This window comes from Amycolatopsis cynarae (assembly GCF_026802195.1).
GTDB classification, from domain to species: domain Bacteria; phylum Actinomycetota; class Actinomycetes; order Mycobacteriales; family Pseudonocardiaceae; genus Amycolatopsis_E; species Amycolatopsis_E rhizosphaerae.
In genome coordinates, this window is the sequence record NZ_CP113836.1 from 3666869 (window position 1) to 3724539 (window position 57671).

Below are 57671 nucleotides of genomic sequence, written 5' to 3' on the forward strand. Positions count from 1 at the left end.
CGCGCAGCAGGTCCGGCAGCGCGACCCCGCTCCAGGTGGCCTGCTGGCTCCAGCCCTCCACGCAGGCGATGGGCAACTCGGCGGTGGTCTGCGGCATGCGCCTCAGATCGTCCAGCGAGAACCGGGTCACGCCGCTGCGGGTGGCCACTTCCAGCCGCCAGTCCGGTGAGGTGGCCTCGCCGATGACGGCCGCGCCGGACGCGGTGCGGTTGACCGGTACCCCCTGCTTTCCGTCGCTGCCACGCCAGGACAGCAGCGACACCGGGCGCAGCCACGGCACGGTCGCGCCCGCGGTGGCCACCACGGCGACCCCGCTCACCGCGGCGGTGGCACCGAGAAACGCGCGCCGCGACAGCGAACGCGGCCGGTCCCCGGCGTCCTGGGCATCACCACCGGGCTTGCGCCGGGACAGCCCTTCGGCGATGAGCGGCAGTTTGACCGCGATGTGCACGACGACCGAGCCGATCGCCACCCACGCGAGCGCATAGTGGACCTGCGGGAAATAGAAGTTCCACGGATAGTTCTGTGCCACGTTGAACAAGCCGGTGATCAGCTCGAACACGCCCGACGCCACCAACACGAGGATCGAGCCGCGTTCGAGCGCGTGCGCGAGCGAACGGACGACCGGCCGCTCGAACAGCTTCGGGTAGACGTTCCACAACTTGGCCAGCAGCAAGGGAATCGACGCGATTCCGCTGATCACGTGGAGACCCTGGGTCACCCGGTACAGCCCGGCTGGGCGACTCGGCCACGCGAACCACGACGGCGGGTGCTGGATCAGATGGCTGATCAGCCCCGTGACGAAGCAGACCGTGAAGGTGACCGCCAACGCCAACCCCAGCCGGCTGGTCACCGTCACGGAAAATCGTTCTCTCACAAGCACACCACAGACGGTAGGTCCATCGTAGACGGTTGCGGAACACCTCCGGTGCTTACCAAATCCTGACATCCTTTCGGTCCCCGGTTCGTTCAGCACGGCCAACGCACCTGTCGGGCGTTGGCCGTGAAGGGTCCCTTCGGCGGGGGTGACGGGCCGGCAAAAGGAGGTTGCGGGTTGCCGTGAGGGGACCCCTCACGGGACGCGCCCCGGGGTGTAGCGCATGAGGTCGAGGGCGAAGGCGACGTAGCGCTCGGCGATCCGCTCCGCGGTGAGCGGACCGTCGGGCCGCCACCAGCTCGTCATCGCGGTGCACATGGTGGCCACCGCCCGCGCGGCCTCGCGCGGGTGCCCGGTGCGGAACCGGCCCTCCTTCGCCGCGGCGGCGGCCTCCTCGTCGAGCATGCGCTGCTGGGCTATCCGCAGGCCGGCGATCCTGCGCCGGTTGTCCGGGGCGAGGCTGCGCATCTCGCTGGCGCCGAGGAACCCGAGCTCGCGGCGATGCGTGTGGAACAGCGCGAGGTTCTCGACGAGGAGGCCGAACCTCTCCACCGGATCCGTCCCCTCCGCCCGGGCCGCGGCGGCCCGCCACAGCAGTTCGGTCATCGCGACGTCGAGCAGCGCCAGCAGCATGTCCTGTTTGCTCGCGTGGTAGTGGTAGATCCCGGCCACCGACAGGCCGCAGCGTGCGGCGATGCCGCGCACGGTGGCACCGTGGTAACCGATCGCCAGGAACTCGTCGAGCGCCCCCCGGAGCACCGGTTCCAGCTCCAGGTGGCCGTAGGCGCGCCACTCCCCCGCCTCCGGCGGCGCCGGAGGCCCGGCCTGCGGGAGCACGTCCGCCTCCCGGGTGAGGTCGATGTCCAGGATCTGCGGCACGGTCAGCTCCAGCGCGTCGGCGATGCCGCGCAACCGCTGCACACTCAGTCCCGTCCGGCCGTTCTCGATCTGGCTGAGCGTGGCGGGACTGATCCCGAGCGCGCGGGCGAGGCTGCGCAGGCTCAGCCCGCGGGCCGTGCGGGCCGCGCGCACCTGCGCGCCCACGTTCTCGTCCACAGGCCCCGCTGCCTGGCTCCTCGTCACCGCACCGACCCTTCACTCACCAGTGTTTGGCAGATCTAAACATTGGTCCGCCGTGTTCGTCCAGAAGCGGTTATTGACGGGGCAACAATGATCGGCAACACTCCCAAACACGTCACCGTTCGAACGCTCGGCCGGTTCACGTGCAAAGGAGACAATGATGTCCGAGGCAACCGACGCCCCCGCCATGCGCGAACTGCTGGGAGAAGACGCGCCCACCAACTGGGGCAAATGGGGTCCCGATGACGAACTGGGCTGCCTGAACTACCTCGACGCCAAGGAAGTGCTGCGCGGCGTCCGGCACGTCCGCTCGGGGCAGGTGTTCACCCTCCAGATCCACATGGGCCGCACCGACGGCCCCGGCGACCCGCTGTGGCCCGGCCGTGAGGGCATCCAGCGGCAGAACGTGCTCGACGAATCCACTTGGGACACCACCGCCGCCCCGTCCTTCCCCGGTGGCCTGCACTACGCCGACGACACCGCGCTGATCTTCCTGCAGGGTTCGACGCAGTACGACGCGCTCGGGCACGTCTGGTACGACGGCAAACTCTGGAACGGCTACGACGCGCGCTCCACGGTCGGCGGGATGCACAAGGCCTCCGTGCTCCCGATCGCCGAAAAGGGCGTGGTCGGGCGCGGTGTGCTGATCGACATGGCACGGCACCGCGGCAAGCAGTGGCTCGACAAGGGCGAAACGTTCGACCACAACGACCTCGAAGAGGCCGCACGGGCGCAGGGCGTGACCATCGAGCCGCACGACATCCTGTGCATCCGGACGGGCTGGCTGAAGTACTGGTACGACCTGAACGATCCGGAAAAGTTCTACGAAGGCTTCTGCGAGCCCGGCCTGACCTATTCCCGCGACCTGGTGGAATGGTTCCGGGACAAGGAGATCCCGAACCTGGTCACCGACACGATCGCCAACGAGGTCACCAACGAACCGGACACCGGCGTCGCGCTGCCGCTGCACTGCGCGCTGATGCGGAACCTGGGTGTCACGCTGACCGAGATCGCCTGGCTGGACGACCTCGCCGAGGCGTGCGCCGCCGACGGGCGGTGGAGCTTCCTGTACGCGGCGGCCCCGCTGAAGGTCGTCAACGGCACCGGCGCGCCGGTCAACCCCGTCGCCATCCGCTGAAGCCATGAGCGCCTACGACGACAAGCCCTGGCTGGCCCGGTATCCGGAAGGGCAGCCTGCCGAGATCACGCCGGAGTTCACCGACGCGCTGGCCCTGTTCCGCGCCTCCGCCGAACGCAGTCCGGACACCGACGCGATCCGCTACTTCGACGGCCGGATCACCTACGCCGAACTCGACGCCCTGACCGACGCCTTCGCCGCGGGCCTGCTCGACACCGGGTTCCAGCGGGGCGACCGCGTCGCGCTGTACCTGCAGAACGTGCCGCAGTTCCTGATCGGGCTGATCGGGACCTGGAAGGCGGGCGGAATCGCCGTTTCGGTGAACCCGATGAACCGCGAGCGCGAACTGGAGCTGCTGCTCAACGACTCCGGTGCGCGAGTTCTCGTGTGCCTGCAAAGCCTTTACCGCGATGTCGCGTCGAAGGTGCTGGCGGGCACCGGGGTCCGCACCGTGCTCACCACGTCCGAACTGGAGTACCAGACGCGTGACGATCCCCGGGCCTTCGCGGGCTCGGAGCGGATCGAACTGCCGGACACGACCGACCTCGCGGAAATGCTGGCCCGCTTCGCGGGCCGGACACCGCCTCCGGTGTCCTACACCGCGGACGACGTCGCCTTCCTCACCTACACCTCGGGCACCACGGGCCCGCCCAAGGGCGCGATGAACACCCACGGCAACGTCACGTTCAACAGCCAGACCTGCCGGGAATGGTTCGGCCTCGGCCCGGGGGACGCGGTGCTCGGCGTGGCACCGCTGTTCCACATCACCGGGCTGATCGGCCACATCGGACTGTCGCTGCTGCTGGGCGCGCCGCTGGTGCTGTTCCACCGGTTCGAGCCCTCGCTGGCGATCGACGTCATCCGCGAACAGCGCCCGACGTTCACCGTCGGCTCGATCACGGTGTTCATCGCACTGATGAACGCCCCGAACGCCGAACGCGAGGCGCTGGAGAGCCTGACGAAGATCTGGTCGGGCGGCGCGCCGATCCCGCCGTCCACCGTGAAGGCCTTCTCCGCCGCCTTCGGCCGCTACATCCACAACATCTACGGCCTGACCGAGACGACCTCCCCGTCGCACGGCGTGCCCTACCAGGCCGACGCCCCGGTGGACGACGCGTCGGGCGCACTGTCGGTCGGTGTCCCGGTGTTCAACACGATGGTGCGGATCGTCGGCGAGGACGGCACCGAACTGCCGCCCGGCGAAATCGGCGAGATCGTCACCAGCGGGCCGCAGGTGGTGGCGGGCTACTGGAACAAGCCCGAGGAGACCGCGAAGGCCATCCCCGGCGGCGCGCTGCACACCGGCGACGTGGGCTACATGGACGAAGCGGGCTGGTTCTACATCGTCGACCGCAAGAAGGACCAGATCAACGCGGGCGGCTACAAGGTCTGGCCCCGTGAAGTCGAAGACGTTCTGTACGAGCACGAGGCGGTGCGTGAGGCCGCCGTCGTGGGCGTGCCGGACGTCTACCGCGGCGAGACGGTGAAGGCCTTCGTCAGCCTCCGGCCCGGCAAGACGGCCACCGCCGAGGAGCTCATCGCGTTCTGCAAGGCCCGGATGGCGGCCTACAAGTATCCGCGCCAGGTGGAATTCCTCGACGAGATCCCGAAAACCGCCACCGGCAAGCTGCTGCGCCGGGAACTGAGGGCACGGGAACAAGCCTGAGCCCCGGACACCGGGGTGTGCACCGCGATCTCGCGGCGCCACCCCGGTGCCGTGTGGCAAGGTAGCCGTCATGGAGCCGCTGCCCGACGGAATCTATGAAGCAGTCCGCACTCCCCGGCTCGAGCGCAGGCTCGCCGTCGTCCGCGATCGGCTCCGCCCGGACTTCGCCCAGGTCGGCGAGGCCGAGGCGCCGGAAGTCATTGCCGCGCACATCGCGGAGGTGGTGCGCCGGACCATCACGGCCGAGCCGGACCAGTCGCGGCGGATCGAACTGGCCAACCGCCTGCTCACCCAACTCGAAGCCGGCGAAGACACTCTCACCGACACGCTGCAGCAGCTGATCGCACTGACCGACCAGCGCGAACCCGGCCAGGCCTCGCCGGTCCGGCCGGTCACCCCGTTGTCTCAGGCCGCACTGCTCACCAATGCCAAGGAGGAGCCCGCGCTGGCGGCCGAACTGCGGGCCGAACTAGCCAGCGCGGACCGGGTCGATCTGCTGTGCGCTTTCATCCGCTGGCACGGTCTGCGCGTCCTGGAAGACGCGCTGGCCGATCTCCAACGGCGAGGGGTGCCCTTCCGGGTGCTGACCACGACCTACGTCGGCGCCACCGAACGCCGCGCACTCGACCGGCTCGTCTCCCGCTTTGGCGCCGAAGTGCGCGTCAACTACGAGACCCAGTCCACCCGGCTGCACGCGAAGGCCTGGTTGTTCCGCCGTAACTCCGGCTACGACACCGCTTTCGTCGGCAGCTCGAACCTTTCCCGCTCGGCCTTACTGGACGGGCTCGAGTGGAACGTGCGACTGTCCGGCGTCGCGACCCCCGAACTGCTGCGCAAGTTCGAAGCCACCTTCGACACGTACTGGGAGTCCCCCGCTTTCCTGCCGTACGACCCGGACCGCGATGCCGAACGGCTCGATCAGGCCCTCGCCCAGGCGGGCGGCCGAGGCGGCACGACCACAGCGATCAGCCTCGCCGGGCTGGAGGTGCGAGCCCTGCCCCACCAGCAGGAGATCCTGGACGCGCTCGACTCCGAACGCCTGGTCCACGGGCGTCACCGCAATCTCGTCGTCGCCGCGACCGGCACCGGTAAGACCGTGATCGCCGCACTCGACTACCGCCGTCTGAGCGCACAGGGTGATCTGAGCCTGCTGTTCGTCGCACACCGCAAGGAGATCCTGCAGCAGTCGCTCCGGGTGTATCGCGAGACGCTGGCCGACGCTTCGTTCGGTGAGACCTACGTTGCGGGTACACGCCCCGAGCGCTGGCATCACGTCTTCGCCAGCGTCCAGGCGTTGTCGGCCTATGGCGTGGAGCGGCTGCCGCCCGACCATTTCGACGTCGTGGTCGTCGACGAGTTCCATCACGCCCAGGCCCCTACATATCAACGGATTCTCGACCACCTGCGTCCGAAGGAACTGCTCGGCCTCACCGCGACACCCCAGCGAGGAGACGGCCGTGATGTCCGAGATCTCTTCGGCGGACGCTCGGCCTACGAGCTTCCGCTGTGGGACGCACTGTCCGCCGACCTGCTGGTGCCGTTCCATTACTTCGGCGTGGCCGATGACATCGACCTTTCCGACGTCGCCTGGAAACGGGGCGCCTACGACGTGGCCGGGCTCGACAACCTCTACACCGGCAACGACGCCCGGGCCGCCAAGATCCTCAGGCAGTTGCAGGAAAAGGTCAGCGATCCGGGCCGCATCCGCGCCCTCGGATTCTGTGTGTCGGTGAACCACGCCGAGTACATGGCACGCGTGTTCCGCGAAGCCGGGATACCCGCTCGTGCCGTGTCCGGTTTCACCCGGCCCGCCGACCGGGAAAGCGCCATCACCGCACTCCGGGCGGGTGAGGTGAGCGTCCTGTTCGCGGCCGACCTGTTCAACGAAGGCCTCGACATTCCCGAGGTCGACACGGTCCTGTTCCTGCGCCCGACCGACAGCGCCACGATCTTCCTGCAGCAACTCGGCCGCGGGCTGCGGCGGGCGCCGGGCAAGGCCGTGCTGACGGTGCTCGACTTCATCGGTCATCACCGCAAGGAGTTCCGATTCGACCTGCGGTACCGGGCGCTGACCGGGACCAGCCACCGGGGGCTGCGGCGGCAGGTCGAGCAGGGCTTCCCGTTCCTGCCCGCCGGTTCGCAGATCGTACTGGATCGAGTGGCGCAGGAGACCGTGCTGGACAACCTCAGTGTCCAGCTGAAGTTCGGCCGAACACAACTCGTCGCGGATATGCGTTCCCACGGGGACCTGCCGCTGGCCCACTACCTGCACGCCGCCGAACGCGACCTGACCGACGTCTACCGTGGCAACGGATCATGGACGAAGCTGCGCCGGGAGGCCGGCTTTCCCACGCTGCCCAGCGGCCCGGACGAGGACGCGCTGCTACGGCGGATGGCTTGCTTCGCTCATGCCGACGACCCCGAGCGGGTCGAGGCGTACCGGCGCCTGGCCGACGCCGATGGGCCGCGGTACGACAAGCTCGACGACCGCGACCAGCGGCTGGCACGCATGCTTCTGTTCACATTGTGGCCCAAGAAGGGCGGCTTTCCCTCGTACCAGGCGGCGCTGGAACGCCTTCGCCGCCACCCGGCCGTCTGCGCCGAACTCACCGAACTCGTCGCGCTCGGCCTGGATCGGGCACGCCACGTACCCCGCCCGCTCGGCGCCGGGCTGCAGCACATCCCGCTGGCGGCCCATGCCCGGTACCGGCGCGAAGAGATCCTGGCCGCACTCGGGTACGCCGGACTGGAGCGGGCGCCCGCCAACCACGTTTCCGGCGTGGCGTGGTGCGAGAGCGCGAAGACCGATGCCTTGCTGATCAATCTGCGCAAGAGCGAGAAGGACTTCTCACCGTCCACGATGTACCGGGACTACGCGATCAGCCGGGAGCTGTTCCACTGGGAGTCGCAGAACGCCACGTCGACCGACTCGTCCACCGGCCAGCGGTACCTGCGGCACCGGGAGCTGGACAGCCACGTGGTGCTGTTCGTCCGCGAGACGCGCACCGACGACCTGGGTGCCGCCCCCTTCCTGTGCCTGGGCGCGGCGTCCTATGTGGAGCATCGAGGAGAACGGCCGATCGCGATCACCTGGCGCCTGCACCGGCCCATGCCCGCCGACGCCTTCACCACCGCCGGCGTCGCGGGGTGAGTCCGCGCCTGGGACCTCACGTGCCTGGTGTGCGGTGCGGCAGCACGCGGATCATGTAACGCGTGAGCAGCAGCCCGGACAGGACCGACACCAGCGAGACGGACACCAGCACGGAACTGACGTTCCCGTGGTTGCCGAGCGCGATGTGGGTGGGCCCGGCGGTGACCGTCACGCCGGTGCCAATCCACGCGACGACCAAGGGCACCACGACGGGACGGTCTCCTCGCCGCCGCAGCAACGCCGGAACGGCGATGGCGCCGGACAGGACGAGCAGGCCGGTCGCGAGCAACGCCGTTCTCTGTGCGACGGTGTCGAAGCCCGCCGGTCCACCCCAGCGCGGCGCGGTCACCGACCACACGGCCAGGATCGCCCCGTACCCGGCCGCGATGACGGCGGTGATCACCGCGAGCCGACGATCACCGGAGGCGGCCCGCAACTGTGCCATGCGCATCCGGAACACCCCGGGCCAACGGTCTCGGGCATGACCAACGAACGCCGTGGGCAAGCCGACCGCCTGTACGGCGAACCCTCCGTAGACGAGAACGTAGACCCAGCCTTGGAGCCCGTTGCCTGCCGGGGCCGGGCTCCCTCCGGTGAACGTCTGGGCCAGCAGCCCCAGGGGCAGCCCGATCGCGATTGGTGCCAGCAGCCCGGCCGCCAGCCAGATCGGTCCGGCCACGACCACCACGGGCAACCGGTGCCCCCAGGGGTAGGTCAATGCCAGGACCAGCCCCACCGCGGCGATCTCCATCCCCGCGGTCACGACATCGCCCACGAGGTGCCTCATGTCCAAAAGCTCCGCCGCGCCCCCGGCATCGGCGGCACCGGCCGAATACCCCGACAGCCACAACACCTTGAGCAGCAGGTAGGGCACACAGGACATGATCGTGACCCAGCAGACCGCCAGCCGCAGGCGACCGGGCGCTCGCGGTCGCGTGCCTGGGGGTGGTACCGCGCTTACCGTGCTCATGGGTGCATTCCTTCGTCCGCTGAACGCGGGATCGTGACGTTCTGGCCGAAGAAACCGTTTCATACCGATTCTGAGACAGCGCTCAGGAGCGGCATGACGCCCGCCGCCAAGCGACCGGGAAGCCGGTGCGGGCGGCCCTCCCCCGCCCGCACCGGGGCCGATCAGGCGCTCAGGGTTGCCTTGCGGCGGGAGCGGCGGCGCAGGCCGAAACCGAGACCGGCCAAACCGAAGACGCCCGCGGCGGCCGCCGGCACCAGCGGAACGTCCACCACGGTCACGACCTGGTTCGACGTGTCGTTCGTCGGATTCGGGTCGGCCTCGTTGCCGCGCACGCTCGCGGTGTTGGTCAGCGTGGCCGCGGTCCCGTCAGCCACTCCGGACACGGTGATCGTCGCGTCCGCGCCCGCGGTGAGCGCGCCGCCGGTGCAACTCAGCGTGCTACCGGTCACAGTGCACCCCGGCGAACTCGTCGTCACGTTCGACAACCCCGCCGGAAGCTGATCCCTCACCGAATACCCCGACGAATTCGATGGACCGTTGTTGTGCACCGTCAACGTGTAGGTCACCTTCGTACCGACCGGAACCGGACCGTTCGCCGGGTACGACGGGTCGGCCACCTTCGTGATACTCAGATCCGTCGCCGGCGCGACGCACGAAGTCGCGTCGTTTCCGCCCGAGGAAGGACCGGCCTGGGTGGAGATGATCTGGAACGTGGGTGAGGCCGTCGCCGCGTTCGTGATCGCCACCCTGATCAGCTTCCCGGCGTTGTCGTAGAACCCGATATCGCCGTTGCCGTAGGTGAACACACCGCCGTACCCGCCCGCGGGCAGGACCCCCGCGAAGGTCTCCACGCCGCCGGTGTTCGGGTTCATCCGCACCACCCCGCCGTTGGTGTCCGCGCCCCAGAAGTACCCGTTGGAGTACACCATGTCGGACACGTTCGATGCCGCGGTCAGGGTGATCGTCCTGACCACCGTGTTCTTCGCGACGTCGATCGCCCACATCCGCGGGATGTTGCTCGCCGTTACATACAGATACCCGTCGGGGCCGAAGCCACCGACGTTCATACCGCCGAGGGTGGCTCCATCGATGACGGTCCCCGGCTGCGGCAGGCCCGTCACCGGGCCGTAGCCGGTGACGGTGCCGGTGGCGTCGATACGCCACAAGGCACTGTGCGAGTCGCTTCGGATACCGTAGATGTAGTTGTCCGCCGGGTTGTACCCGATCGCGTTGTACCAGGTCGAGGTGACCGGGCCGACGGCGGTGAACCCGATCGCTCCGGCACCGAAGGCTCCGGTGTAGAGCTGTGTGCCGTTGCCGACGCTCTGGGCCAGGAACACCTGGCCCGTACAGGTGAACGGCGTCGCCGCCGACGCCGTTCCCGCCCCGAACACCAGGCCACCGCCCAACGCGGCCGTGGCCAGCGTCAGCATGCCGACGCGTCTCATCCTTGTGGCGACCATGAACTACCTCTCTCCGAGGTGGACACTGACACCGAGAAGACCCGCTCCGGCCGCCTTTCCTGATCGCCACCTGAAGGAACTCCCCCGCACCGGCCTACCCGCTCAGGCCCCTCCCGCGGTTCTGAGGTGGGCCGTGAAGGGCCCCTTCACGGCCCGCCCCCGAGGTCAGGTGGTCAGGCCGCGGCGGCCTTGCGGCGGGAGCGGCGGCGCAGGCCGAAACCGAGACCGGCCACACCGAAGACGCCCGCCGCGGCGGCCCCCGAGACCAACGGAACGTCCACCACGGTCACCACCTCGTTCGAGGTGTCGTTCGCCGGGTTCGGATCCGCCTCGTTGCCCCGCACGCTCGCGCTGTTGGTCAACGCGGTCGCCGAACCGTCCGCCACCCCGGTGAGGGTGATCACGGCGTCCGCGCCCACGGCGAGTGCACCACCGGTGCAGCTCAGCGCGCTGCCCGTGATGGTGCACCCTGGCGTACTCGTCGTCACGTTCGACAGGCCCGCGGGAAGCTGATCGCTCACCGAGTACCCCGACGATTTCGCCGGGCCGTTGTTGTGCACGATCAGCGTGTAGGTCACCGTGGTGCCGGCCGGGAGCGGGGCATTCTCGTCGGATGTGGGGGAAACCGCCTTCGTGATACCCAGGTCGGTCGCCGGCGCGATACAGGACGTGGCGTCGTTACCGGACGAAGCGGGACCGGCCTGGGTGGAGATGACCTGGAAGGTCGGCGACGCGGTGCCCGCGTTCGTGATCGCCACCCGGTACAGCGTCCCGGCATTGTTGTAGAACCCGATGTCACCGTTGCCGTAGGTGAACATGCCACCGTAGCCGCCCCCCGGAACGGCACTCGCGAAGGCTTCGACGCCGCCGGTGTTCGGATTGATCCGGACAATCCGGCCGTTGATGTCCGCTCCCCAGTAGTACCCGTTGGAGTACACCATGTCCGCGACGCCGGGGGACGTGGTCAGGTTGATCGTCCTGACCACCTTGTTCGTCGTGACGTCGATCGCCCACATCCGGGGGACCGTGCCCTGCATCGCGTACAGATAGCCGTCGGGCCCGAAGGTACCGACGTTGAGCCCCGCGAAGGCGGTCCCGCCGATGACCGTTCCCTTCGCGGGCAGGCCCGTCACCGGGCCGTAGCCGGTGACGGCACCGGTGGCGTCGATCCGCCAGAGGGCGAGGTTGTCGGCCCGGATACCGTAGATGTAGTTGTCCGCCGGGTTGTACCCGATCGCGTTGTAGTAGGTGGACGTGACCGGGCCGACGGCGGAGAAGCCGATCGCCCCCGCGCCGAAGGCCCCGCTGTAGAGCTGTGTGCCGTTGCCGACGCTCTGGGCCAGGAACACCTGGCCCGTACAGGTGAACGGCGTCGCCGCCGACGCCGTTCCCGCCCCGAACACCAGGCCACCGCCCAACGCGGCCGTGGCCAGCGTCAGCATGCCGACGCGTCTCATCCTTGTGGCGACCATGAACTACCTCTCCCTGAGGTTGGACATTGACACCCGAGAGGACCGGATTCGCCTGCTTTTCCTGGTACGGGACCCCACCGCACTCCCCCGCACCGGTGCACCTGATCGGCCCCCGCGCCTGGCCCCCGTTGTCCGTGAAGGATCCCTTCACAGGAACCGTCCCGGCGCGGGTCCCCCAGGCGGCCTTGACGCGCGCGGCACCCCTCCAGGCTCAGTGGTCCAGGCCGAGCAGGGTCACCGACGCCTCCCGCATCTCGACCTTGCGGACCTTCCCGGTCACGGTCATCGGGAACTCGTCCACGACAAGCACATAGCGCGGGATCTTGTAGTGCGCGAGCTTCCCGGCGGCGAAGGCGCGGACGGATTCGGCGGTCAGCGCCGCCGCACCCGAACGCAACCGGACCCAGGCGCACAACTCCTCCCCGTAGCGCTCGTCCGGCACGCCGATCACCTGCGCGTCGAGGACGTCGGGGTGGGTGTAGAGGAATTCCTCGATCTCCCGTGGGTAGATGTTCTCGCCGCCGCGGATCACCATGTCCTTGATCCGCCCGGTGATCGTCACGTAGCCCTCGGAGTCCATCACGCCGACGTCCCCGGTGTGCATCCACCGTGCCGCGTCGATGACCTCGGCGGTCTTCTCCGGCTCGTTCCAGTACCCCAGCATCACCGAGTACCCCCGCGTGCACAGCTCGCCCGGCGTGCCGCGCGGAACGGTCCGGCCGGTCGCCGGGTCGACGATCTTGACCTCCAGGTGCGGATGCACCCGCCCGACGGTGGACACGCGCAGTTCGAGCGAGTCCTCGACCCGTGTCTGCAGCGACACCGGCGAGGTTTCGGTCATGCCGTAGCAGATGGTGACCTCTTCCATGCCCATCCGGGACACGACCTGCTTCATCACCTCGACCGGGCAGGGCGAGCCCGCCATGATCCCGGTGCGCAGCGACGACAGGTCGTAGGAATCCAGCCCTGGCTCGGCGAGCTCGGCGATGAACATGGTCGGCACGCCGTACAGCGAGGTGCAGCGTTCGGCGGCGACGGCTTCGAGTGTCGCTTTCGGATCGAAGCCCTCGGCGGGGATGACCATGGTGCAGCCGTGCGAGGTGCACGCGAGGTTGCCCATCACCATGCCGAAGCAGTGGTAGAACGGCACCGGGAGGCAGACCCGGTCCTGTTCGGTGTACCGGCACAGCTCGCCGACGAAGAACCCGTTGTTGAGGATGTTGTGGTGCGAAAGGGTCGCGCCCTTCGGGAAACCCGTGGTGCCCGAGGTGTACTGGATGTTGATCGGATCGTCCGGGGACAGCGCCGCCTGCGCGCGGGACAGCAGCGCCGGATCGCCTTCCCGGCCGGTCTCCAGCAGCCGGTCCCACGCCGGATCCCCGAGGATCACCACCTCCCGCAACCGTCCACACCGGCCGGTCACCTCGGCGATCATCGAGCGGTAGTCCGAGCTCTTGAACGCCGGTGCCGAAATCAGCACCGAGATCCCGGCCTGGTTGAGCACGTATTCCAGTTCGTGCGTGCGATAGGCGGGGTTGATCGTCACCAGGATCGCGCCGATCTTGGCCGTGGCGTACTGGGTCAGTGTCCATTCGGCACGGTTGGGCGCCCAGATCCCCACCCGGTCGCCCTTGGCCACCCCGGCGGCGAGGAGGCCGAGCGCCAGTGCGTCGACGTCGGCCCTCAGCTGCCCGTAGGTCCACCGGCGGCCGGTGGCCACCTCGACCAGCGCCTCCCGCTCGGGGTCGGTGGAGGCGGCGCGATCGAAGTTGTCGCCGATGGTCTCGCCCAGCAGCGGCACGTCGGAGATGCCGGAGGCGTACGAAGCGGTCGTCACGGATGGTCCCTTCCTGTGGTGCCGTCCAGCAGGGCGGCGAGCGCGGCCGGCGCCCCGGCCGCTCCGGTCAGTGGCAGCCAGCGCGCTCCGGCACGCGAGGCCAGGTGCGCGGCCTCGTCGTGATCGTCGCCGGGTGCCAGGATGAGCAGTTCCGGGCAGGCCCGCGCGGCCGGCACCGGGTCTTCGTCGTCGGTGGCGCGGCAGTCCGACAGCAGCACCACCGCCTTGCGGGCGGCCCGGGAGGGCGCGAGTTGTTCCCGGGCCGTGCGCAGCGCGGTGGCCAGTGCGGTCACCCCGTGGCCGCGCAGCGCGAGGATGGTGTCCACCACGGCACCGGGCGGCCGGACCGAGCACAGTGGACGGAGCACGTCGGCCCGGCGCGCGAACGACACGATGGCGTGCTCGGCGGGCGCGCGCCAGGCGCAGGCCGCCGCGGTGAGCGCCGCGGCGGCCAGCCGGGCGCCGGTCATCGAGCCGCTGGCGTCGATCACCAGGCACAGCGCCAGTTCCGGGCGTGCCCAGTCCCGGGCGATCAGGTCGTCGAGGTGCGGCGGCCGCCCCGCGGCCCGCGCCTCGAGGAGCGCGGGCAGCGACGCATCGAGGTCCAGCTCCCCGCCGTGCCGGGCGGGGAGCCTGCGCAGCCTGCCGATCCCCCGGCCGCGGGCCACGCCCCGCCGCGCGACGTCGAGCATCATGCGCCGGGCCAGCGCCCGCGCCGCGGCCCGCAGCCGTTCGTCGGTGGCCGAACCCATCTCGACCAGCATCGTCACGGCGAGGTCCGGTTCTTCCCGCAACAGCTTGGCGAACGCGTCCTCGTCCAGCACCCCCACTTCGGGGGAGACTTCGGCGAAGCGGCGATGCCGGGCCAGGGTGGCCCTGGGCGTGCTCGGCCGACCCTGCGCCCGGGCCGGGCGCCGCGGTGGCGCCGAGGAGGGGGTGCCCGCCGGTGGCGGGCTCAGGCTTCCCCCGGCGCGCCACCCCCGCCCCGGTCCTCGTCCCCGGAACTGTCCTCTTCGGATGGTTCGGCACCGAAGACAGCGACGTACAGCTCGTCGATCACGGACTCGGCGGTGCGCTCGCTCGCGTCCTGCAGCGCGATGCGGCCGGACAGCGCGACCGAAGCGGCGTCGTACCCGATGCGCCAGCCGGTCGGTTCGCCGCCGCGGATCCGGGCGAGCGACACCGCCAGCCGCACCACGTCGATCGCTCCCCGCACCGACGACCCGATCCGCACGTCGGGATGCGAACGGGTGCGGCGCACCAGTTCCACCACGCGCTCCCGCCAGGCACCGGGAACCATCGGTGCCCGCCGCGCCACGATGTCCGACTCCTCGGCCGGATCCTGGTACCCCATCGCGATCCGGCACACCCGGTCGTAGACGGCGGCGGAGATCCGGGCGGTGCCGATGGCGTCGAACGGGTTCATCGCGGCGACGAACCGGAACCCGTCGGCCGCCTTGACCGGCCCCAGCCGGGGCACGTGCAGTTCCCCTTCGGACATCACGGTGATGAGCACGTTGAGGGTCTCCTCCGGAATCCGGTTGATCTCCTCGACGTAGAGCAGCCCGCCCGAGCGCAGCGCCTCGATCAGCGGACCGTCCACAAAGGTCTCCGGCCCGTAGCCGGAGGCCAGTACCCGTGACGGGTCGAACTGCCCGACCAGCCGGGCCGGGGTCAGTTCGGCATTGCCTTCGACGAACACGAACGGCACGCCGCTTCGCCCGGCCAGCGCGCGCAGCAGGGTCGTCTTGCCGGTACCGGGCGGTCCTTCCAGCAGGACGTGGGCTCCGCAGTCCAGTCCGGCCAGCAGGAGTTCGATCTCCCGCTTCCGGCCGACCACCTCCCCGGCCAGCCCGGCGGAGCGGGCCCAGGGGCCGGGGACGGGCCCCGGCCCCTGGGCGGAAGCGCCGCTCATACCGCGTCGTGCACCAGGACGCCGCGCACGTTCCTGCCCTCCAGCAGGTCGTCGTAGCCCTGGTTGATCTCGTCGAGCGTGTAGGTGCGGGTGATGATCTCGTCCAGCTTGAGATCCCCGCTCTGGTACAGGCCGAGGATCTTCGGGATGTCGGTGGTCGGGTTGCAGTCGCCGAACAGGCTTCCCTTCACGGTCTTCTTGAACAGGGTCAGGATCGACCCGGGAAGTTGGATGTTGTTCACCGCCAGCTTGTTCAGCCCGGTCAGCACGATCGTGCCGCCCTTGCCGGTGGCGTTGAACGCGCCGGTGACGATCTCCTCGGTGACGATGCCCGCGGTGACGATCGTCTTGTCCGCGCCGTTGCCGTTGGTGAACGACTGCGCGAGCGCGGCGGCCTCCTCGGCGGTGGCCACGGCGTGGGTCGCGCCGAGCTCCATCGCCTTCTCGCGCTTGTTCTCCAGCGGGTCCAGCGCGATGACGTTCTTCGCGCCGGCGTAGCGCGCGCCCTGCACCGCGTTGATGCCGATGCCGCCCACCCCGGAGACGATCACCGTCTCCCCCGGCCTGACGTCGGCCGCGTTGACCGCCGAGCCCCAGCCGGTCGGCACCCCGCAGCCGACCAGGACCGCCTTGTCCAGCGGAAGGTCGTCGTCGACCTTGACCACGGAGTTCTGGTGGATGGTCGAGTACTGGCTGAACGTGCCGAGCATGCACATCGCGCCGTACTCGGAGACCGGGCCGGGCCCGGTGAACGGGAAACGCCCGCCGGGCAGGTAGCCCTCCAGGATGGTGGCGCCCATGTCGCAGATGGCCTGCTGGCCGGTGGCGCACCAGCGGCACACCCCGCAGTTCGGGATGAACGAGCAGACCACGTGGTCACCGGGCTTGACCCGGGTGACGCCCGGCCCGACCTCCTCGATGATGCCCGCGCCCTCGTGCCCGAGCACCATCGGCAGGCGGGCCTCCAGGTCGCCGTGGGCGATGTGGACGTCCGAATGGCACAGACCGGCGTGGGTGTAGCGGATGAGCACCTCGCCCTCGCGGGGACCGTCGAGGTCGAGTTCGACCACCTCGATGGGCTTGCCGGCCTCGTACACCACGGCTGCCTTGGTCTTCACGGGAAACTCCTTTGTTCCGTAAGGGTTTTCGGGTGCTCGTCAGAGCGCGATGTTGACGGCCTTGGTCTGGGTGTAGAGGTCCAGCGCGGCGGCGCCGAGCTCGCGGCCCCAGCCGGACTGCTTGTAGCCGCCGAAGGGCATCGCGGTGTCGAAGCCGTTGTACTGGTTGACCCACACCGATCCGGCCTTGAGCGCCTTGGCCGTGCGGTGCGCCTTCGACACGTCGCGCGTCCACACCCCGGCCGCGAGCCCGTACTCGCTGTTGTTCGCGGCGGCCTCCACGCCCTGCTCGGCGTTGAACGGCAGCGCGGCCACGACCGGGCCGAAGATCTCCTCGCGGACGATGCTGAACTCGGGCCGCACGTCGACGAACACGGTCGGCTCGATGAAGTAGCCCCGCTCGCCCCACGGTTTGCCGCCGGTCAGCGCGCGGGCGCCGTCGGCGAGGCCTTCGCTGAGGTAGCGGGAAACGCGGTCGAACTGCTCCTGCGACACCATCGGGCCCAGCTGCGTGGACGGGTCGAGGCCGGGGCCGATCTTGACCTGGGCGGCGGCCTCGGCGACCGCCTGGGTGAACTCGTCGAAGATCTTGTCCTCGACGAACAGGCGGGTGCCCGCCACGCAGCACTGGCCGTGGTTGAACAGCCACGCGTTGACCGAGCCGGGCACCGCGATGTCGAAGTCGGCGTCGGCGAAGACCACGTTGGGGCTCTTGCCGCCCAGTTCCAGCGACACCTTCTTCAGGTTGCCCTTGGCCGCCTCGACGATCTTCTTGCCCACCTCGGTGGACCCGGTGAAGGCGACCTTGTCGACACCGTCGTGCGCGGCGATCGCGGCACCGGCGTCGCCGAAGCCGGTGACGATGTTGACCACGCCGGGCGGGAATCCGGCCTCCTCGAACAACTGCCCCAGCAGCAGCGCGGTCAGCGGGGTCTGCTCGGCGGGCTTGAGCACCACGGTGTTGCCCGCGGCCAGCGCCGGCGCGATCTTCCAGGAGGCCATCAGCAGCGGGAAGTTCCACGGGATGATCTGCCCGCAGACGCCGACCGGCTCGCGCAGCGTGTAGGCGTGGAACTGGCCGTCGGGCACGAACGGCATCGACACGTTGACCGTGCTGCCCTCGATCTTGGTGGCCCACCCGGCGTAGTAGCGGAACACGTCGGCCGCCCACTCGGTGTCCACCACCTGCGCGATCATCGCGGACTTGCCGTTGTCCAGCGCTTCGAGCTGGCCGAAGATCTCGGCACGTTCGGAGAGCAGGTCGCCGACGCGCCAGATGAGCCGCTCGCGCTCGTTCGGCTTCATCCGTGCCCACGGGCCCTCCTCGAAGGCCCTGCGGGCCGCGGCCACCGCGCGGTCGACGTCCTCGGCCTCGCCGTGCGCAACCTCGGTGATCTTCTCCCCGGTCGCGGGGTCGTAGGTCGGGAAGGTCCGCCCGGACGCGGCCGGAACCCATTCACCCCCGATCAGCAGCCCGTGCGGACCGGACAGGAACTCGGCCACCGCCGTGTGCAAGTGAAACTGGACCGTCGCCGTCACCTTGTTGCCTCCTCACGTCTGTGTGATGGAGGTCATCCTCACCCGGTGGGCGGCCGCCCGACTGTTACAGAACTGAACACTCGTCGGCGATCTCGAGCGCCTGCATGCGGCGGTAGAGGGTGGTCCGGCTGATGCCCAGTTCGCGGGCGGCGCGCAGCTTGTTGCCGTCGTGGGCGTAGAGCGCGGTGATGATCGCGTTGCGTTCGGCGAGCTCCCGGCCGCCGAGCCGCCGGACCTTCGCGCTGGCCCGGTACCGGGGCGGCAGCCGGTCCATGTCGATCACGCCGCCGCACGGCTGCCGCGCGATCCCGGCCACCACCGCCCGCAGTTCCCGCAGGTTGCCGGGCCAGGGCTGGGCGCCGAGCGCCTCCAGGACCTGGCCGGTGAACCGCACGGGCCTGCCCGGGCGTTCGGCCGCCATCATCGCCTCGGCCAGTGCGGGCAGTTCGGCCAGGCGGTCCCGCAACGGGGCCAGTGCCAGGGTGCGGTCGCACCGGGCGGCCAGCCCGGCCACGGCGGGCGGGAGCCGGTCCGCGGGGCAGGCCGTCATGGCGAGCCGGGCCGCCGGGCCCCGGTCCAGGGTTTCGCGCACGAGGACGGCCAGGCCCTCGGGCACGAGGTGGATGTCGTCGAGGACGACCACGGTGCCGTCCTTCGCGGCGAGGGTGGCCAGGCGCCCGGCCCACCGGCCCGGCTCCTCGGTCAGCGCGGACGCGGCGTCCAGCACCACCATCGGGTCGTCTCCGGCGAACCCGGCGACCGCGGTGGAACGGCCGGTGCCCGGCTCGCCGGTGACGAACAGGGTCCTGGCCGCCACCGGGTCCGGCGGCGGGGCGTCGTGGGCGGGGTGGTCGTGGTGGGCGGGGGCCCGGCGGGTCACCTGGAACACCGCGCCGTCGGGCGTTCCCTCGACCCGCTCTGCGATCACCTCGACGCTTCCGCCGCCGGGCACGGCCAGGCTCGTCGTGAGGGTGCCGCGGCGTGGCACCCTCGGCAGCAGGGTGCGCAGCAGTGCGGGGTCGGCGGGCCGGAGCTGGTCGGCGCAACTGCGGTTGGCGAGCACGATGTCGCCGCCGAGCACGGCGACCGGGGCGGAGCGGCGGTGCGTGGCCTCCTGGAAGGCCAGGAACAGGCGGCGTTCGGCCACCCGGGCACCCTCGACGATGCGCTGCTGGATGTCGACCACCGCGCGGCTGACCAGCGGGCCGAACAGCGGATTGCCGATCTCGCCGATGCCGGTGATGTCGAGGACGCCCTCGATGCGCCCGGTGAGGGGGTGACGGATCGGATGGCCGTAACAGCTGAACCGCTTGAGCGCCTCGACGAAATGCTCGCCGCCGTGGATCTCCACCGCCTTGCCGGACTCGTAGGGGGTGCCCAGGGCGTTGGTGCCGATCCGGCCCTCACCGAACTGGGAGCCCAGCACCGCGCCGATGCCCTCGATCTGCTGCTGGAGACGGCGGTCCCCGAACCAGCGGTAGACGATGCGGCAGTCGCGGTCGGCGAGCAGGACGCAGAACTGGGTGCCCTCCAGCTGCCTGCTCAGCTCGTCGAGCACGGCACGGCCCGCCGTCATCAGCCGGCTGGAATGGTCGACCTCGGTGATCGAGACGCGGGCCGGGTCCAGTTCCGGGGTCAGCCCGTGCAGGCGCGAGCGGCGCCAGGACACGGCGATCTCCGGGCGCAGCGAGGCTTCCTCGCCGGTGAACACGCTCCCGAGCGTCACTGCTCCTCCCACATGCACCCCGTGACCGGCCCCGCCTCCTCGCGCGACCGTCACGACGATCGTAGTGACCGGGCCGGAAGGCACAACACACGAACGAACGACCTGCCGCCGGTAATGACCACGGACTGTGATTTTCGCCCCCCGGAACGGGTCGCGGCTTGCCTGGGTGAGCAGACACTTGCGACGGTCACGAGATGAGTGAGCACGTGGTGATCGACCCCAGGTTCAACGGGCCCGCCACCTCGGGGCACGGCGGCTACGTCGCCGGCCTGCTGGCCAGGGCCGTCGACGGCCCCGCCGAGGTGACCTTGCGGCGGCCGCCGCCGCTGGGGGTGCCGCTGCGCCTGGCGCGCGCGGAAGACGGTTCGGTGGCGCTCACCGACGACTCCGGCCTCATCGGTGAGGCCCGGGCCGCCGGAGCGGAGCCGGTGGCCGTCCCGGAGCCGCCCGAGCTCGAACTGGCGGCGAAGTGCGGCGAGGCCAGCCCGCTGCGCAGCGCGGCACGCCACCCGTTCCCGACCTGTTTCGCCTGCGGTTGCGGCCGGGAGCCCGGGGACGGGCTGCGGATCATCCCCGGGCCCGTGCCCGGCACCGATCTCGTCGCCGACGTGTGGACCCCGGCGCCCGATCTCGCCGGGGCGGACGGCGCGGTGACCCCGGAGTTCGTGTGGGCCGCGCTGGACTGCCCGAGCGGGCTGGCCGCCATGCTGCTCGACGGCCTGCCGTCGATGCTGCTCGGCCGCATGTCGTCCTGGCTGCTCGCGCCCGTCCCCGCCGGGGAACCGGTGGTGTGCGCGGGGTGGCTCAGCGGCCATGAGGGCCGCAAGTACTTCGGCGGCTCCGCGCTGTACTCGGCCGACGGGACACTGCTCGCGCACTCCTCGGCACTGTGGATCGCCCCCCGGACCTGACCAGCCCCCGGCCCGCGCGGCCGTTGGCCGTTGGCCGTGAAGGGCCGCTTCACAGTCGATTCGACCGTGAGGGACCCTTCACGGCCGTACTTGCCAGGGCTCCGGCAAAGTCCGGTCCGCTCGGCGGAGCACGGCACACCTTCCGCAGTTCGTGTCCCACCCTCGCGGGGCGCCCTGAAGGTCGCCTTCAGGGTCATAAACGCTCTCAAGGCCACCTTGAGGGCACGCCCCCTGCCCCCAGGAACGCCGCCCCCTTTGGGCGTTGCCGTGAGGGGCCCTCACGGCAACGGACAGCCCTGCGGGGGGCACCGGCGGGCGCCTGAGCGCGGTCGGTTTCAGTTCAGGACGGTGGCGAGGCGGCCGGTGATGATTTCGCGGGCTTCGGTGACGATGCGGTCGATGAGCTCGGCCACCGTGGGGATGTCGTGGATGAGGCCCTGCACCATTCCGGCGCTCCAGATGCCCAGTTCCAGGTCGCCCTCCTCGAAGACCTTGCGGCCCCGCGCCCCGGCGACCAGGTCCCGCACGTCCTCGAACTTCCCGCCCCCGGCGAGGATCTCCACCACGCTGCGGCTGACCGAGTTGCCCGCCACCCGTGCCGTGTTGCGCAGCGGACGGAAGATCAGCTCCGTGTCGCGCTCGGTGGCCTCCACCAACCGCCGCTTCACGTTGTCGTGCACCGGCGCCTCCGCGGTGGCCAGGAACCGGGTACCCATGTTGATCCCGTCCGCCCCCAGCGCCAGCGCCGCCACCAGTCCCCGAGCGTCACCGAAACCACCCGAAGCGATCATCGGGATGGTGATCTTCTCCGCCGCCGCCGGGATCAGGACCAGCCCGGGGATATCGTCCTCACCCGGATGCCCCGCGCACTCGAAGCCGTCGATGGAGATCCCGTCCACGCCCAGTGCCTGGGCCTTCACCGCGTGCCGCACGCTGGTGCACTTGTGCAGCACCTTCACTCCCGCCGCCCGGAACGCGGGCAGGTGCTCGGCCGGGTTGAAACCCGCCGTCTCCACGACCGGCACCCCGGACGAGATGATCACGTCCCGGTACTCCGCATACGGCGGCGGCGTGATCGAAGGCAGAATCGTCAGGTTCACCCCGAACGGCTTGTCCGTCAGCTCCCGGCACCGCGCGATCTCCTTCGCCAGATCCTCCGGGGTCGGCTGGGTCAACGCCGTCAGAAACCCCAGGCCCCCCGCGTTCGCCACCGCCGAGACCAGTTCGGCCCGCCCCACCCACTGCATTCCGCCCTGCACGATGGGGAACTCCACCCCGAAGACCTCACAGAACCGCGTCCGCACCATAACGGCAATTCCTCTCTCTCCGGCGATGCCGTCACAGATTACTGAAACACGGGCAGGTACCGGCGTGACGCTCATCTCTCCTTATCGAGCGCTCAATAATCGCCGCCCCCGCCCGCAAGCCGGTCCCCTGGCCATGGACAGTCCGTCGGCCGGTGCCGATAATCAACGGATGGAGGACACTGGGGACCCCGCTCGGACCTGGCCACCCGACGAACAGGCCGCGCTCCTCGCCGAACGGCACGGCTACGGCTCCCCCGTCGTCACGCCGGTGCTCGCCCGGTTCGACAACGGCTGCCTCGCCGTCTTCGCGCCGCTCGTGCTGGGCCTGGTGGCCGCGGCGGTGTTTTCCTTCGGCCGTGGGGCTCTTCCGGCGGTCGTGGCCGGATTCGCCGTGATCGGGCTCGCGCTCTGCTCCTCGTTCTGGTTCTGGCGGCGCAACGGCAAGGTGCGGGAAACCGCTCCCAGGATGTACTGCTTCGAACGCGGCTTCGTGCTGGCGGGAGCCGGACGGCTGCGCCCTTACGCCTGGACCGAGATCGACGCGACGAAACGGACGACGAGCACCCGGGTCGGGCAGGCCGATCACCTGGTGCGCCGGACCCACCTGGACATCCGGACCAAAGACGGCGAACTGCTGGTCAGTCTCGGCGAACTCGACCATCAGGACCAGGTGGCGCACCTGGCCGGGCTGTCCGGCTGACCGCACCGCGACCGGCTCGGGGCACGAGGGCACCGAAGGCCGTCAGGCCGCACTCTCGTCCTGTGCCTGCCGGAGCGGCGCGGGCCCGGGCCGGTGTTCCCGCGCGGCGAGGGCGAAGGCGGCCGTCACGGCGGCGACCAGCGCCGCGGACACCGCGATCACGACGGTGATGCCCACCCGCAGCAGCAACGCCCCCACCGCTGCCCCGCCGAGCATCGCCGCGACGGAGCCCAGCCGCCGGTGAGGTTTCGAGCCGGTGCCACCCGCGAGGACGCTGTCGGCCGCGAGCCCGGTCAGCGTGAGCGTGAGGACCGTCGTGGTGAGGTCGGGGGCGGCGAGCCGCCGGACGGTGGAGTTCTGCACGCCCAGTGCGACCGCGAGCACGGCCACCGTGAGCAGCGCCCGGTCACCGCGGTAGGCCAGCACTCCGGAACCGCCCAGCACGGCCACCACCGCGAGCACTCCGGTCTCGGTGGCGAAGGCCGTGGTCAACCAGGTCCGGGGCCGGGTGGCGAGCCGCGCACCGAGCCGGCCGCCGAGCAGCGCGCCCAGCAGGAACCCGCCGATCGCCACCACGGAAGCCAAGGCCCACACGCCCGCCCCCGGCTGCAGCGCGAACCCGAGGAAGACCACGTTGCCCGTCATGTTCGCGACGAAGACCCGGCCCAGCCCGAGATAGCTCACCGCGTCGATCAGTCCGGTCACCGCGGTGAGCGTCAGCAGCGCGGCGACCAGCCTGCGGCGACCGATCGGGATGGCCACGGCCACGAGAACCCCCTCCTGGAACACACGGATCCAGGGGAACCCGGACCGGACGCGGCTCAGTTTCCCACGCCGTACCGGGCGTAGCGCTCGGAACTCCACCAGTGGCTATACGCCGGCGCCTGCGGCCAGCCCGCCGGGACGTCCTGCCACTCCTCCTGCCTGCCGTAGGGCAGCAGGTCGATCAGGGGGAAGGTGTGGCTCAACTGCTCGACGCCACGGCCGTCGGTGTGCCACGTCCGGTAGACGGTGTCGCCGTCGCGCAGGAACACGTTGACCGCGAACCCGCCTCCCTCGGGCGCGCCCATGTCGGCGCCGAAGGAACTGCCTGCCGTCGAATACCAGTCCATCGCATTGCCGACTCGCCTCTTGTACGCCAGTGCCTCCTCGATCGTCCCCTGCGTGACGATGACGAAGCGGGCGTCGTAGTCGTCGAGGAATTCCAGTTTCCAGAACTGGGCGGTGAAACCGGTACAGCCCGGGCACTGCCACTCCTGGCCGGGTTGCCACATGTGGTGGTAGACGATCAGCTGGGACTTCCCGTCGAAGACGTCGGCGAGCCGGACGGGCCCGGCGGGCCCCTGCAGGGTGTACTCGGGCAGCCGCACCATGGGCAGCCGCCGCCGCTGCGCGGCGATGGCATCCAGCTCCCTGGTCGCGGCCTTCTCCCGGGCGCGCAGTTCGCCGAGCCGCCGCCGCCAGGTGGCTTCGTCGGTCACGGGAGGCAGTGGTCTGCTGGTCATGTCGGCCTCTCTCCTCACTCCTCGAGCCGTGCGGATACCGGTGTCGCACCCGCACACCGGATAGACCGGGCGTGGGTGCGAAACTCACCGGTCCCTCGATTCAGCGAGGCCGGGCACGTCGGCGCGGGCAGACCTCGTGAGCGGCAGCCCTGAACCAGGGGTTTCATCCCGCCGCGGGTTACCCTGCGGGCCCCGCCGCCCCCGCGTCCGCCCTGGAGTCCCGCCATGCTCACCGTGCTGGAAATCGTCGGCCTGATGGCCTTCGCCGCCTCGGGCTCCCTCGCCGCCGTGCGCGCGGAGCTGGACGTGTTCGGCGTGGTGGTGCTGGGACTGACGACGGCACTGGGCGGCGGGATCATCCGGGACGTGCTGCTCGGCGTGCAGCCGCCCGCCGCACTGGTGAGCTGGCCGTACCTGGTGGTCGGCGCGGCGACCGCGCTCGTGGTGTTCGCGTTCCACCCGCTGGTCTCCCGGCTGCGGAAGGCGGTGCTGGTCGCCGACGCCACCGGGCTCGGCCTGTTCGCCACGGCGGGCACCGCCACCGCCCTCGATCTCGGTACGCCGGGGTACACGGCCTGTCTGATCGGGATGACGACCGGGATCGGCGGAGGGGCGTTGCGCGACCTTCTGCTCCGGCAGATCCCCCTGGTGCTCCGCCGGGAGATCTACGCCCTCGCCGCACTGCTCGGCGCGGTGATCGTCGTCGCCGGACATGCCCTGCACTGGCCCACCGGGCCGGTGACCGCCGTCGCCGCCGCGGTCACCGTCCTCGCCAGGCTGCTGGCCATCTGGCGCGGCTGGAACGCCCCCCTGCCCAGGGCGGGCTCGAACCGGTTGGAACGGTGACGCCGGGGTACCAGTGAGCGGTGAGCCCACGACGGACGAGCAGGACACCGCACGAAGTCCCGGCCGAGGAGCTCACCGGTCTCAACGCGATCGAGGACGAGGGGACCTGGGCCGTCGGCGGCCGCCGCCTCCGCGTCACCAACGCGAACAAGGTGCTCTTCCCCGGCACGGACACCGAACCGCCGGTCACCAAGCGCGATCTCATCCGGTACTACACCCGGATCGCCCCGTACCTGCTGCCCTATCTCACCGGCCGGCCGGTGAACGTGCACCGCTACCCCGACGGCGTGCACCATCCCGGTTTCTGGCACAAGGAGGTGCCGGGCCACGCCCCGGACTGGCTCAACCGGTGGCACAACACGGAGGCCGACCCCGGCGAAACCCGGTGCTACGCGGTTCTCGACAGCGTGCCCGCCCTGGCCTGGATGGCCAATTTCGCCGGCGTGGAACTGCACCCGTGGACCTCGCGGCTCCCGGACGTGCACCAGCCGACCTGGGCGCTGATCGACATCGACCCCGGCCCGGACACCCGTTTCGAGGAGGTGGCAGAGCTCGCGCGGCTCTACCGGGCGGCACTGGAACACCTCGCGGTGGCCGGCATGCCGAAGGTCACCGGCAGGCGCGGCATCCAGATCTGGGTTCCGATCGCCCCCGGCTACACCTTCGCCGACACCCGCGCCTGGGTCGAGAAGGTCTCGCGGGTGGTGGGCCGGATCGTGCCCGAACTGGTCAGCTGGCAGTGGTACAAGGACCGGCGCCGCGGCCGCGCCCGCCTCGACTACACGCAGAACGCCATCAACAAGACCCTGGTCGCCCCGTTCAGCGTGCGACCGGCGCCGGGGGCCCCGGTGTCCGTCCCGATCACCTGGGACGAACTCGACGACGAGGACCTGCGGCCCGACCGCTGGACGCTGCGCACGGTCGGCGACCGGGTGCGGGCCGCGGGCGACCCGCTGGCCGGGCTCATCGGCCTGCGCCAACGGCTGCCGGAGCTGTGACCAGCAGCGGGCTCCCCAAAAGCGCCGACGAGGGCCTGTGGCGCAGCCCCAAGGCCGCCGACCGCTTCGCGCGCTTCGGTGTCCCCGTTTTCGTCACCGAGAACGCGAAGGCGAACGCCCGGTGAGCACCCCGGTGGAAAGCCTCACCCTGGCCGAGAAGGTGCGGCTGCTCACCGGTGCCACCCCGTGGCGGCTGCATCCGCTCCCCCGCGTCGGCCTGCGCGCGCTGGTGTTCTCCGACGGTCCCGCCGGTGTCCGCGGCACCGGCGAGATCCCCGGCTGGACCACCGCCGCGCTGCCCGCGCCCAGCGCACTCGCCGCGACCTGGGACGAGGACGCGCTGCGCCGCGCGGGCGCCATCCTCGCCGCCGAAGCCCGCGCCGCCGGGGTGGACGTCGTGCTCGCTCCGGTGGTGAACCTGCAACGGACGCCCCTCGCGGGACGGCATTTCGAGTATTTCTCCGAGGATCCGCTGCTCATCGCGCGGCTGGCCGCGGCGCTGGTCACCGCGCTGCAGGAAGGCGGCATCGCCGCCTGCGCCAAGCACTTCGCCGCCAACGACTCGGAAACCGCGCGCACCTCCTACTTCGCGCAGGTCGGGGAGCGGGCCCTGCGCGAGGTCTACCTCGCCCCCTTCGAGCACCTGGTTCGCGAGGCGGGAGTGCGGACGGTGATGTCCGCCTACTCGGGGCTGGACGACGGGACCGAGCGGGCACCGGCGGGGTCGCACCACCGGCTGCTCACCGGGATCCTCAAACGGGAGTGGGGTTTCGACGGGGTCGTGGTCTCCGACTGGGCCGCGACGACCTCGGTGGTCGAACCGGCGCTCGCGGGGCTGGACCTGGCCATGCCGGGCCCCACCAGTCCCTGGTCCGAGGGCCTGCTCGACGCGGTCCGCGACGGGCGGGTCCCGGAGCACGTCCTCGACGAGAAGGTGGAGCGGGTGCTGCGGCTGGCTTCCCTGGTCGGCGGCTTCGAGGAGCCCACCGCGCCGGGTCCCGCTCCGGAGCCCGCCGACGAACTGCGGAAGCTGGCGGCCTCGTCGATGGTGGTGCTGCGGCGCGCGGACGCCTTCCCCACGGCCCCACCCCGGATCTCCGCCGCCTCGCGCTGATCGGGCCCAACGCGGCCGAGGGGTTCCTGCAGGGCGGTGGCAGCTCCCACGTCGACGCGCATCGCACCGTCGGTTTCGCCGAGGGGCTGCACAACGCCCTTCCCTACACCGACATCCGCGTCGAGCCCGGGGCGGACGCGGGCAGTCTGCTCCCCGAACTGGACCAGGACCGCCTGGCGGGCCCGGTTCGGCTCGTCTTCCTCGACCGTGAGGGCCGGGAAGTCCGGACCGAGCAGGCGGCCCGCTGGGACCCGACGCTGCGCGCGATCCCCGAGGCGGCCGAGACCCTGCGGCTCTCGTGCGAGATTCGTCTGACGGAGCCGGGTGAGCACCGGCTCGAGGTCGGCCTCGTCGGACGGCACCGGGTGGTCGTGGACGGGTCCCTCGTCTCCGCGAGCACCGAGGAGGCCGACGGCACGGCCGCGGTCCTCGACTCCTCCACCACTCATCCACCGGGCCACGGCGTGTCCCTCTCCGTCGGTGACGCCCCGGTGACGGTGTCCGTGGTGGTGGAAAGCCAGCGCCTGCGGTCCGCTGAGTTCGGCGACGTGGTCCGGGTCGTGCTGCGTCACGGCCCGCCCGCGCCGGGCGCAGCGGAACTGCTCGCCACGGCACTGGCCGCCGCGCGGTGGGCGGAACTGCCCGTCCTGATCGTGGGTACCACCCCGGAGACCGAGTCCGAAGGCTGGGACCGGCGGACCCTGGCCCTGCCCGGCGACCAGGACGCGCTGGCGGAAGCGGTGCTCGAAGCCCGGCCCGACACCGTCGTCGTGGTCAACGCGGGCGCCCCGGTCCTGCTGCCGTGGCTGGAGCGCGCCCGGACGGTGGTCTGGTCCTGGTTGCCCGGGCAGGAGGCGGGGCACGCCCTGGCCGACGTGCTCACCGGCCGCACCGAACCGGCGGGCCGCCTGCCCTGGACCCTGCCCGCCGACGAGCGGCTCGTGCCGCCGGTGACCCCGGAGCCCGACGGGACCCTCCCCTACCGCGAAGGCCTCCACGTCGGTCATCGCGCCTACCTGCGTGCCGGGGTCACCCCCGCTGCCCCCTTCGGGCACGGACTGGGCTGGACCGACTGGGAGTACCGGGACCTGGTCGCCGGGCAGGACGGCGTGGTGAGCCTGACCGTCCGCAACACCGGCCCGCGCCACGGATCCGAGGTCGTGCAGGTGTACCTGTCCGCCCCGGCGGGCGGGCCGGACCGTCCGGTCCGCTGGCTCGCGGCCTTCGGCAGGGTCTGCGCCGGGCCTGGGGAACAACGGCGGGTGACCCTCCGGATCCCCGGCCGTGCCCTGGAGGTCTGGGATCCGGACACGGGCCGCTGGACCACTCCGCCCGGCGACTACACCGTCCACATAGGACGATCGGTGACCGATGTGCGGCTCACCGGCGTCCTGACCCGTTAGGATCCGTCGTCTTCCCTTGCCGCGGCAAGACAGCGGTTCAGGAGTTCGCGGTGCCCGGCCAGGAAATCCGCGACGGCGGTCAGTGCCGCGTCCGGCTGGGCGGCGGCCTGGTCGAGGGTGCCGCGGAGGACAGGGCCGAAGACGGCTTCGGACATCTCGTGTGCGCGGGGCGCCATCCGGACGACGGTGCGGCGGCGGTGGACGGGGTCGGGTTCCCGCCGCACGTAACCCGCCGCCTCCAGCCGGTCCAGCACCGTACTGGTGGCGCCCGTGGACAAGCCCAGCGCCTCCGCGAGCGCGGTCGGGGAGAGCACCTCCGCCTGCCCGACCAGGTCGAGGGCCCGGAGGTCGGTGCGGTTGAGGCCGAACCGCTGTGCCGCGTACTGGTCGAGCCGGTCCTGCACGGTGGACAGCGCTCGGAGCTCGGACATCACCTTTTCCACGAGAGCGCGGTGCCGGGTGCTTCCGGGGATTGACAACGGACCCATGCGAGCAGTGTACTCGAATTTCGAGCTGCTCGATTTTGGAGTTGAGAGCCATGGGCAGACCTACCCCCGACCCCATCTCAGCCACTTCCGCCGCCTCGCCGGAACCCGGCGCACCACCACGAACCTCTCCGGCCCGGCTGGCCGGGCTCGGAGCGGCCGCCGGGATACTCGGACCGCTCCTGCTGGTGCTCTACTTCACCACCCCGGCATTCACCGCGTGGCCTTCCGCCGGGGAAAGCCCCGACCAGCTGCTGGGCTACGCCCTCGGCCACGAAACACTCTTCTACGCCGGAGGGTGGCTGCAGGTCACCGGCGCCCTGCTGAGCATCGTGTTCTTCCTGGTCCTGCTGCAGCTCAGCGGCGCACGGCACCGGTTGGCCGGAGCGGCCGCCCTCGTCGGCTGCGCCCTCCTGCTGGCCGTGGTCACGATCGAAGCCGCGCTGCTGGAGGCGGTGCCGATGGCCGCGCACACCGGTGATCGCGCCACCGTGGCGACCGCCTTCGCGCTGAGCAACGGGGTGTTCGCCCGCATCTTCCCCCTCGCCCCCGCCCCGCTGCTGTTCGCCGCGATCGGGCTGGCACTGTCCGGTTCGCCCCTGCTGCGCCCGGTCTTCGGCCGCGCCGCACTGGTCATCGCCGCCCTGTTCGCCGTCGCGGGCATCGCCGCCGTCTTCGGCACGGCGGGACTGGTCTTCGCCATCGTGATGTCGGTGGCGCAGGCGCTCTGGATCGCCACCACCGCCGTCGCCCTGGCCTTCGCGAGGCGGCGGATGAGCTGAACCCGGGCCCGGGGGCGACGCAGGTCACCGTCCGCGGCCCCGGCGGCTGGCTAGGATTGCCGGTCGTGGATGTGGAGAACACGAAGGTTTCCGGCGACCGGCCCCGCCCGGGTGGTGCGCTGCCCGCGGCCGACCTCGCGCGGACCGTGGTGTTCGCCGCCCTCATCGCCGTACTCGGCCTGTTCCCGGGCTTCTACGTGGGCGGCGGCAGCGTGCCGGTCGTGCTGCAGAACGCCGGGCCGCTGCTGGCGGGGTCGCTGCTGGGGGCGCGGCGCGCGACGGCGTCGGTGGCGCTGTTCCTCGCGCTGACCGCGATCGGGCTGCCGCTGCTGTCCGGCGGCCGGGGCGGGCCCGCGCCGTTCCTCGGCCCGAGCGGCGGGTTCCTCTTCGGTTTCCTCCTATCCGCCTTCGTCTCCGGCCTGCTGGTGACCCGGCTCAAGCGCACCGGCCTGCCTACCCTGCTGCTGGCGAACGCCGCGGGCCTGCTCTCCTGCTACCTGCTCGGGGTCCCGTTCCTCGCCGCCTACCTGGGCAATTTCCACGCCGCCCTGGTGCAGACGCTGGTGTTCGTGCCCGGGGACGCGGCCAAGGTCGTGGTGGTGTCGCTGCTCGCCTCGGTGCTCCACCGCGCGCTGCCGGGCCGGTTGCCCGCCGGCGCGAAGCGCGCAGGCTGATGCCCGCGACACCTCCGATCACAGGCTCCGGCACCGTGCCGCCCGAGCTGCTGGCCCGGGCCCACGGGGCGGCCGCCTGGCTGGCGGAGCGCGGGATCAGCGAGGGTTCGCGGATCGCGGTGGACTCGCCGGAGGTGTTGCCATGGTTCCTCGGCGGGGACCTGCTGGGCGCGGCGGTGCTGGTGGTCGAGCCGGGCTGGTCGGAACGCGAACGAAGGGCCGTACTCGCCGATGCGGCACCGGATCTGGTGGTGACGGGGGTACCCGAGGCGACGACCGCCCGCGTCACCCCGGCCGGGACCGGGCGCACCGCCTTCTACCTGGCCACGACCTCCGGCAGCAGCGGGCGCCCCAAGGTCCTGATCCGCACCCGCGACTCGTGGCTGGACAGCTTCGCCGCGCTCGGCCCGCTGCCGGGACCGGTCCTGATCCCCGGTCCGCTGAGTTCGTCGCTCTTCCTCTTCGGTGCGCTGCACGCGCTGTGGTGCGGGCAGCGCGTGCGCCTGCTGCCCCGGTGGGATCCGGAGACGGCGGCACGGGCGGCCGCCGGGGCCGCGTCGGTCCACCTGGTTCCGGCGATGCTCGCGGGCCTGCTCGCCGTGCTGGCCCGGCATCCCGGGCGGGAGTGCACGCTGGAGGCGGTCGTCTGCGGCGGCGGGCACCTGGACCCCGTGCTTCGCGCCCGGATGGCCGAGGTGCTGACCGATGCCGGGCTGATCGCCTACTACGGTTCGGCGGAGCACTCCCTGATCGCGCTCGACCGGGGCGACGGGCGGCTGCGCCCGGTACCGGGAGTGGGCCTCGACATCCGGGACGGGATCCTCTGGGTCGATTCCCCGCTGTCGTGCCGCGGCCGCCTCACCGGCGGCGTCCTGTCCCCCGCCCCACGATGGTCCACTGTGGATGATCGCGCCGAACTCGACGGCAAGGGCGGACTGGTGGTGCACGGCCGGGCGGGATCGATGCTGTCCAGCGGAGGCGGGCTGGTTCCGGCCGAAGAGGTCGAACGCGTCCTGCGCGAGGTCCCGGGCGTCGGCGACGTCGTGGTCGCCGGTACCCCGCACGCCGCGCTGGGTTCCCTGGTGACCGCCGTGGTCGAGCCAGACGAAACGCCGGTTTCGCTGAGCGCGCTGCGGGCGGCGGCCAGGGAGAACCTGGCGCCGGGCAAGCGGCCCCGCCGGTGGCTTGCCGTGAAGGAACTCCCCCGCACCGCCTCCGGCAAGCCCGCGCGCGCCGCGATCGGGGAAATGCTCCGGGACGGCACGCTCGCCGCGGAACCGCTGACATGAGCGAGGACCGCACCCCCGTGGTCATCGCGGCCCGGCGCACCCCGATCGGGACGGCGGGCGGCGGGCTGCGGCGGTTCGAGGCCGACCGGCTCGCCGCGCCGGTGCTGCGGGCGGTGCTCGACGACGCCGGTTTGGACGGTGCCGGTTTGGACACTGTCGGTTTGGACACTGTCGACGACGTCCTGCTGGGCAATGTCTTCGGCCCCGGCGGCAATCCGGCCCGGGTGGCCGCGCTGCGCGCCGGCCTCGGCGAGACCGTGCCGGGAATGACCGTCGACCGGCAGTGCGCCAGCGGTCTGGCCGCGATCACCCTGGCCGCCGCGCTGGTCCGCGCCGGCGAGGGCGAGGCCTACCTGGCGGGCGGCGTGGAGAGCGCGTCGACCGCGCCTTACCGCTTCCACCGGCCGGATTCGCCGACCGAACCGCCCCGCCCGTACACGCGGGCGCCGTTCGCCCCCGCCGGGATCGGCGATCCCGACATGGGGCCCGCCGCGGATCTCGTCGCCGCTGAGGCCGGGATCGCACGGGAACGGCAGGACGCCTTCGCGGCGCGCAGTCACGCGCGCGCTGTCGCCGCGCAACGGAACGGTCGTTTCGCCGCCGAACTGGTGCCCCTCGGCGGGCTCGACCGGGACGAACGGCCCCGCGAAGGGTTCACTGTGGACCGTCTGGCCCGTTTCCGCCCCGCCTTCGGTGAGAACGGCACCGCGACCGCGGCCAACTCCTGCGGTATCAACGACGGCGCCGCGGTCGTGCTCGTCACCAGTGAAGCGACCCGGCGGCGGCTGGGCGTGCCCGGGATGCGCCTGATCGCCTCGGCGACCTCGGGCGTCGACCCGAACCGGCTGGGGCTGGGCGCGGTGCCCGCGATGCGGCGGGTCCTGGATCGCAAGCCGGAGGTGGTGGAGTTCAACGAAGCCTTCGCCGGGCAGGCCCTCGCCTGCCTGGACGCCGTTGGCCTCGACGAGGAGACGGTCAGCCCGGACGGCGGAGCGATCGCGCTCGGCCACCCGTGGGGCGCCTCCGGCGCGGTCCTCGTGGTGCGGCTGTTCACCACACTCGTCCGCAGGCGTGCGGCCGCGACCGGCCTGAGCGCCCTGTCCTCCGGTGGCGGTCTCGGTGTGGCGGCACTGTGGGAGGCGGTCGGATGATCGAGTTCGAAGGGGTGGGGCACCGCTACGGCGACCGGGTGGTGCTCTCCGGCATCACCTTGAAGCTGCCGGAACGACGCGTCGGCTTCGTCGGGGCGAACGGCTCCGGGAAGTCCACCTTGGCCAGGACGATCAATGGTCTCGTCCACCCGGACACCGGGCGGGTGCTGGTCGACGGCCTCGATCCGGCGCGGGACGGACGCACCGTGCGCCGCCGCGTCGGGTTCGTCTTCAGCAACCCGGACAGCCAGATCGTCATGCCCACCGCCGCCGAGGACGTCGCCTTCTCCCTGCGCCGCAGTGGTCTGTCCAAAGAGGAACGGCGGGACAGGGCGGTCGCGCTGCTGTCGGAGTTCGGGCTCGGCGGGCACGCCGACCACCCGGCCCACCAGCTCTCCGGCGGCCAGAAACAACTGCTCGCGCTGTGCTCGATGCTCGTGCTCGACCCCGCCGTGCTCGTGTGCGACGAGCCGACGACGCTGCTGGACCTGCGCCACAAGCGGCAGTTCGCGCAGCGGCTGGAAGGCCTGCCGCAGCAGATCGTGCTGGTCACCCACGATCTGGAACTGCTGGCCGGGTTCGAGCGGGTGATCGTCCTGGACGAAGGCCGGGTCGTCGCCGACGACGAGCCCGGACCGGCGGTGCGCCACTACCGGAAGCTCCTCGAATGAACAGCGGAGGTTACGAACCGGGCTCCAGCCCGGTGCACCGGGCCCGGGCGGGCCTGAAGTTGCTGGTGCTGCTTCTGATCACCGCGACCGTGTTCGCGGTGCGCTCCCCCTTCTGTCTCGGGGGCATCGGGCTCGCCGTCCTCGGCGGGTACGCGCTCGCCCGGGTGCCGGTGCGCCGGTCCTGGCGGGCGCTGCGGGCGATCGGCACGGTCGCGCTGGTCCTGTTCGCCTTCCAGTCCTGGCTGCAGGGCTGGCTCACCGCGCTGGTGGTCTGCCTGCGGCTCGTCGCGACACTGGCCGCGGCGAACCTGTTCACGATCACCACGCGCGTCGAGGACCTGGTGGCCGCCATCGAACGGGCCGCCCGCCCGCTGTGCCGGTTCGGGGTCCGCCCCGAGCGGCTCGGCCTGCTGGCGGGGCTGACCGTGCGGGCGGTCACCGCGCTGTCCGCGATCGCCGAAGAGGTCCGGGAAGCCGCGAAGGCGCGAGGCGCGGAACGCTCCGTCACCGGTTTCGCCGTCCCGTTCCTGGTGCGCACCCTGAACCATTCCGACGAACTCGGCGAAGCCCTCGCCGCGCGCGGCGAGGGCGAGGTGTAACGCCTGAGTCCACAGTTCGCACCGGCTCCCCCAGCGACGTGAACCGCGGTACTCACTCTTCGTTGCTCGCCTCAGCCTGACAAAGCGGCGATTCGAGTGAGGTGCCGGCCGTTGCGCTGGCCCTCCCGCCGACCAGCAGCCGAATCGCCTGGCACCGGCACCGAACGTACTGGACTTCGCCTTCGGAGATGAGGTGCTGGGAAAGCACGTGCTGCTCACTACCGGCACCACAGGCGAGAGCCCTGACTACCCAGTGCGTCCGGCTATGGTTCCGGAGACTCAGGCGGCAGTGGTGAGGGGTTCTGGTCCGCTGCGGTAGGTGCGACCGGCCGGAGTGGTGATCTCCAGAACGCCTGTTTCGCTCATGCGATGATGCCAGCCCGGTTCGTCCTTGAGGCGGTGATCTCTGCGGCACAGGCCGCAGAGGTTGCCGCTGTCCGTGCCGCCGCCTTGTGCCCAGGGTTCGACGTGGTCGAGGTCGCAGGCCTGGACCGGCCGGTGGCACCCCGGCACCCGGCATTCCCGGTCGCGTACCTGGACCAGTTCTTTGGTGGCGGCGGGTGGCCGATAGCGGTGACGTCCGACGTCGATCGGGGTGCCGGTCATGGGGTCGGTGATGACCCGCCGGATCGTGGCATTCGCGGCGATCTGGCGGGCCAGTTGGGCGGGGATGGGGCCGTGTCCGGCCAGTTCGGCAGGTTCGTTGCGCAGCCCGGCCCAGGTCAGGAAATCCAGATACACGAACACCTCCGCCCGCGGCGGCTCCACCGGCCGCGCGACACCAAGGCACAGGTCGGAGAACACGTCCGCCCGCAACTCATCCAGAGTGCGTTCCTCACCCCGGCTCCGCAGCCCCCGCGCCACGCGATCGACTCGGGTATAGATGGTGGCGGCGATCTCGGCCGGAAGATACGCATACAGGGTCGCCATGCCCTCATCCTCGTGACACAACTGAACATTACGGGACCGCTTCCGCTCCTCGCACCGCCGCGCGTATCCATCCGGATCAACCCGGGCGACGGTCCTGTTCACCAGGCGCCGCACCGACGTCGCATCCCGGGTAGCGATCTTCCCTGCCACCCGCGCATCCACCTCTCGTGCCTGGTCATCGGTCAAGACCGAGGTTTGATCGGCCACCTTCGACGCCCGGTACGCATCCAGCTCACCGCGCTTCATCGCCTCGAACGTCGAAGGCAAGCGCCGCACCAGATCCCGGGCCAGCGACACCTGACCCTCCGCCTGACGCGCACCGTAATGCAATTCGAGAGCGACCTCCTTCGCCACCGAATCCGCATCCCCCAACGCCACCACCGCGGCCAGCTTCACCGCCTGACACGCATTCGAACACGCCTCAGCCGCCGCGATCAGCGACAACACATCATCCCGGTCGAGGTCGGCGATCCGTTCGTACAGTTCCAGCTTGGGCCCGGAAAACCCCCAGTTTTCGGTCACGTCACCATCCTATCCGCGACGCAACGTCAATAGCATCACACGATCAGGGATTTTCGAACGCAGATTCGCACAGTGGAGTATCCGGCAGCCGCGTCAAAACGGTGATCTCGGAGGGTCTGTCGGGCCGATGGAGGTGGCGGTGCCGCGGGATCGTGAGGGCACATTCGAGCCGGCGATCGCGAAAAAGCGGCAGCGTCGGCTCGGGAGTGTCGATGAGATCGTGTTGTCGTTGTATGCGAAAGGGTTGACAACGGGCGAGATTGCGGCGCATTTCGCCGAGATCTATGGTGCTTCGGTGTCGAAGGAGACCGTTTCGCGGATCACGGACAGTGTGGTCGCGGAGTATGCGGCAGCGACGGTCACGGCTGCCGAGGTTGCGCTGGACGGGTTGGAGGAGAAGTGGGGTGGCCGGTATTCCGCCATGATCCGGCTGTGGCGTAACGCGTGGGAGAAGTTCACTCCATTTTTGGACTATCCCGAAATTCGGAGCGTGTTGTGCTCCACGAACGCTATCGAATCGTTGAATGCACGGTATCGTAAGGCGGTGCGGGCACGAGGTCACTTCCCCACGGAGCAGGCCGCGTTGAAGTGTCTCTACCTCGTCACCCGGTCGCTGGCCCCGACCGGCAAGGGGCAAGCACGGTGGACGATGCGGTGGAAACCCGCGTTGAACGCCTTTGCGAACACGTTCGGTGACCGCTGGCCGAGCACCGAGAAGTACTAACCAACAACGCCCGAAAACACCGACCCTGTTACAGACCCATATCCAGGCCGTCGTCGTTCGGGGTGAGCGTGCGACCGCGTATCGAGCTTTCACCGAGTGGACCGAGGCTGGACTGTGGCGGCGAAACGCTCGGTAAGAGCGAGTCTCATTTGGCGAGTTTGTCGTTGCATTCGATGCCTTTGCGGGCGATGCGCGGGATGATCTGGCGCTGGCGGAGCCAGTCGCGCAGGGCGGGGATGTCGTAGGCCTTGTCGGCGTGGAGCTTGGCCGGTTTCCGTCGTCGTGGTCCACGGCGGGAGCGGATGACGGGGAGCGCGTTGACCAGGAGTCTGAGTGCGTGGCTGTCGTGGGTGTTGGCCGCGGAGATGGTGGTGCACGGCGGCTCGTGCGACCGCAAGCAGGTCGCCGGCGCGATACAGCGGCACGCACCAAGCCTGCCCTTGCCCACTGCCGAGGAGGCTTCCCATGGCGCCGCTGTGTACCGGCGAAAAGTCCACCACCGCGCCTCCGCCGAAGACGCGATCTCGGCTATCCGCGTTCTCTTCCCGGCAGTGATTCACCTTGGAGGAAGGCCTCGTAAGCCTCACGCGCATCTTCGTCGACCTCGGGCTGTTGACGGCTGTAGCGGCCGTCGGTCCGATCTCGCTTGGGGCCGGAAAGCCAGAATTCCTCGCCCGTGTCGATATCGAAGAAGTTGGCGTCAAACATTCCGGGCCACCGGCGAAGCGTGCGACCGTGAAAATACGCGGTCTTCCACGTCTTCGAGAAGCGAACCCACCCGACCCAGGAGGGACCACGATCAAGGTCGTACCCGGTCTTCAACTGGACGTACATGATGCGGTCCGGCATCAGGAAAGCGTAACGGAGCCGAATACCGAACCGCAGCACAATTTCCCGGCCGTGGAGGGCAACGCCGCCGGGCAGGTCACACCGGGGTGGCCGTGGTGCTGCCGGGATCAGAACCGGTAGCGGAGTATGCGGGCGCCTTGCCGGGACAGGGCGGCGCTGTGGCTCATCAGCCGGGCGGCCGCGCGCAGTGGCCGGGGAAAGGCGGCGACCTCCGGGGCGCGCGCGAGGAGTTGCTCGTAGATCAGAGTCAGCCCGGCCTGCCAGGTCTCGGGCTCACGAGCGTCGTCGAAACCTTGCGCGGCCGTGACGCCGATGGCCTTGATCGTCGGATGGTATTTCATCGACCAGGCGGCGAAACGGGTGTAGCCGTTGAAAACGAGTTCACCGGTGTCGAAGTGCGCGGTCAGCTGCCGGGTCATCCGCTGGAAGGTGTCACCGGGCAGGAACGGCAGCAGGCCCTCGGCGACGATCATGGCCGGACGGTCGCGGGGCAGCGGGTCGAGCCAGCCGGGTTCGGTCAGATCGGCGCCGATGCGGTGCGACCGCTCCGGGAGGAACCGGGGCCGCAGTTCGACGACGTCGGGGAAGTCCACGTCGTACCAGTCGACTCCCGCAGGTGGGTCGCAGCGGAGCATCCGTGTGTCGAGCCCGCAACCGAGGTCGAGCACGACAGCGCCGGGGTGCCCGGCGACAAACGTCCGGACCGCGTCGTCGAGTTTCTTGGCCCGCAGGGCGGTGCTGCAGACGATGCCGGGTTTGACGTTGAGCCTGGCGAAGTCGTAGTCGATCGCCTCGGCGATACCGGCGGAGTGGGTGTCACCGAGAATCGGGTGGGCAAGCCTGGCGTCCAGCGCCCTCGCGTAGAGAGTGAGCAGCAGGGTCTCCCGGAGCGGGTCCAGCTCCAGTCGCACACGGTGCACGAGAGGTCCTTACCTTTCCAGTGGATTGCGGGCCGCGATGTCCCGCAGCCAGGTCAGGGCTTGCTGGGCCGCGCGGATGCGTTCGGTGCGGGGTCCTGCTCCGCCAAGGAGTTTCACGCCCTCGTCGGCGATACCACCGAACGCGCCGAGGCTGTCGAGCTTGCGCTGGACGACCTTGTGCCAGGCGTCGTCCTCGATGCGGTAGTAGGTGGTGCGGTCACCCGGGACGCGGACCTTGCGGATGAGGCCGATGGTGGTGAGGAAACGCATGTTCGAGGTCAGCGAGGCACGGCTGGCCTGGATGGCCTCGGCGATCCGGCCCGCGGAACATTCGGGCGGGTCGCAGATCATCAGTAGGCCGAGGATGCGCCCGGTGATCGGTGGCAGCGCCCACTCCTCCACGCAGAACGTGGCCACCTGCTCGACCCACCGCAGCATCTCATCCTGGCCGTCCTGACCCGGCATCGCACATCCTCCTCGGCTGCCTCGCCTCGGCGCGGTTGTTGCTAGTTGTTTCAGTCTAGACTGAAACAACTAGCAAGATCAACGAGCGCGAGGCCCGGCTAATCCGCCAGCAGGCGGCGCACTTCGGCGGCGGCGGGATGTCCGGGGGCGAGGGCCAGGAAGTGTTCGAGGGTCTGCCGCGCCGCCGGATCGTGCCCGGCCCGCTGGGCGAGTCCCAGCACCAGCAGGGCGTTCTCGTCGCCGGGCCGCTCGGTGAGCGCCTGCCCCGCCGACCGTCCGGCCTCCGCGGGCTGCCCCGCCCGGAGCTGGGCGAACGCCAGGCGCAACAGCACCGCGGCGTCGGGCCGGAGTTTCCACGCCACCTGGTAGGCCTGCGCCGCCGCCGCGAACCGGCCCTGTGCTTCGAGGGTCTCACCGATCGCCACCTGCGTGGCCACCGGATCGACCGGTTGCGCGGCGGCCGGGGCCTCGCCACCGGCGAGCTTTCCCGCCGCGAGCGCGACCCCGCAGACCAGCGCCACCAGTGCCGCCGCGGTGATGCCCCACGCATACCGCTTCAGCCACGGCACGCCGTTTGCGACGGGCACGGCCGCCGCCGGACGCCGCCGGCGGACCGTCCGGAACCCCAGCGCCAGCACCCCGGCCAGCACGGCCCCGGGCAGGACCCACAGCAGTGCCCCCGCCCCGCCGGGCGACGGATCGGCGAGCACCTCGGGCCCGTAGCGCCGCACGAAGAAGTCTTCGACCTGCTCGGGCGTGCGTCCCGAAGCCAGCTGACGGCCGATCTCGGCGCGCATCGCGTCCGCCACGGGCGAGTGGGAGTCCGCCACGGTCTCGCCCTGGCAGGCCGGGCAGCGGAGTTCGGCGGCGAGCCGCGCCACGGGGTCGTCACCCCCGGCACCCGAACGCCACAGTGCCACCCCGGCGGCGGCCCCGCAGACGAGCAGCAACGCCACCAGCAGCAGCCGCCGCGCGCTCACGGCCTGCTCACCGCACCGAGCGTGTCGTCGAGCCACTGGCCGGTCACCGGGCCGACCGCGTGGACCCGGATGTGCCCGGCGGGGTCCACCACGAAGGTCTCGGGCACGCCCTTCACCCCCCATCGCACGGCCTGTGTCCCGTCGGGATCGAGCACGGAGATCAGGCCGCTCGCGCCCGTTTCGGCCAGCAGGCGCCGCGCCGCCGTCAGGTCGTCGCGCATGGCCAGCCCGACGATCCGGATGCCGGAACCCTCGCGGCGGCGAGCCTGCTCCGCGAGCGCCGGGAGCTCCTGCCTGCAGGGCCCGCACCACGACGCCCACACGTTCACCACGACCACCTGCCCGCGCAGCGCGGCGAGGTCGAACGGGGCGCCGTCGAAGGTGCGGCCGGTCAGGGCGGGCGCGGGTTCGTCCCCGGTCGAGGTGACCGGAAGCCCCGAGGAGCCCGAGCCCGGCGACGGGGAATCCAGGCCGCGGGCCAGCACGAAGCCGAGCACGACCAGGACCACCCCGGCCGGTGCGAACCACCATCGCCGCCCGCCGCTCATGCCGCGCTCGCCTCGGAAGACGGCACCCGGGGCGGCAGCGGGACCCCCGGCCCCGTCTTCGGGCGGATCAATGACAGCAGCCCGCCGAGGGCGGTGATCGCGCCGCCCGCCCACAGCAGGCCGACCAGGGGATCGACCGACAGGCGGACGGTGGCGTGCTGCCCGTCGGCGGCGACTCCGGTGACGGTGAGGTAGACGTCGCCTTCCGGACGGGAGCGGATCGCGGGGACGCTCACCGTGGTGTCGCGCGCCCGGTAGTAGTGCAGGGCGGCCTCGGCGGAGCCGAGCGCCGAACCCCGGCGGTCGAGCCGGAAACGGGCCGACGCGGTCATGCGGTCGGCACCCGCCGCACGAGCCACGCCGGTGAGCGTGGCGGTCACGCCGTCCACGGTGACGGACTGGCCGACCGCGAGTTCGGCCTCCGTGTGCACGGTGCCGGCGCCGGAAGCCGCGATGCCCACGATCGCCACGGCGATCCCGGCATGCGCCAGCAGGCCGCCCCACCGCCTTCGGCGCAGGAGCGCGGGCAGCACCGGGCGGCCGGTGCTCCACACGGCCCGCACCTCGACGGCGACGACCCGGCCCAGCCCGGCCAGCACGAACGCGGCCGCGCCGAAGGCGATCAGTGCGGGCACCCCGGGACGGGCGAGCAGGCCGGTCACGGCGATCGCCGCCAGTGCCGCGAGCACGGGCACGGCCAGCCGGTGGCACAGGGCACCCGGCGAGTCGGCGCGGGGACGCACCAGCGGCCCCGCGCCCATCAGCAGCAGGGCCGCCAGTGCGATCGGGACCGCGGTGCGGTCGAAGTACCCCGGCCCCACCGACAGCCTGCGGCCGGTCAGGCCCTGCGCCAGCAACGGGAACACGGTCCCGGTGAGCACGACCGCCGTCAGCACCGCGAACACCACGCCGTTGGCGAGCAGGACGCGCTCCCGCGACAGCGGAGCCGCGGCCGGGGCTCCGCCGAAGGTGCCCGCCCGCCGGATCAGCAGACCGGTCACCACGGCCGCCACGAGCAGGACGAACCCGAGCAGCATCGGCCCCAGCGGGGACGCGGTGAAGCTGTGCACGCTGGCCACCGCGCCGGACCGGGTGAGGAAGGTGCCCAGCAGGACCAGCAGGAAGGTCGACGAGTAGAGGGTCACCGCCCAGCCGGTGAGCCCGGCCCGGCGGTGCGGCAGGGTCAGGTGCAGGGCGGCCGTCGCGGTCAGCCACGGCAGCAGGGAAGCGTTTTCCACAGGGTCCCACGCCCAGTACCCGCCCCAGCCGAGCACGGCATAAGACCACCACGCGCCCAGCACGATGCCCGCCGTGAGGAAGGTCCAGGCCGCCAGCGCCCAGCGGCGCGTCACCGACAGCCACTCCCGGCCCGCGGTGCCGGTGATCAGCGCGGCGACCCCGTAGGCGAACGGCACGATCATGCCGATGTAGCCGGCGTACAGCAGCGGCGGGTGAAGCCCCATCGCGGCGTGCTCCCGCAGCAGTGGGTTCGGGCCGGGCCCGTCCGCGGGCACGGGACTCACCGGACGGAACGGGTCGGCGGCGAAGGAGGTGAGGGCGAAGAAGAACACCGCGACCACGCTCAGCACGGTCGCCGCGTACGCGTGCAGCGGCGCCGGGCGGGCGGGTATCCGCCACGCCAGCAGCGCCCCGAACGCCCCGGTGATCAGCAGCCACAGCAGCAGCGAACCGTCGAGTGCGGCCCACAGGCTGGTGACGGTGAAGTAGAGCGGCACGTCCCGGCCGCCGTTGGCGGCCACGTACCCGACGCCGAAGTCGTGCGCCACCAGCGCCCACACCAGCAGCCCGTTCGCCGCCGCGCCCGCCCCGAAGGTGATGCACCCGGCGGCCCGCGCCGGGGCCGTTCCGCGGCCCGACAGCGCGACCCGCAGCCACAGCAATGCGGTGCACAGGGCGGCGACCATCCCGGCGGCGAGGCAGGCGTGCCCGAGCGGCCCGATCACCGGAGCTCCGCGGCCCGGTATTCGTTGGAGTGCTTGACCGCGATCCGGTCCGAGCGCAGGGTGCCGTCGCCGCCGAGTACGCCCTCCACCACGGCGTCCTGCCCCTCCCGGAAGGTGTCGGGCAGGGCGCCGCGCACCACGACGGGCACCTGGTGCCTGCCGTCGGACAGGCGGAACCGGGTCAGTTCGCCCGTGGCGCCGACCGAACCGGGAACCACCTCTCCCTCCAGCCTCATCCGCTGCCCGGCGGCGTTCGCGGCGCCGGCCTCGCTCGGCGTGCGGTAGTAGACGAGGGTCCCCTGCAGCCCGGCGACCACCAGGAGGGCGAGACCGGCGAGGGAGATCGAGACCAGGAGCAGCACGGCACGGCGCCGACGCCGCGGTTCGGGCGTCCCGCTCACCGGCGCTCCCGGCGTTCCCGCGCCGGGCTGGTCCACCACCAGAAGGCCGCCAGGGTGAGCCCGGTCAGCGCGAACCCGGCGAGCACGGCCGCCCAGCCGGTCATCGCCCGGCCCCGGTCAGCACCGGCACCCGGCGGGACGGCCGGGCGGAACGCTCCAGGATCGCGACCCGCCGCAGGAAGAGCCACGCCGCGGCGGCGGTGAACGCGGCGACGGCCAGGGACAGTGCCGCGAGCATCACCGGGTCGATCGGGGGGTGCGGATCCGGCGCCAGCAGGGTGGCGGGCTGGTGCAGCGAGCGCCACCACACCACGGAGAAGTGCACCAGGGGCACCAGGGCGAACCCGCCGATTCCGGCGAAGGCGGAGCGGCGGGCCGCGGTGCGCGGATCGGCGCACGCCCGCCGCGCGGCGAGGTACCCGGCGTAGACGAGCAGCAGCAGCGCGGTGCTCACCACCCGGGGATCCCAGGCCCACCACACTCCCCAGCTCACCCGGCCCCACAGGCTGCCGAGCGCGAGGGTCAGCGCGGTCAGCCCGACCCCGAGTTCGGCCGCGGCCTGGGCGCGGCGGTCCCACCGCGGGTCGCGCCCCCGCAGAAAGGCGATTCCACTGAGGACGGTCACCGCGAAGGCCAGGTAAGCCGTCCAGGCGGCGGGCACGTGCACGTACATCAGCCGCGCGGCCTGTCCCTGCACCGCGTCGGGCGGCGCGACCGCGAGCCCGGCGAACAGCGCCGCCCCGCCGAGCCCGGCCGCGGCCCAGCCTAGGGCGCGCCGGAGAGCTCCTTCCGCGCCGCGGACCTGGTCATCGGGATTCATGGCTCCTCCTCGCCGCCGGGGCAACAGACCGAGCAGCGCATTCCCCCTCACCCTCAGGGCGAAACAGATGTCACTCCACCGAGCACCCTTCGCGTGACAAGGTTTGCCCCGGGCAAGCAGGTGGTAGCCGCGCGCTGCCGTCCGACCGGGAGGAGAAGCGGATGCCGGGAAGGTGCCTGTCTTGAAGGCGCTCCCTCCTGCCCGTCTCTGGCCGGTGCTCCTGCCGGTCCTGGCCCTGGCGGGCTGTTCGGGCGGTTCGTCCAACGCACTCGATCCGGCGGGTCCCGGTGCCCGCCGGATCGCCGGGCTGTGGTGGCTGCTGTTCTGGATCTCCGTCGTGGTCTTCGTCATCGTGCTGACCCTGCTCGGCTGGGCGGTCCTGCGCCGCAAACGGGGCGGGGCGGTCCACGGCGGCGACGCCACCGGGTTCGTCGTGGTGATGGGGGTGGTCCTGCCGTTCCTGGTGCTCGTCGGAACCTACGCGGCCGGGCTGAGCGACCTCGGCTCGCTGCGGGAGCCTCCCGCGGCCGCGGCGGGCCCGGCCCCGGTCACGGTGGACGTGGTCGGGCACCAGTGGTGGTGGGAGGTGCGCTATCCGGGCACCGGCGCGGTGACCGCCAACGAAATCCACATTCCGGTCGGCACCCCGGTCCAGGTGCGCCTGTCCACCGACGACGTCCTGCACAGCTTCTGGGTGCCCGAACTGATGCCCAAGACCGACCTGATCGCGGGCCGGACGAACACCACCTGGATCCGGGCCGACCGGCCCGGCGACTTCCGCGGCCTGTGCGCCGAGTACTGCGGGATGCAGCACGCGAACATGGAGTTCGTGGTGGTGGCGCAGCCGGCACCGGAGTACGACGCGTGGCTCGTGCGCACGGCCGCCCCCGCCCCGGCCCCCGCCAACGCCGCCGCGCAGCGGGGGCTGCAGGTCTTCGAACAGGTCGGGTGCGCCTCCTGCCACACGATCCGCGGCACCGCGGCGAACGGGAAGGTCGGTCCCGACCTGTCCGCCATCGGCTCGCGGTGGAGCATCGGCGCGGGCGCCGCCCCGAACACCCCCGGCTCAATGGGCGGCTGGATAGCGAACTCCCAAACCCTCAAACCCGGCAACGCCATGCCCCCGCAGCCGGTGCCCGCGACGGACCTGCCCGACGTGATCGCCTACCTGCAGTCGTTGAAATAACCGGCCCAGCGCTTGTTTTCCGAGGAGGACGAGAATGTCCGTCGCCCAGCAGCCCTCCCCGGGCCCCGGCGTGGTGGACCACGCCGCGCTGGAGAAGCAGCTGGAGCAGCACTGGGGTGAGCGCCCTTCGCTGCGTACCTGGTTCAGCACCGTGGACCACAAGCGCATCGGACGGCGCTACCTGGTCACCGCCGCCGGTTTCTTCGTCCTTTCCGGACTCGACGCGGCCGCGCTGCGGGCCCAGCTGGCCCGGCCCCGCGAGCACTTCCTGTCCTTCGAGGAGTACAACCAGCTGTTCACCATGCACGGCACGGCGATGATCTTCCTGTTCGCCACGCCCATGCTGTTCGGCTTCGGCAACTTCCTCTTCCCGCTCATGCTCGGCACCCGCGACATGGCCTTCCCGCGGCTGAACGCGTTCGGCTACTGGGTTTTCCTGTTCGCCGGGCTGGTGATGTTCTCCAGCCTGGCCGCGGGGAACGGGCCCGACGGGGGCTGGTTCGCCTACGTGCCGCTGACCACGAAACCGTATTCCCTCGGGCTCGGCCTCGACGTGTACTCCCTCGGCCTGCTGTTCCTCGGCGTCTCGACCACGGCGGGCGCGATCAACTTCGTCGTGACCGCGTTCAAGCTGCGGGCCCCGGGCATGTCACTGAACCGGGTGCCGATCTTCGTCTGGGCGCTGGTGGCGACCTCGTTCATGGTGCTGTTCGCCCTGCCGCCACTCAATGTCGCCAATGGACTGCTGTTCCTCTCCCGCCGCTTCGGCGCGCACTTCTTCGATCCGGGCACCGGCGGGAACGTCCTGCTTTGGCAGCACCTGTTCTGGCTGTTCGGGCATCCGGACGTCTACATCATCGTGATGCCCGCGCTGGGCATCGTCTCCGCGATCATCCCGGTGTTCAGCCGCCGCGGCATCGCCGCCTACCCGCTGGTGGTGCTGTCCATCGTGACCACCGCGATCGTCGCCTTCGGCGTGTGGGTGCACCACATGTTCGCCACCGGCCTGCCCCAGCTGTCGATGAGCTTCTTCAGCGCCGCCAGCCTGCTGATCACCATCCCGTCGGGCATCCAGATCTTCGCGTGGCTGGCCACGATGTGGCTGGGCAAGATCGTGCTGCGGGTGCCGATGCTGTTCGTCATGGGGTTCATCTTCGTGTTCGTCCTCGGCGGGTTCACCGGCGTGATGTTCGCGCTCGTCGCCTTCGACCAGCAGGTCACCGACTCCTACTTCGTGGTCGCCCACTTCCACTACGTGCTCTTCGGCGGCGCGGTGTTCCCGATCCTCGCCGGGCTCTACTTCTGGTTCCCGAAGATCACCGGGCGGATGTACCACGAGGGCCTGGGCCGCTGGGCGTTCGCGCTGGTGTTCGTCGGGATGAACCTGACCTTCTTCCCGATGCACGTCTCGGGCCTGCTCGGCATGCCGCGGCGGATCGCCACCTACCCGGACGGCATGGGCTGGAACGGCTGGAACCTCGCGTCCTCGATCGGGGTGGCGGTGCTCGCGCTCGGGCTGCTGCTGGTGCTGGGCGGACTGTGGTACGCGATGCGCCGCGGGGAGAAGGCACCGCCGGATCCGTGGGGCGGCGACACTCTGGAGTGGACGATGCCCTCGCCGCCGCCGCACTTCAACTTCGCGGTCATCCCGGCGGTGCACAGCCTGCACCCCAACTGGGACGAGCGCACCGCCGCCTCGCTGCACCGCGCGGGCGAGGACCGCACGCTGGCCGGGGGCCGCATGGCGGCGACCACCACCGAACTCGACGGAAGCTACGACAAGGCCCAGGAAATGGCCGAGGAGTCGCTCAAACCGTTCGTCGTCGCGGTGGGCCTGCTCATCGGGGTCGTCGGGCTGCTGCTGTCCGTCTACTGGGTGGCGGGCGTCGGGGCGGGCATCGCCTTCGTCACCATCGCCGCTTGGCTGTGGCCACCGGAACGAACCCCGCAGGAGGCAGGTGTGACGTACTGATGTCCGCGCTCGAAGCCGCCAGGGAGAGCACCAGCCCGCAGGCGCTGACCACGGAGATGCCCTCCGGCCGGACCCCGGCCTGGTGGGGCATGGTGCTGTTCGTGCTGACCGAGGCGACGCTGTTCGCCGTGCTGCTCGGCAGTTTCTTCTACCTGCGCTTCCAGCATCCCGCCCAGTGGCCGCCCGGCGGCATCGAAAAACCGGAACTGGAACGGCCGCTGATCATGACCGCGGTCCTGCTGCCGAGCAGCCTGCCGGTGATCTGGGCCGAGCGCGGCATCCGCAAGGGGCAGCGCTGGCGCCTGCGGCTCGGCCTGCTCGCCACCTTGCTGATGGGCCTGTCGTTCCTGACCGTCCAGGGCCTGGAGTACGCCAGCGACCTGCAGAAGTACACCTTCACGACCAACGTCTACGGCTCGCTGTTCTACACCATCACCGGTTTCCACGGCCTGCACGTGACCATCGGCCTGCTCATGGTGGCGTGGCTGCTCGCGGCGGCCCTGCGCGGCAGTTTCGGCTACCGGCGGCACGAACGCGTCCGGCTGACCGCGATCTACTGGCATTTCGTCGACATCGTGTGGGCGGGCATCCTGTTCACCATCTACCTGTCGGAGCGGCTGTGATGACCGCACCGGCCGTCTCCCCGAAGGCGCACCACCGCGGCGGGCTGCTGCTGTGGTTCGCCGTGCTGGGCGGTGCGATCGCCTGGGCGCTGCATCTTGCGGCCGCCTGGAGCACCGACGAGCTGGCGTGCTTCGCCGGGCACCACGAAATCTCCGGTACCCCGCTGTACGTGGTGATCACGCTGATGGTGGTCATCCCCGGCGTGATCGCGCTCGCCGCACTCGGCACGGCCCTGCTCGTCCGGCACCGCACGAGCGGCACGGCCGTCGAGGAGGGACGGCCCGACGGCACCCGGCGGGACCGCACGAGGCTGCTGGCCACCGTGGGCATCTGGGCCAACCTGCTGTTCGTGGCGATCATCGCCTTCGACGGCGTCGCAGTGGTGGTGATCCCGCAGTGCCGGTCCTGACCTCACCCGCCCTGCCGCTGGCGCACGCCACCGCCGGCGGTGACGCCGAACGCTGGTGGGAGCTGGCCGGTGTCCTCGTGCTCGCCGGGCTCGCCGCGGCCTACGGCCGTGGCGTGCAGGAACTGTGGCGGCGCGGCGGCCGCGGATCCGCCGTGCGCGCCGCCCGCGCAGCGGCGTTCGCGGGCGGGATCGCCGCCGTCGTGGTGGCGCAGAGCCCGCCGGTGCACCGGTTCGCCGAGGACTCGTTCACCGGCCACATGAGCCAGCACATGATCCTGCTCGTGGTGGCGGGACCGCTGCTGGCGGCGGGGGCGGCCGGGCTGCCGCTGTCGCTGGCGCTGCCCCGGCGCGCCCGGCTGTCCTGGTCCCGCCTGCGGGCCGGCGCCGTGGGCCGCTGGCTGCGGGGCCCTCTGCACCGGGGCATCGTCGTCGGCACCTTCCAGGTCGCGGTGCTGTGGTTCTGGCATCTGCCCGCACCGTACCTGTCCGCGCTCGAGCACCCGGCCGTGCACGCGGCCGAGCACGCGAGTTTCGTGCTCGCCGCGTGGCTGCTGTGGTCGGCCGTGCTGGCCCCGGGACGGCACCGGCTGGCCGGGCCCGCCGCCTTCCTGCTCCTGTTCGCCACCGGGATGGCGGCCGCGGCGCTGGGCGCCGTGCTGACGCTGGCCCCCGCCCCGCTCTACCCCGCCGGAGTGCTCGCCGAGGGCGACCCGCTGGCCGACCAGCAGCGGGCCGGGCTGGCGATGTGGATTCCGATGGACGTGGTGGACGGCGTGCTCGCCCTCGCCCTGTTCGCGGGGTGGCTGTCCCGGCAGGAGCGCCGGACACCGGGCGACCGCGACCTCGCCCCGCCACCGGCCGAGGAGGTGACGGGCTGATGCGCCGCCCGCGAAAGGTCTGGACCAGCTTGGGCGGCGTCGCCGCGGCGGGCGCGCTGGCCGCCTGCTCGGCGGCCGCCCCCGCCCCTCCCCCCGAGGTGCCGCTCGGCTCCCCCGCCCGCGGCGCGCAGCTGATCCAGCAGTACGGCTGCGGGTCCTGCCACACGGTGCCCGGCGTCTCCGGTGCCACCGGTCTGGTCGGGCCGCCGCTGACCCGTTTCGGGGCCCGCTCCTACATCGCGGGCGAACTCCCCAACAACGGCGACAACCTCCAGCGCTGGATCCGCGATCCGCGCGGGGTCGAACCCGGCACCGCCATGCCGAACCTCGGGGTGAGCCCGCTGGACGCCCGCGACATCGCGGCCTACCTGTTCACCCTGAAATGAAAGGGGGAAACGTGTACCTGGCCCGGCACCGCGGTCGCCGGTCGCGCCGCCTGCTCGCCGCCGTCGCGGTACTCGGGTTCCTCCTGCTGGTACCCGCGCTCACCGCGAGCGGCGACGCCGGAACCATGAAGGCGGCGGGCCCCGGCCTCGCGCAGCCCGCGCCCGACCGCGGACGCGAGCTGTACCAGCAGAACTGCGCGAGCTGCCACGGTCCGGCCGGGCAGGGCACGCAGCGCGGCCCGTCGCTGGTCGGCACCGGCCCCGCCTCGGTGGACTTCCAGCTGAGCACCGGGCGGATGCCGCTGCGCACCGAACAGGCCGAACCCCAGCACCAGGACGCCAAGTTCGGGCCCGCCGACATCCAGGCCCTGGTCGCCTACGTCGCGGGCTTCGGCCCCGGCGGCCCCCCGATCCCGCAGGTCGGGCCCGGCGACCTGCGCACCGGGCAGGAGGCCTACCTCGCCAACTGCGCCGCCTGCCATTCGAGCACCGGGGTGGGCGGCCCGCTGACCGGCGGACAGGTCGCACCCGCGTTGTTCCAGGCCACGCCCACCCAGATCGCGGAGGCCGTGCGGGTGGGTCCGCTCCTGATGCCCGCCTTCACCCAGGGACAACTGCCCGACGACGAGCTCAACGGCATCATCGCCTACCTCGGCTACCTGCAGGGGAAACAGGGCAATCCCGATCCCGGCGGCCTGTCGCTGGGCCGCATCGGCCCGATCACCGAGGGCGCGGTCGGCTGGGGCCTCGGCCTGCTGCTGGTGGTGCTCGTGGTGCGGCGCCTGGGAAGCAGGGCCCAGTGACCACCGGACCACAGAGGACACGCCAGACGGAGTGGGCGATCTTCGCCTCCTTCGCCCTCGCCGCACTCGGCGGGATCGCCTTCGCGGTGTTCTTCGTGCTCGGCGGCCAGACCCGGTTCGAGGGCGCTTCGCTCGCCGTCGCCTTCGGCGGGCTCGCGACGGGACTGGGGCTGTGGGCGATCCGGCTGCTGCCCTCGGGTGGCCACGTGGAGGAGCACGAAGGGTTCTCCTCGCCCGAGGTGGAACGCAGCGAGGTGGTCGACCACCTCGTCGACCTCGGACGGCCCCGGCGGCGACGGTGGCTGGTCCGCCTGTTCGGCCTCGCCGGGGGCACGATCACGGTGGCCCTGCTGTTCCCGCTGCGCTCGCTGCTGCAGCCCCAGGGCGGCGCGCTTCCCCCCAAGGCACTGGCCGAGACGCCGTGGCGGGCCGGTGGAGTGCGCCTGATCGACCGCAGCGGCCGCCCGGTCCGCCCCGAGGACGTGTCCGCGCAGTCCATCGAGATCGTCTACCCCGAGCACCACCCCGACGCCGGGGACGCGCCCGCCTTCCTCGTCCGGCTCGACCCGGCGCGGCTGCAGGACCCGCCGCCGGGCGGGCAGGTCGGCGGGATCGTGGCGTACTCCCTGCTGTGCACCCACGCCGGGTGCGCCGTCGCGCTGTACCTGGAGGGCACCGGGCAGGTCCTGTGCCCGTGCCACCAGTCGGTGTTCAACCTGCTGCGGGCGGCGCGGCCGGTCGCAGGCCCGGCGTCGCGGCCGCTGCCCGGCCTGCCGATCTTCGTCGACGCCGACGGCTACCTGCGGGCCTCCGGCGACTTCACCTCCCCGCCAGGGCCCGGGTACTGGAGCAGGCCATGACCGTGCGCAGGGTGGTGACCGCCGCCGACTCCCGCCTGCGCCTCGCGCCGTTCCTGCGCAAGGCGTTCGAGAAGATCTTCCCCGATCACTGGACGTTCATGTTCGGGGAGATCGCGCTGTACTCGTTCGTCGTCCTCGTGCTCACGGGCACCTTCGTGGCGCTGTTCTTCGATCCCAGCACGGCGCAAACGGTCTACCGCGGCAGTTTCGAGCCGATGAACGGCAAACTCACCTCGGCCGCCTACGCCTCGGCGATCTCGCTGAGCCAGGACGTGCGCGCCGGGCTGCTGATCCGGCAGACCCACCACTGGGCGGCGCTGGTGTTCATCGCCGCGATCGTGCTGCACCTGTGCCGGATCTTCTTCACCGGCGCGTTCCGCAGGCCCCGCGTGGTGAACTGGCTGATCGGCGTGACCATGCTGGCCCTGGCGCTGCTCAACGGGTTCACCGGCTATTCGATGCCGGACGACCTGCTGTCCGGGACCGGGCTGCGCATCGCGTACTCGGTGACCCAGTCGGTGCCGCTGGTCGGGGCGTGGCTGGCGTTCCTGCTCTTCGGCGGCGAGTTCCCGGCCGACCAGACCGTGCCGAGGATGTTCGTCGCGCACGTGTTCCTGGTGCCCGCGCTGCTGGCGGTCCTGATCACCGCGCACATGCTGATCCTGATCCGGCAGAAGCACACCCAGTTCCCGGCGCCGGGACGGCGGGAACGCAACGTGGTCGGCTCCCGGCTCTGGCCCGCCTACACCGTCCGCACGCTCGCGCTGTTCCTGGCGGTGCTCGCCGTCCTTTTCGGACTCGGCGGGCTGTTCCAGATAAACCCGGTGTGGCTGTACGGGCCGTTCAACCCGGCGAGCGCCACCGTTCCGGCCCAGCCCGACTGGTACGTGGCGTGGGAGGAGGGCGCGCTGCGGTTGTTCCCCTCGGCCGGGTTCCGGATCTTCGGCTACCTGGTGCCCTCGCCGTTCTTCCCCGGTGTCGTCCTGGGCGCGCTGACCTTCCTGCTGCTGTACGTGTGGCCGCTGCTGGAGCGGTGGTGCACCGGCGACCGGGCCGATCACCAGCTGCTCGACCGGCCGCGCGACCACCCCGCCCGGCTGGGCATCGGGGTGGGGCTGCTGTGCTTCTACGTCCTGCTCGTCGTGGCCGCCGCCGACGACGTGATCGCCCGGACGCTGCTGGTGCCGATCACCTCCGTCGTGTACGCGTTCCGCGCCCTGATCCTGACCCTGCCGTGGCTCGCCGGGCTCCTCGCCTACTTCCTGGCCAAGGCGGCCCGCCACACCCGGGGCGGCTTCGGCGAGATCACCAGGGCCGACCTCAGGGCGGCGGCCCGCCGATCCCGCCCGCAGGGGGGCGCGGCGGAACCGGTCCCGGCGCGCCTGGAGTGCTGGGCCGAGCCCGGCCCGCGGTGGAAATGGCGCTACGTCGAGCATCCGGAGGCGAAGGAGCCGCTGGTGCTGGTGAGCACCAAGCACTACCCGTCCCGTCAGGCGGCGGCCGACGCGGCGCGGCTGGCCTACCCGGGTACCCCGGTGCGGACGGTCTCACGGCCCCCCTCCCGCACCGCCGCCGCACCGTCCCCCAAGCCCGAGCGGCCCCGGGGCCGGGTGTTCACGGCGGTCACCGCGGTCACCGTCTGGCTGCTCGGCCGGAAACGCCACCCCGACGACTGACTCCCCGCTTGTGTCGCACCCTCCGCAAACCTCCGCAAATCGGAGGTGGAACTCAGGTTGCCGAACGTGGGACACAACCGCACGAGGGTGGGACTCGCGGGGGCGGGTCAGCGGCGGGTGCGCAGGATCGTGGCGCCGCCGAGGGCGGCCAGTGCCGCGGCGAGCACCGGGCCCGCCGTGCGGGCGAGCCGCCGGGGCAGCGGCGGCCGCGGTTTGCCGGGCGGGCCGGCCTTCCCGTCCGCCATGGCCAGCACCTGCCCGCTGTGCAGCGCGGTGCGCCCGGTCCCGGCGTCGGCGATCTGCGTCTTGCACGAGAACCCGTTCGCCACCACCAGCGTCGCCGGATCGGCGGACCGGACGGCGGGCAGCAGCGCCTGTTCGCCGCAGTCCATCGAAATCCCGTACTTGCCGTCTTCGAAGCCCCACGAACCGGCCAGGCCGCAGCAACCACCGGTCAGGCTTTCCACTTCCAGCCCCGCCTTCTCCAGCAACTGCTGCTCGGACTTCATCCCGCCGGTCGCCCGGTGGTGGCAGTGGCCCCACAGCAGGGCCCGCCCGGTCAGCTTCGGCGGTTCGATGCCGTAGGTCTGGAAGAACTCGGCGAAGTGGTGGACGTTGGCGGCGAGCCTTCGGGCGTCGTTGTCGTGCGGCAGCATCTTGGTCAGCTCGTCCTTGAACACCGCCACACAGCTGGGTTCCATGCCCACCACGGGGGTGTCCTCACGGACGTGGACGCGCAGCTGGTCCAGCACCCGCCGCAGGTAGCGCTCGGCCATGCCGAGGAAGCCGTAGTCGTAGAGCGGGCGGCCGCAGCAGACGTGCGTCTCGGGCATGATCACGCGCCACCCCGCCGCTTCGAGCGCCTCGACGCAGGCGACACCGACGTCGGTATGCAGGTGGTTGTTGAAGGTGTCGGGGAACACCACGACGGCCCTGCCCGTCTTGTTGGCCGTGCCACCCCGGCGGCGGAACCACTCCTGCAGCGTCATCGGCGCGAACTCCGGGAGTGGCCGCCGCTGGTCGATCCCGGCGGCGAACCGGGCCAGATGCGCCAGGCCGGGGGTCTGGGTGACCGCGTTGACCAGTTCGGGCAGCCGGACCGCCAGCCGCGCCACCTGGTCGATGAAGCCGAAGGCGTACGCGTGCCGGGGCCGCCACCGCCGCCACGACCGGTAGTGGTGGTGCCGGAACTCGGCCTTGTAGGTGGGCATGTCCACATTGACCGGACAGTCGTTGGTGCATCCCTTGCACGCCAGGCAGAGGTCGAGCGCCTCGGCCACCTCCCGCGACTGCCAGCCGTCGGTGATCACCTCGCCGCGCAGCATCTCGAACAGCAGCCGGGCCCGCCCGCGGGTGGTGTGCTTCTCCTCCTTCGTGACCTGGTAGCTCGGGCACATGGTCTGTTCGGCATGCGGCACCCGGCATTTCCCCACCCCCACGCACCGCAGCATGGCGTGCGCGAAGTCGCCGCCGTCCTGCCGGTAGGTGAAGGCGGTCTTCGGCCGGGGAGGGTTGTAGTCGGGGCCCAGCCGGAGGTTCTCGTCCAGCCGGTAGGCGTCGACCACCTTGCCCGGGTTCATCTTGGCGCGCGGGTCCCAGATCAGCTTGAACTCGCGCATCGCCCGCACCAGTTCCGGCCCGTACTGGCGGTCCAGCAGTTCCGCGCGCTGCTGTCCGTCTCCGTGCTCACCGGACAGCGACCCGCCGAAGGAGGTGACCAGATCGGCCGCCTCTTCCAGGAACCGGCGGTAGGCCAGGACCCCTTGCCGCGTCTTGAGGTCGAAGTCGATCCGCGAGTGGATGCACCCCTGGGCGAGATGGCCGTACATCGCGCCGCGCAACCCGTGCGCGTTCATCAGGCCCCGCAGTTCCCGCACGTACTCGCCGATGCGGGCCGGCGGCACCGCGGAGTCCTCCCATCCGGGCCAGTGGTCCCGGCCCGCGGCGAACGCGGTCGCGCCGAGCCCTCCCTCCCGGATCCGCCACAGGTGCTCGGCACTGCCGCCTTCCTGGGTGCTGCGCGCGATCAGCATCCGTTCCGGCGCGTAGTGCTTCTTGCGCCGCAGCCAGGAGGTGAACTCTTCGGCGCGGCGCAGGGACACCTCACCCTCGTCCGCGCCGAACTGGACCAGCAGCCAGGCATCGCCCTGGCGGTACGGCAGTTCCGCCAGGTCCTCGGTGTTCATGGCCAGTTCCTGCTGGTCGTCGATGAGGCGGCGGTCGAGCACCTCCAGCCCGATCGGCCCCCAGTTCGCGATGATCTCGTTGGTCTCGTCGGCGGCCTCGGCCAGGTCGTCGAAGCCGACCACGACCAGGGTGCGCGCGAGCATCGCGGGAGTGAGCTTGAGCCGGGCCCGCAGCACGCTGACGCAGGTGCCTTCCGTGCCGGTGACCGCCCGCGCCACGTTGAAGCCCTTTTCGGGCAGCAGTTCGTCCAGGTTGTACCCGGACACCCGCCGCGGCATGGTCTCCACCGACGGGTAACCGGCCCGGATCCGGTCCGCGTAGCGGTCGCGGAGATCGCGCAGCGCGGCGTAGATCTCGCCCTTGCGGCCGCCTTCGGCGATGATGCGGTCCAGGTCCGGTTCCTCGTTCACGCCCACCCAGAACCGCTCGCCGTCGTAGGTGACGACCTCCAGTGCGTCCACATTGTCCGCGGTGCGGGGCCCCGGACCGTACAACTGGGACTGTACGGAGTGGATCCCGCACGAGTTGTTGCCGACGTTGCCGCCGATGGTGCACCGGGAGTGCGAGGACGGGTCCGGCCCGAACACGAGGTTGTGTTTCCCGGTCTGCCGGTTGAGATCCTCGTTGATCACGCCGTTCTCGCAGGTGACCAGGCGCTGCTCGGCGTCGATCTCCTCGACCCGCGTGAGGTACTTGGAGTGGTCGATCACGACGGCGTAGTTCACCGTCTCGCCGGACAGGCTGGTTCCGCCGCCGCGGCTGAGGATCGGCGCCCCGAAATGGTGGCAGATCCGGTGGGTGGCGACCACGTCGTCGAGTGTTTTCGGGACCACCACACCGATCGGCACCTGACGGAAGTTGGAGGCATCGTTGGCGTAGAGCGCCCGTGAGCCGCGGTCGAACCGCACCTCGCCCGACACGGCGGCCGCCAGTTCCCTTTCCAGTTCCCGCACGTCGAGCCGCTGCCTGCCCCGCGGCGGGCCCGGGATCTCCGGAGCGGACTTGGCCGGGACGTTGAGAAAACGGTTCTCGCGCAGGCCCCGCGTGTGTGTCGGCTTCAGCGTCATGGCTTCGCCGCCCTCACCGGGATGCCGAGTCGCGACCGGGCAACTGCTCGTAGAACTCCACGAGCTTCTGCCGGAAGCCCCGCACCGCCAGCCCGGCCTTTTCCGGTTCCTTCAGCTCGGCCTTGGCCGCCTTCTTGCCCTGCTCGTACATGATGTGCGGCGGGATCGGCGGGATCTCGGCGTCCACCTTGAACTCCACCACCACCGGTCCGGACCCGTGCAGCGCCTCGTCCCAGGCGGCGCCGATCCCGTCCGGTTCCTCGCAGTAGATCCCGCGCAGCCCGACCAGTTCCGCGTAGCGCGCGTACGGGATGTCGGGAATGTCCTGTGAGCCCGGGAACTTCGGGAAGCCGCCCATCGCGCGCTGCTCCCAGGTGACCTGGTTGAGGTCCTGGTTGTTGAACACCGCGAACACCAGCGGCGGGGAACCACCGAGCCGGTCGGCGTACCGGCGCACGGTGATCATCTCGTTCATGCCGTTCATCTGGAAGGCACCGTCGCCGACGAAGGCGATCACCGGCCGGTCCGGGAAGGCGAACTTCGCCGCGATCGCGTACGGCACCCCCGGCCCCATCGTGGCCAGCGTCCCCGACAGCGAGGCGCGCATGCCCGCCCGCAGTTTCAGCTGGCGGGCCCACCAGTTCGTGGCCGAGCCGGAATCCGCGGTGAGGATGCACCCGTCGGGCAGCTTCGGGGACAGCACGTGCGCGACGGCCTGCGGGTTGATCTTGCCGTCGAAATGCTGGCCCGCGCGGTCGGCGAGGACGCGGTCCCAGGTACGGACGTCGCGCTCGATCTTCTCGCGCCAGCCGCGGTCCTGTTTGGTCTCCAGCAAGGGAAGCAGCGCCTTGAGCGTCTCCTTGGCGTCACCGACGAGGTGGGCCTCCATCGGGTAGCGGATGCCGATCATCCGGCCGTCGATGTCGATCTCCACCCCGCGCGCACTGCCCTCGTCCGGCAGCCATTCGGCGTAGGGGAAGCTCGACCCGATCATGAACAGCGTGTCGCAGTTCATCAGCATGTCGTCGCTGGCCTTGGACCCGAGCAGGCCGACGGGGCCGGTGACGAAGGGCAGGTCGTCCGGGAGCACCTCGCGCCCGAGCAGTGCCTTGGCCACACCCGCACCGAGTTTCTCCGCCGCCTCCACCACCTCTGCGGTGGCGTGCGCCGCGCCCTGCCCGACCAGCATCGCGACCTTCCTGCCCTCGTTGAGCACGTCCGCGGCCCGCCTCAGCTCGGCCTCGTCCGGCAGCAGTCGAGGCTGGCTCCAGCCGACACTGGAGTACACCGCGCCGTGGGTCTTCGGCGGCGAGGGCACCGCCTTCTCCTCCTGGATGTCCTCCGGGATGATGATGGTGGCGACTCCGCGCTCGGTGAGCGCGGTCTTGAAGGCGCGGTCGATGACGTGCCGCACCTGGGCGGGATGCATGCACACCTGCACGAACTCCGACACGTCGGAGAACAGGTTGTCCAGCGCGATCTCCTGCTGGTAGTGCGCGCCCTGCGAAATCCGCTTCTGCTGCCCCACGATCGCGACCACCGGCTGGTGGTCGAGCTTGGCGTCGTAGAGACCGTTGAGCAGGTGCACCGCCCCCGGACCGGAGGTCGCCATGCAGCAGCCGACCTCACCGGTGAACTTGGCGTGGGCGCAGGCCATGAACGCGCCCATCTCCTCGTGCCGGGGCTGGATGAACTCGGGGTCCCCCTGCGCCCGCTCGAACGCCCCCAGCATGCCGTTGATGCCGTCGCCGGGGTAGGCGAACACACGGTGCACACCCCACTGGCGAAGCCGGTCCAGCACGTAGTCCGCGACCTTCATCTGGTCCTCCTCAGCAGGCGAACGGGTCCCTCCAGCGCCTACCCGCCGGGTAGGCGCGGAAAACCTTGCCCTGGGCAAGAATTTTCCCGAGGAAGGGGAAACGCGACGTCCCTTTTGCCGTGGGCGGGTATCGGGGAAACACTGGTGACCAGGACCGGGCGACCACCACGGAGAAGGCATGCCGACGACCGAACAGGTTCACCGCCTGCTGGAGCAGGGCCTGGACTACCCGGAGATCGGGCGGCGGCTCGGTGTCCCGGCCGGGCAGGCCTACCTGATCGCCACCGGGCTGCC

Annotated in this window: 52 protein-coding genes and 2 pseudogenes (2 of these 54 running past the window's edge); 27 read left to right on the forward strand and 27 right to left on the reverse strand. The window is 71.1% G+C overall.

Annotation, left to right across the window (positions count from 1 at the left end):
- A protein-coding gene (locus tag ORV05_RS17660; protein ID WP_268759603.1) for a molybdopterin-dependent oxidoreductase crosses the window boundary here: on the reverse strand, positions 1-859 show its 5' portion. It extends 233 nt beyond the left edge of the window; only the first 859 of its 1092 coding nucleotides appear in the window; its start codon is at positions 857-859; its stop codon lies off the left edge, out of view.
- Between the two features lie 213 nt (positions 860-1072).
- Complete coding sequence (locus ORV05_RS17665; RefSeq protein ID WP_268759604.1) at positions 1073-1933, reverse strand: helix-turn-helix domain-containing protein; 861 nt, start codon at positions 1931-1933, stop codon at positions 1073-1075.
- Positions 1934-2117: 184 nt separating this feature from the next.
- Between ORV05_RS17665 and ORV05_RS17670 the strand changes: the two genes are divergently transcribed.
- From ORV05_RS17670 to ORV05_RS17680, 3 genes are all read left to right on the forward strand, one after another.
- Positions 2118-3095, forward strand: coding sequence for a cyclase family protein (locus ORV05_RS17670; RefSeq protein WP_268759605.1), 978 nt, complete (start codon positions 2118-2120; stop codon positions 3093-3095).
- Between the two features lie 4 nt (positions 3096-3099).
- Positions 3100-4761 (forward strand): long-chain-fatty-acid--CoA ligase, encoded by a 1662-nt coding sequence (locus ORV05_RS17675; protein WP_268759607.1) that lies wholly within the window; start codon positions 3100-3102, stop codon positions 4759-4761.
- A gap of 70 nt (positions 4762-4831) precedes the next feature.
- Complete coding sequence (locus ORV05_RS17680) at positions 4832-7912, forward strand: DUF3427 domain-containing protein (protein WP_268759608.1); 3081 nt, start codon at positions 4832-4834, stop codon at positions 7910-7912.
- A 16-nt stretch (positions 7913-7928) separates the two neighbouring features.
- On the opposite strand, the gene ORV05_RS17685 is transcribed toward ORV05_RS17680, so the two are convergent.
- The 9 genes from ORV05_RS17685 to ORV05_RS17725 all read right to left on the reverse strand — a co-directional run bounded on the left by ORV05_RS17685 (position 7929) and on the right by ORV05_RS17725 (position 19952).
- A complete protein-coding gene (locus ORV05_RS17685; protein ID WP_268759609.1) occupies positions 7929-8882 on the reverse strand; it encodes a hypothetical protein in 954 nt (317 codons plus the stop codon).
- A gap of 161 nt (positions 8883-9043) precedes the next feature.
- A complete protein-coding gene (locus tag ORV05_RS17690) occupies positions 9044-10330 on the reverse strand; it encodes a DUF11 domain-containing protein (RefSeq protein WP_268759610.1) in 1287 nt (428 codons plus the stop codon).
- Positions 10331-10518: 188 nt separating this feature from the next.
- Positions 10519-11817, reverse strand: coding sequence for a DUF11 domain-containing protein (locus ORV05_RS17695; protein WP_268759611.1), 1299 nt, complete (start codon positions 11815-11817; stop codon positions 10519-10521).
- A gap of 211 nt (positions 11818-12028) precedes the next feature.
- The gene (locus ORV05_RS17700) at positions 12029-13654 is read right to left on the reverse strand and encodes an AMP-binding protein (protein ID WP_268759612.1); all 1626 of its coding nucleotides are present in this window, start codon (positions 13652-13654) and stop codon (positions 12029-12031) included.
- On the reverse strand, positions 13651-14484 hold the full coding sequence (locus tag ORV05_RS17705; RefSeq protein ID WP_268759613.1) for a VWA domain-containing protein: 834 nt from the start codon (positions 14482-14484) through the stop codon (positions 13651-13653). Before ORV05_RS17705 ends, ORV05_RS17700 begins: the two co-directional genes overlap by 4 nt.
- Before the next feature lie 125 nt (positions 14485-14609).
- On the reverse strand, positions 14610-15569 hold the full coding sequence (locus ORV05_RS17710; protein ID WP_268759614.1) for an AAA family ATPase: 960 nt from the start codon (positions 15567-15569) through the stop codon (positions 14610-14612).
- A complete protein-coding gene (locus ORV05_RS17715; RefSeq protein WP_268759615.1) occupies positions 15566-16687 on the reverse strand; it encodes an NDMA-dependent alcohol dehydrogenase in 1122 nt (373 codons plus the stop codon). Before ORV05_RS17715 ends, ORV05_RS17710 begins: the two co-directional genes overlap by 4 nt.
- A gap of 39 nt (positions 16688-16726) precedes the next feature.
- Positions 16727-18226, reverse strand: coding sequence for an aldehyde dehydrogenase family protein (locus tag ORV05_RS17720; RefSeq protein WP_268759616.1), 1500 nt, complete (start codon positions 18224-18226; stop codon positions 16727-16729).
- Between the two features lie 64 nt (positions 18227-18290).
- Positions 18291-19952 carry a sigma-54-dependent Fis family transcriptional regulator gene (locus ORV05_RS17725; protein ID WP_268759617.1) on the reverse strand — a complete coding sequence of 554 codons (1662 nt, stop codon included), beginning with the start codon at positions 19950-19952 and terminating at the stop codon, positions 18291-18293.
- Between the two features lie 194 nt (positions 19953-20146).
- Here ORV05_RS17725 and ORV05_RS17730 point away from each other — a divergent pair, with 194 nt between their 5' ends.
- Entirely contained in the window at positions 20147-20863 is a 717-nt protein-coding gene (locus ORV05_RS17730; RefSeq protein ID WP_268759618.1) for a hypothetical protein, read from the forward strand.
- A 335-nt stretch (positions 20864-21198) separates the two neighbouring features.
- Here the strand turns inward: ORV05_RS17730 and ORV05_RS17735 are convergent, their stop codons facing one another.
- Positions 21199-22170, reverse strand: a complete 972-nt coding sequence (locus ORV05_RS17735; RefSeq protein WP_268759619.1) for an NAD(P)H-dependent flavin oxidoreductase — start codon at positions 22168-22170, stop codon at positions 21199-21201.
- A gap of 169 nt (positions 22171-22339) precedes the next feature.
- Between ORV05_RS17735 and ORV05_RS17740 the strand changes: the two genes are divergently transcribed.
- Positions 22340-22870, forward strand: a complete 531-nt coding sequence (locus tag ORV05_RS17740) for a hypothetical protein (RefSeq protein WP_268759620.1) — start codon at positions 22340-22342, stop codon at positions 22868-22870.
- A 42-nt stretch (positions 22871-22912) separates the two neighbouring features.
- Here ORV05_RS17740 and ORV05_RS17745 read toward each other — a convergent pair whose 3' ends face one another.
- Positions 22913-23638 (reverse strand): YoaK family protein, encoded by a 726-nt coding sequence (locus tag ORV05_RS17745; RefSeq protein ID WP_268759621.1) that lies wholly within the window; start codon positions 23636-23638, stop codon positions 22913-22915.
- 53 nt (positions 23639-23691) lie between these two features.
- Positions 23692-24375: a DUF899 domain-containing protein gene (locus tag ORV05_RS17750; RefSeq protein ID WP_268759622.1), complete on the reverse strand. Its 684-nt coding sequence runs from the start codon at positions 24373-24375 to the stop codon at positions 23692-23694.
- 225 nt (positions 24376-24600) lie between these two features.
- Here ORV05_RS17750 and ORV05_RS17755 point away from each other — a divergent pair, with 225 nt between their 5' ends.
- From ORV05_RS17755 to ORV05_RS17775, 5 genes are read left to right on the forward strand one after another with little or no spacing between them, the layout of a single operon-like run.
- Entirely contained in the window at positions 24601-25221 is a 621-nt protein-coding gene (locus ORV05_RS17755; RefSeq protein WP_268759623.1) for a trimeric intracellular cation channel family protein, read from the forward strand.
- Between the two features lie 20 nt (positions 25222-25241).
- A complete protein-coding gene (locus ORV05_RS17760; RefSeq protein WP_268759624.1) occupies positions 25242-26219 on the forward strand; it encodes a DNA polymerase domain-containing protein in 978 nt (325 codons plus the stop codon).
- Positions 26216-26344, forward strand: a complete 129-nt coding sequence (locus ORV05_RS17765) for a hypothetical protein (RefSeq protein WP_268759625.1) — start codon at positions 26216-26218, stop codon at positions 26342-26344. Before ORV05_RS17760 ends, ORV05_RS17765 begins: the two co-directional genes overlap by 4 nt.
- The gene (locus ORV05_RS17770) at positions 26341-27333 is read left to right on the forward strand and encodes a glycoside hydrolase family 3 protein (RefSeq protein WP_268759626.1); all 993 of its coding nucleotides are present in this window, start codon (positions 26341-26343) and stop codon (positions 27331-27333) included. Before ORV05_RS17765 ends, ORV05_RS17770 begins: the two co-directional genes overlap by 4 nt.
- Before the next feature lie 26 nt (positions 27334-27359).
- Positions 27360-28736: a glycoside hydrolase family 3 C-terminal domain-containing protein gene (locus tag ORV05_RS17775; RefSeq protein WP_326938154.1), complete on the forward strand. Its 1377-nt coding sequence runs from the start codon at positions 27360-27362 to the stop codon at positions 28734-28736.
- Here ORV05_RS17775 and ORV05_RS17780 read toward each other — a convergent pair.
- On the reverse strand, positions 28733-29167 hold the full coding sequence (locus ORV05_RS17780; protein WP_268759627.1) for a MarR family transcriptional regulator: 435 nt from the start codon (positions 29165-29167) through the stop codon (positions 28733-28735). The genes ORV05_RS17775 and ORV05_RS17780 overlap by 4 nt on opposite strands.
- Before the next feature lie 107 nt (positions 29168-29274).
- Between ORV05_RS17780 and ORV05_RS17785 the strand changes: the two genes are divergently transcribed.
- The 6 genes from ORV05_RS17785 to ORV05_RS17810 all read left to right on the forward strand — a co-directional run bounded on the left by ORV05_RS17785 (position 29275) and on the right by ORV05_RS17810 (position 34387).
- Positions 29275-30003, forward strand: coding sequence for a hypothetical protein (locus tag ORV05_RS17785; protein WP_268759628.1), 729 nt, complete (start codon positions 29275-29277; stop codon positions 30001-30003).
- Between the two features lie 65 nt (positions 30004-30068).
- Positions 30069-30677, forward strand: a complete 609-nt coding sequence (locus ORV05_RS17790; RefSeq protein WP_268759629.1) for a biotin transporter BioY — start codon at positions 30069-30071, stop codon at positions 30675-30677.
- 35 nt (positions 30678-30712) lie between these two features.
- On the forward strand, positions 30713-31966 hold the full coding sequence (locus ORV05_RS17795) for a class I adenylate-forming enzyme family protein (RefSeq protein ID WP_268759630.1): 1254 nt from the start codon (positions 30713-30715) through the stop codon (positions 31964-31966).
- Entirely contained in the window at positions 31963-33117 is a 1155-nt protein-coding gene (locus tag ORV05_RS17800) for a thiolase family protein (protein ID WP_268759631.1), read from the forward strand. Before ORV05_RS17795 ends, ORV05_RS17800 begins: the two co-directional genes overlap by 4 nt.
- The gene (locus ORV05_RS17805; protein ID WP_268759632.1) at positions 33114-33788 is read left to right on the forward strand and encodes an energy-coupling factor ABC transporter ATP-binding protein; all 675 of its coding nucleotides are present in this window, start codon (positions 33114-33116) and stop codon (positions 33786-33788) included. Before ORV05_RS17800 ends, ORV05_RS17805 begins: the two co-directional genes overlap by 4 nt.
- Positions 33785-34387, forward strand: a complete 603-nt coding sequence (locus ORV05_RS17810; RefSeq protein WP_268759633.1) for an energy-coupling factor transporter transmembrane component T family protein — start codon at positions 33785-33787, stop codon at positions 34385-34387. The genes ORV05_RS17805 and ORV05_RS17810 overlap by 4 nt, the downstream gene beginning before the upstream one ends.
- Before the next feature lie 279 nt (positions 34388-34666).
- Here ORV05_RS17810 and ORV05_RS17815 read toward each other — a convergent pair whose 3' ends face one another.
- A complete protein-coding gene (locus ORV05_RS17815) occupies positions 34667-35839 on the reverse strand; it encodes an HNH endonuclease signature motif containing protein (protein WP_268759634.1) in 1173 nt (390 codons plus the stop codon).
- Between the two features lie 38 nt (positions 35840-35877).
- Between ORV05_RS17815 and ORV05_RS17820 the strand changes: the two are divergent.
- Positions 35878-36563: pseudogene (locus ORV05_RS17820) on the forward strand (transposase); the annotation flags it as partial.
- A gap of 148 nt (positions 36564-36711) precedes the next feature.
- Here the strand turns inward: ORV05_RS17820 and ORV05_RS17825 are convergent.
- The 9 genes and pseudogenes from ORV05_RS17825 to ccsA all read right to left on the reverse strand — a co-directional run.
- Positions 36712-36957: pseudogene (locus tag ORV05_RS17825) on the reverse strand (transposase); the annotation flags it as partial.
- Positions 36958-37091: 134 nt separating this feature from the next.
- Positions 37092-37412 carry a hypothetical protein gene (locus ORV05_RS17830; protein ID WP_268759635.1) on the reverse strand — a complete coding sequence of 107 codons (321 nt, stop codon included), beginning with the start codon at positions 37410-37412 and terminating at the stop codon, positions 37092-37094.
- Positions 37413-37519: 107 nt separating this feature from the next.
- Positions 37520-38332: a class I SAM-dependent methyltransferase gene (locus ORV05_RS17835; protein WP_268759636.1), complete on the reverse strand. Its 813-nt coding sequence runs from the start codon at positions 38330-38332 to the stop codon at positions 37520-37522.
- 9 nt (positions 38333-38341) lie between these two features.
- Positions 38342-38797: a GbsR/MarR family transcriptional regulator gene (locus tag ORV05_RS17840; protein ID WP_268759637.1), complete on the reverse strand. Its 456-nt coding sequence runs from the start codon at positions 38795-38797 to the stop codon at positions 38342-38344.
- A 98-nt stretch (positions 38798-38895) separates the two neighbouring features.
- Positions 38896-39777 (reverse strand): cytochrome c-type biogenesis protein, encoded by an 882-nt coding sequence (locus tag ORV05_RS17845; protein WP_268759638.1) that lies wholly within the window; start codon positions 39775-39777, stop codon positions 38896-38898.
- The gene (locus tag ORV05_RS17850) at positions 39774-40325 is read right to left on the reverse strand and encodes a TlpA family protein disulfide reductase (protein ID WP_268759639.1); all 552 of its coding nucleotides are present in this window, start codon (positions 40323-40325) and stop codon (positions 39774-39776) included. The genes ORV05_RS17845 and ORV05_RS17850 overlap by 4 nt, the downstream gene beginning before the upstream one ends.
- Positions 40322-42289 (reverse strand): heme lyase CcmF/NrfE family subunit, encoded by a 1968-nt coding sequence (locus tag ORV05_RS17855; RefSeq protein WP_268759640.1) that lies wholly within the window; start codon positions 42287-42289, stop codon positions 40322-40324. Before ORV05_RS17855 ends, ORV05_RS17850 begins: the two co-directional genes overlap by 4 nt.
- Entirely contained in the window at positions 42286-42690 is a 405-nt protein-coding gene (locus ORV05_RS17860) for a cytochrome c maturation protein CcmE (RefSeq protein WP_268759641.1), read from the reverse strand. Before ORV05_RS17860 ends, ORV05_RS17855 begins: the two co-directional genes overlap by 4 nt.
- 100 nt (positions 42691-42790) lie before the next feature.
- Positions 42791-43510, reverse strand: coding sequence for a cytochrome c biogenesis protein CcsA (ccsA, locus tag ORV05_RS17865; protein WP_268759642.1), 720 nt, complete (start codon positions 43508-43510; stop codon positions 42791-42793).
- A gap of 181 nt (positions 43511-43691) precedes the next feature.
- Here ccsA and coxB point away from each other — a divergent pair, with 181 nt between their 5' ends.
- From coxB to qcrB, 9 genes are read left to right on the forward strand one after another with little or no spacing between them, the layout of a single operon-like run.
- Entirely contained in the window at positions 43692-44696 is a 1005-nt protein-coding gene (coxB, locus tag ORV05_RS17870; RefSeq protein WP_268759643.1) for a cytochrome c oxidase subunit II, read from the forward strand.
- A 34-nt stretch (positions 44697-44730) separates the two neighbouring features.
- Positions 44731-46668, forward strand: coding sequence for a cytochrome c oxidase subunit I (gene ctaD / locus ORV05_RS17875; RefSeq protein ID WP_268759644.1), 1938 nt, complete (start codon positions 44731-44733; stop codon positions 46666-46668).
- Positions 46668-47291, forward strand: a complete 624-nt coding sequence (locus ORV05_RS17880) for a cytochrome c oxidase subunit 3 (RefSeq protein WP_268759645.1) — start codon at positions 46668-46670, stop codon at positions 47289-47291. Before ctaD ends, ORV05_RS17880 begins: the two co-directional genes overlap by 1 nt.
- A complete protein-coding gene (locus tag ORV05_RS17885; protein WP_268759646.1) occupies positions 47291-47701 on the forward strand; it encodes a hypothetical protein in 411 nt (136 codons plus the stop codon). The genes ORV05_RS17880 and ORV05_RS17885 overlap by 1 nt, the downstream gene beginning before the upstream one ends.
- Positions 47689-48579, forward strand: coding sequence for a cytochrome c oxidase assembly protein (locus ORV05_RS17890; RefSeq protein WP_268759647.1), 891 nt, complete (start codon positions 47689-47691; stop codon positions 48577-48579). Before ORV05_RS17885 ends, ORV05_RS17890 begins: the two co-directional genes overlap by 13 nt.
- Positions 48579-48965 carry a c-type cytochrome gene (locus tag ORV05_RS17895; protein ID WP_268759648.1) on the forward strand — a complete coding sequence of 129 codons (387 nt, stop codon included), beginning with the start codon at positions 48579-48581 and terminating at the stop codon, positions 48963-48965. The genes ORV05_RS17890 and ORV05_RS17895 overlap by 1 nt, the downstream gene beginning before the upstream one ends.
- Before the next feature lie 11 nt (positions 48966-48976).
- The gene (gene qcrC / locus ORV05_RS17900) at positions 48977-49768 is read left to right on the forward strand and encodes a cytochrome bc1 complex diheme cytochrome c subunit (protein WP_268759649.1); all 792 of its coding nucleotides are present in this window, start codon (positions 48977-48979) and stop codon (positions 49766-49768) included.
- Complete coding sequence (locus tag ORV05_RS17905) at positions 49765-50628, forward strand: ubiquinol-cytochrome c reductase iron-sulfur subunit (protein ID WP_268759650.1); 864 nt, start codon at positions 49765-49767, stop codon at positions 50626-50628. Before qcrC ends, ORV05_RS17905 begins: the two co-directional genes overlap by 4 nt.
- A complete protein-coding gene (qcrB, locus tag ORV05_RS17910) occupies positions 50625-52304 on the forward strand; it encodes a cytochrome bc1 complex cytochrome b subunit (RefSeq protein ID WP_268759651.1) in 1680 nt (559 codons plus the stop codon). The genes ORV05_RS17905 and qcrB overlap by 4 nt, the downstream gene beginning before the upstream one ends.
- 107 nt (positions 52305-52411) lie before the next feature.
- Here qcrB and ORV05_RS17915 read toward each other — a convergent pair whose 3' ends face one another.
- Both ORV05_RS17915 and ORV05_RS17920 read right to left on the reverse strand, forming a co-directional pair.
- Positions 52412-55558, reverse strand: coding sequence for an FAD-binding and (Fe-S)-binding domain-containing protein (locus ORV05_RS17915; RefSeq protein ID WP_268759652.1), 3147 nt, complete (start codon positions 55556-55558; stop codon positions 52412-52414).
- A 13-nt stretch (positions 55559-55571) separates the two neighbouring features.
- Positions 55572-57377, reverse strand: coding sequence for a thiamine pyrophosphate-requiring protein (locus ORV05_RS17920; RefSeq protein WP_268759653.1), 1806 nt, complete (start codon positions 57375-57377; stop codon positions 55572-55574).
- A gap of 178 nt (positions 57378-57555) precedes the next feature.
- Here ORV05_RS17920 and ORV05_RS17925 point away from each other — a divergent pair, with 178 nt between their 5' ends.
- Positions 57556-57671, forward strand: partial view of a hypothetical protein gene (locus ORV05_RS17925; protein ID WP_268759654.1) — the beginning only. It continues 184 nt past the right edge of the window; the window shows 116 of its 300 coding nt (coding positions 1-116); the start codon lies at positions 57556-57558; its stop codon lies off the right edge, out of view.

Coding starts and splice junctions, on each gene's coding strand:
- ORV05_RS17800 (WP_268759631.1), top strand. CDS start 31,963: ATGAGCGAGGACCGCACCCCCGTGGTCATCGCGGCCCGGCGCACCCCG.
- ORV05_RS17670 (WP_268759605.1), top strand. CDS start 2,118: ATGTCCGAGGCAACCGACGCCCCCGCCATGCGCGAACTGCTGGGAGAA.
- ORV05_RS17885 (WP_268759646.1), top strand. CDS start 47,291: ATGACCGCACCGGCCGTCTCCCCGAAGGCGCACCACCGCGGCGGGCTG.
- ORV05_RS17680 (WP_268759608.1), top strand. CDS start 4,832: ATGGAGCCGCTGCCCGACGGAATCTATGAAGCAGTCCGCACTCCCCGG.
- ORV05_RS17785 (WP_268759628.1), top strand. CDS start 29,275: ATGGGCAGACCTACCCCCGACCCCATCTCAGCCACTTCCGCCGCCTCG.
- ORV05_RS17840 (WP_268759637.1), bottom strand. CDS start 38,797: ATGCCGGGTCAGGACGGCCAGGATGAGATGCTGCGGTGGGTCGAGCAG.
- ORV05_RS17695 (WP_268759611.1), bottom strand. CDS start 11,817: ATGGTCGCCACAAGGATGAGACGCGTCGGCATGCTGACGCTGGCCACG.
- ORV05_RS17755 (WP_268759623.1), top strand. CDS start 24,601: ATGCTCACCGTGCTGGAAATCGTCGGCCTGATGGCCTTCGCCGCCTCG.
- ORV05_RS17895 (WP_268759648.1), top strand. CDS start 48,579: ATGCGCCGCCCGCGAAAGGTCTGGACCAGCTTGGGCGGCGTCGCCGCG.
- qcrB (WP_268759651.1), top strand. CDS start 50,625: ATGACCGTGCGCAGGGTGGTGACCGCCGCCGACTCCCGCCTGCGCCTC.
- ctaD (WP_268759644.1), top strand. CDS start 44,731: ATGTCCGTCGCCCAGCAGCCCTCCCCGGGCCCCGGCGTGGTGGACCAC.
- ccsA (WP_268759642.1), bottom strand. CDS start 43,510: ATGAATCCCGATGACCAGGTCCGCGGCGCGGAAGGAGCTCTCCGGCGC.
- ORV05_RS17690 (WP_268759610.1), bottom strand. CDS start 10,330: ATGAGACGCGTCGGCATGCTGACGCTGGCCACGGCCGCGTTGGGCGGT.
- ORV05_RS17750 (WP_268759622.1), bottom strand. CDS start 24,375: ATGACCAGCAGACCACTGCCTCCCGTGACCGACGAAGCCACCTGGCGG.
- ORV05_RS17685 (WP_268759609.1), bottom strand. CDS start 8,882: ATGAGCACGGTAAGCGCGGTACCACCCCCAGGCACGCGACCGCGAGCG.
- ORV05_RS17915 (WP_268759652.1), bottom strand. CDS start 55,558: ATGACGCTGAAGCCGACACACACGCGGGGCCTGCGCGAGAACCGTTTT.
- ORV05_RS17740 (WP_268759620.1), top strand. CDS start 22,340: ATGGAGGACACTGGGGACCCCGCTCGGACCTGGCCACCCGACGAACAG.
- ORV05_RS17675 (WP_268759607.1), top strand. CDS start 3,100: ATGAGCGCCTACGACGACAAGCCCTGGCTGGCCCGGTATCCGGAAGGG.
- ORV05_RS17805 (WP_268759632.1), top strand. CDS start 33,114: ATGATCGAGTTCGAAGGGGTGGGGCACCGCTACGGCGACCGGGTGGTG.
- ORV05_RS17810 (WP_268759633.1), top strand. CDS start 33,785: ATGAACAGCGGAGGTTACGAACCGGGCTCCAGCCCGGTGCACCGGGCC.
- ORV05_RS17850 (WP_268759639.1), bottom strand. CDS start 40,325: ATGAGCGGCGGGCGGCGATGGTGGTTCGCACCGGCCGGGGTGGTCCTG.
- ORV05_RS17880 (WP_268759645.1), top strand. CDS start 46,668: ATGTCCGCGCTCGAAGCCGCCAGGGAGAGCACCAGCCCGCAGGCGCTG.
- ORV05_RS17920 (WP_268759653.1), bottom strand. CDS start 57,377: ATGAAGGTCGCGGACTACGTGCTGGACCGGCTTCGCCAGTGGGGTGTG.
- ORV05_RS17735 (WP_268759619.1), bottom strand. CDS start 22,170: ATGGTGCGGACGCGGTTCTGTGAGGTCTTCGGGGTGGAGTTCCCCATC.
- ORV05_RS17710 (WP_268759614.1), bottom strand. CDS start 15,569: ATGAGCGGCGCTTCCGCCCAGGGGCCGGGGCCCGTCCCCGGCCCCTGG.
- ORV05_RS17730 (WP_268759618.1), top strand. CDS start 20,147: ATGAGTGAGCACGTGGTGATCGACCCCAGGTTCAACGGGCCCGCCACC.
- ORV05_RS17780 (WP_268759627.1), bottom strand. CDS start 29,167: ATGTCCGAGCTCCGAGCGCTGTCCACCGTGCAGGACCGGCTCGACCAG.
- ORV05_RS17830 (WP_268759635.1), bottom strand. CDS start 37,412: ATGCCGGACCGCATCATGTACGTCCAGTTGAAGACCGGGTACGACCTT.